General features: G+C 70.0%; 43 protein-coding genes and 1 tRNA gene. 27 read left to right on the top strand and 17 right to left on the bottom strand.

The genetic code is table 11. The features are described from left to right. The coding region (locus tag C665_RS04670; RefSeq protein ID WP_040828570.1) for a methyl-accepting chemotaxis protein at positions 1 to 1,439 on the top strand (1,439 nt) is incomplete at its 5' end. Between the two features lie 106 nt (positions 1,440 to 1,545). Here the strand turns inward: C665_RS04670 and C665_RS04665 are convergent. Next, entirely contained in the window at positions 1,546 to 2,082 is a 537-nt protein-coding gene (locus C665_RS04665) for a DUF2062 domain-containing protein (protein WP_004301288.1), read from the bottom strand. Positions 2,083 to 2,252: 170 nt separating this feature from the next. On the opposite strand from C665_RS04665, the gene C665_RS04660 reads away from it, so the two are divergent. After that, positions 2,253 to 4,700, top strand: a complete 2,448-nt coding sequence (locus C665_RS04660; RefSeq protein ID WP_004301286.1) for a DNA internalization-related competence protein ComEC/Rec2 — start codon at positions 2,253 to 2,255, stop codon at positions 4,698 to 4,700. Positions 4,701 to 4,782: 82 nt separating this feature from the next. Further along, positions 4,783 to 5,754, top strand: a complete 972-nt coding sequence (locus tag C665_RS04655) for an alpha/beta fold hydrolase (protein WP_004301284.1) — start codon at positions 4,783 to 4,785, stop codon at positions 5,752 to 5,754. A 33-nt stretch (positions 5,755 to 5,787) separates the two neighbouring features. On the opposite strand, the gene rsgA is transcribed toward C665_RS04655, so the two are convergent. Together rsgA and C665_RS04645 are read right to left on the bottom strand one after the other, a co-directional pair. Continuing rightward, positions 5,788 to 6,732, bottom strand: coding sequence for a ribosome small subunit-dependent GTPase A (gene rsgA, locus C665_RS04650; protein ID WP_012585307.1), 945 nt, complete (start codon positions 6,730 to 6,732; stop codon positions 5,788 to 5,790). Between the two features lie 5 nt (positions 6,733 to 6,737). After that, positions 6,738 to 8,024 (bottom strand): M48 family metallopeptidase, encoded by a 1,287-nt coding sequence (locus C665_RS04645; protein ID WP_004301279.1) that lies wholly within the window; start codon positions 8,022 to 8,024, stop codon positions 6,738 to 6,740. A gap of 185 nt (positions 8,025 to 8,209) precedes the next feature. On the opposite strand from C665_RS04645, the gene orn reads away from it, so the two are divergent. After that, positions 8,210 to 8,758: an oligoribonuclease gene (orn, locus tag C665_RS04640; protein WP_004301277.1), complete on the top strand. Its 549-nt coding sequence runs from the start codon at positions 8,210 to 8,212 to the stop codon at positions 8,756 to 8,758. A gap of 16 nt (positions 8,759 to 8,774) precedes the next feature. Next, positions 8,775 to 8,936: a hypothetical protein gene (locus C665_RS20860; protein WP_004301276.1), complete on the top strand. Its 162-nt coding sequence runs from the start codon at positions 8,775 to 8,777 to the stop codon at positions 8,934 to 8,936. A gap of 248 nt (positions 8,937 to 9,184) precedes the next feature. Here C665_RS20860 and C665_RS04635 read toward each other — a convergent pair whose 3' ends face one another. Next, positions 9,185 to 10,843, bottom strand: a complete 1,659-nt coding sequence (locus C665_RS04635; protein ID WP_004301274.1) for an ArnT family glycosyltransferase — start codon at positions 10,841 to 10,843, stop codon at positions 9,185 to 9,187. 182 nt (positions 10,844 to 11,025) lie between these two features. Continuing rightward, the gene (gene rpmE, locus C665_RS04630) at positions 11,026 to 11,244 is read right to left on the bottom strand and encodes a 50S ribosomal protein L31 (RefSeq protein ID WP_004301272.1); all 219 of its coding nucleotides are present in this window, start codon (positions 11,242 to 11,244) and stop codon (positions 11,026 to 11,028) included. A 181-nt stretch (positions 11,245 to 11,425) separates the two neighbouring features. On the opposite strand from rpmE, the gene C665_RS04625 reads away from it, so the two are divergent. From C665_RS04625 to C665_RS04610, 4 genes are all read left to right on the top strand, one after another. Further along, positions 11,426 to 12,436, top strand: coding sequence for a tRNA dihydrouridine synthase (locus C665_RS04625; RefSeq protein ID WP_004301270.1), 1,011 nt, complete (start codon positions 11,426 to 11,428; stop codon positions 12,434 to 12,436). Between the two features lie 10 nt (positions 12,437 to 12,446). Beyond that, positions 12,447 to 13,124: a tRNA (guanine(46)-N(7))-methyltransferase TrmB gene (gene trmB / locus C665_RS04620; protein ID WP_004301267.1), complete on the top strand. Its 678-nt coding sequence runs from the start codon at positions 12,447 to 12,449 to the stop codon at positions 13,122 to 13,124. A gap of 78 nt (positions 13,125 to 13,202) precedes the next feature. Next, the gene (locus tag C665_RS04615; RefSeq protein WP_004301265.1) at positions 13,203 to 13,979 is read left to right on the top strand and encodes a YecA/YgfB family protein; all 777 of its coding nucleotides are present in this window, start codon (positions 13,203 to 13,205) and stop codon (positions 13,977 to 13,979) included. Between the two features lie 337 nt (positions 13,980 to 14,316). Beyond that, entirely contained in the window at positions 14,317 to 14,676 is a 360-nt protein-coding gene (locus tag C665_RS04610; protein WP_004301263.1) for a YkgJ family cysteine cluster protein, read from the top strand. A 22-nt stretch (positions 14,677 to 14,698) separates the two neighbouring features. Here C665_RS04610 and C665_RS04605 read toward each other — a convergent pair whose 3' ends face one another. Continuing rightward, the gene (locus C665_RS04605) at positions 14,699 to 15,685 is read right to left on the bottom strand and encodes an ATP adenylyltransferase family protein (RefSeq protein ID WP_004301262.1); all 987 of its coding nucleotides are present in this window, start codon (positions 15,683 to 15,685) and stop codon (positions 14,699 to 14,701) included. A gap of 79 nt (positions 15,686 to 15,764) precedes the next feature. On the opposite strand from C665_RS04605, the gene C665_RS04600 reads away from it, so the two are divergent. After that, the gene (locus tag C665_RS04600; RefSeq protein WP_004301260.1) at positions 15,765 to 15,989 is read left to right on the top strand and encodes an RNA-binding S4 domain-containing protein; all 225 of its coding nucleotides are present in this window, start codon (positions 15,765 to 15,767) and stop codon (positions 15,987 to 15,989) included. Positions 15,990 to 16,066: 77 nt separating this feature from the next. Here C665_RS04600 and C665_RS04595 read toward each other — a convergent pair whose 3' ends face one another. From C665_RS04595 to acnA, 4 genes are all read right to left on the bottom strand, one after another. Beyond that, a complete protein-coding gene (locus C665_RS04595; protein WP_004301258.1) occupies positions 16,067 to 17,806 on the bottom strand; it encodes an NAD-binding protein in 1,740 nt (579 codons plus the stop codon). 25 nt (positions 17,807 to 17,831) lie between these two features. Continuing rightward, entirely contained in the window at positions 17,832 to 18,215 is a 384-nt protein-coding gene (locus C665_RS04590; RefSeq protein WP_004301257.1) for a DUF6394 family protein, read from the bottom strand. A gap of 208 nt (positions 18,216 to 18,423) precedes the next feature. Next, a complete protein-coding gene (locus C665_RS04585; protein WP_012585309.1) occupies positions 18,424 to 18,813 on the bottom strand; it encodes a YchJ family protein in 390 nt (129 codons plus the stop codon). Between the two features lie 98 nt (positions 18,814 to 18,911). Next, positions 18,912 to 21,611, bottom strand: coding sequence for an aconitate hydratase AcnA (gene acnA, locus C665_RS04580; protein WP_004301253.1), 2,700 nt, complete (start codon positions 21,609 to 21,611; stop codon positions 18,912 to 18,914). Positions 21,612 to 22,018: 407 nt separating this feature from the next. On the opposite strand from acnA, the gene acnB reads away from it, so the two are divergent. After that, complete coding sequence (gene acnB / locus C665_RS04575) at positions 22,019 to 24,616, top strand: bifunctional aconitate hydratase 2/2-methylisocitrate dehydratase (RefSeq protein ID WP_004301251.1); 2,598 nt, start codon at positions 22,019 to 22,021, stop codon at positions 24,614 to 24,616. A gap of 128 nt (positions 24,617 to 24,744) precedes the next feature. Here the strand turns inward: acnB and C665_RS04570 are convergent, their stop codons facing one another. Together C665_RS04570 and C665_RS04565 are read right to left on the bottom strand one after the other, a co-directional pair. Then, the gene (locus C665_RS04570) at positions 24,745 to 25,461 is read right to left on the bottom strand and encodes an RES family NAD+ phosphorylase (protein WP_004301250.1); all 717 of its coding nucleotides are present in this window, start codon (positions 25,459 to 25,461) and stop codon (positions 24,745 to 24,747) included. Between the two features lie 12 nt (positions 25,462 to 25,473). Then, a complete protein-coding gene (locus C665_RS04565; RefSeq protein WP_004301248.1) occupies positions 25,474 to 25,869 on the bottom strand; it encodes an MbcA/ParS/Xre antitoxin family protein in 396 nt (131 codons plus the stop codon). Between the two features lie 305 nt (positions 25,870 to 26,174). Here C665_RS04565 and C665_RS04560 point away from each other — a divergent pair, with 305 nt between their 5' ends. The 9 genes from C665_RS04560 (at position 26,175) to C665_RS04520 (ending at position 31,887) form a co-directional block, all read left to right on the top strand. After that, entirely contained in the window at positions 26,175 to 26,984 is an 810-nt protein-coding gene (locus C665_RS04560; protein WP_004301246.1) for an ABC transporter substrate-binding protein, read from the top strand. A 252-nt stretch (positions 26,985 to 27,236) separates the two neighbouring features. After that, positions 27,237 to 27,488, top strand: a complete 252-nt coding sequence (locus C665_RS04555; protein WP_004301244.1) for a hypothetical protein — start codon at positions 27,237 to 27,239, stop codon at positions 27,486 to 27,488. Between the two features lie 144 nt (positions 27,489 to 27,632). Next, positions 27,633 to 28,217, top strand: coding sequence for a DUF5610 domain-containing protein (locus C665_RS04550; RefSeq protein WP_004301243.1), 585 nt, complete (start codon positions 27,633 to 27,635; stop codon positions 28,215 to 28,217). Positions 28,218 to 28,435: 218 nt separating this feature from the next. Next, complete coding sequence (locus C665_RS04545; RefSeq protein WP_004301241.1) at positions 28,436 to 28,708, top strand: HU family DNA-binding protein; 273 nt, start codon at positions 28,436 to 28,438, stop codon at positions 28,706 to 28,708. Positions 28,709 to 28,747: 39 nt separating this feature from the next. Beyond that, positions 28,748 to 28,823: transfer RNA gene (locus C665_RS04540), tRNA-Val, on the top strand. 374 nt (positions 28,824 to 29,197) lie between these two features. After that, the gene (locus tag C665_RS04535) at positions 29,198 to 30,304 is read left to right on the top strand and encodes an HPP family protein (protein WP_004301239.1); all 1,107 of its coding nucleotides are present in this window, start codon (positions 29,198 to 29,200) and stop codon (positions 30,302 to 30,304) included. A 76-nt stretch (positions 30,305 to 30,380) separates the two neighbouring features. Next, entirely contained in the window at positions 30,381 to 30,731 is a 351-nt protein-coding gene (locus C665_RS04530) for a cupin domain-containing protein (RefSeq protein WP_004301237.1), read from the top strand. 92 nt (positions 30,732 to 30,823) lie between these two features. Further along, positions 30,824 to 31,036 carry a DUF3079 domain-containing protein gene (locus C665_RS04525; protein WP_004301235.1) on the top strand — a complete coding sequence of 71 codons (213 nt, stop codon included), beginning with the start codon at positions 30,824 to 30,826 and terminating at the stop codon, positions 31,034 to 31,036. Between the two features lie 302 nt (positions 31,037 to 31,338). Continuing rightward, positions 31,339 to 31,887 (top strand): phasin family protein, encoded by a 549-nt coding sequence (locus C665_RS04520; RefSeq protein ID WP_004301234.1) that lies wholly within the window; start codon positions 31,339 to 31,341, stop codon positions 31,885 to 31,887. Positions 31,888 to 32,022: 135 nt separating this feature from the next. On the opposite strand, the gene C665_RS04515 is transcribed toward C665_RS04520, so the two are convergent. Then, the gene (locus C665_RS04515) at positions 32,023 to 32,463 is read right to left on the bottom strand and encodes a GatB/YqeY domain-containing protein (protein ID WP_004301232.1); all 441 of its coding nucleotides are present in this window, start codon (positions 32,461 to 32,463) and stop codon (positions 32,023 to 32,025) included. Between the two features lie 295 nt (positions 32,464 to 32,758). Here C665_RS04515 and C665_RS04510 point away from each other — a divergent pair, with 295 nt between their 5' ends. The 3 genes from C665_RS04510 (at position 32,759) to mnmL (ending at position 36,161) form a co-directional block, all read left to right on the top strand. Then, positions 32,759 to 34,159: a sigma-54 interaction domain-containing protein gene (locus tag C665_RS04510; RefSeq protein WP_004301230.1), complete on the top strand. Its 1,401-nt coding sequence runs from the start codon at positions 32,759 to 32,761 to the stop codon at positions 34,157 to 34,159. A gap of 265 nt (positions 34,160 to 34,424) precedes the next feature. Then, entirely contained in the window at positions 34,425 to 34,940 is a 516-nt protein-coding gene (petA, locus tag C665_RS04505) for a ubiquinol-cytochrome c reductase iron-sulfur subunit (protein ID WP_004301228.1), read from the top strand. A gap of 204 nt (positions 34,941 to 35,144) precedes the next feature. Further along, positions 35,145 to 36,161, top strand: coding sequence for a tRNA modification radical SAM protein MnmL/YtqA (gene mnmL, locus C665_RS04500; RefSeq protein ID WP_012585314.1), 1,017 nt, complete (start codon positions 35,145 to 35,147; stop codon positions 36,159 to 36,161). A 226-nt stretch (positions 36,162 to 36,387) separates the two neighbouring features. Here the strand turns inward: mnmL and C665_RS04495 are convergent, their stop codons facing one another. Continuing rightward, positions 36,388 to 36,846 (bottom strand): c-type cytochrome, encoded by a 459-nt coding sequence (locus C665_RS04495; RefSeq protein ID WP_004301224.1) that lies wholly within the window; start codon positions 36,844 to 36,846, stop codon positions 36,388 to 36,390. 237 nt (positions 36,847 to 37,083) lie between these two features. On the opposite strand from C665_RS04495, the gene C665_RS04490 reads away from it, so the two are divergent. The 3 genes from C665_RS04490 to C665_RS04480 all read left to right on the top strand — a co-directional run bounded on the left by C665_RS04490 (position 37,084) and on the right by C665_RS04480 (position 41,540). Continuing rightward, positions 37,084 to 39,729, top strand: coding sequence for a PEP/pyruvate-binding domain-containing protein (locus tag C665_RS04490; protein ID WP_004301223.1), 2,646 nt, complete (start codon positions 37,084 to 37,086; stop codon positions 39,727 to 39,729). Positions 39,730 to 39,799: 70 nt separating this feature from the next. Next, positions 39,800 to 40,255 carry a hypothetical protein gene (locus C665_RS04485; RefSeq protein WP_004301221.1) on the top strand — a complete coding sequence of 152 codons (456 nt, stop codon included), beginning with the start codon at positions 39,800 to 39,802 and terminating at the stop codon, positions 40,253 to 40,255. Between the two features lie 25 nt (positions 40,256 to 40,280). Beyond that, positions 40,281 to 41,540 carry a patatin-like phospholipase family protein gene (locus C665_RS04480; RefSeq protein WP_004301220.1) on the top strand — a complete coding sequence of 420 codons (1,260 nt, stop codon included), beginning with the start codon at positions 40,281 to 40,283 and terminating at the stop codon, positions 41,538 to 41,540. A 1-nt stretch (position 41,541) separates the two neighbouring features. On the opposite strand, the gene C665_RS20945 is transcribed toward C665_RS04480, so the two are convergent. From C665_RS20945 to C665_RS04465, 3 genes are all read right to left on the bottom strand, one after another. Then, on the bottom strand, positions 41,542 to 41,712 hold the full coding sequence (locus tag C665_RS20945; RefSeq protein WP_187282999.1) for a hypothetical protein: 171 nt from the start codon (positions 41,710 to 41,712) through the stop codon (positions 41,542 to 41,544). Between the two features lie 115 nt (positions 41,713 to 41,827). After that, positions 41,828 to 42,220: a DUF6858 family protein gene (locus C665_RS04470; RefSeq protein ID WP_004301217.1), complete on the bottom strand. Its 393-nt coding sequence runs from the start codon at positions 42,218 to 42,220 to the stop codon at positions 41,828 to 41,830. Between the two features lie 421 nt (positions 42,221 to 42,641). After that, positions 42,642 to 43,964, bottom strand: coding sequence for an IS1182 family transposase (locus tag C665_RS04465; protein WP_004301215.1), 1,323 nt, complete (start codon positions 43,962 to 43,964; stop codon positions 42,642 to 42,644). Positions 43,965 to 44,082: 118 nt separating this feature from the next. Between C665_RS04465 and C665_RS04460 the strand changes: the two genes are divergently transcribed. Continuing rightward, the gene (locus C665_RS04460; RefSeq protein WP_004301214.1) at positions 44,083 to 44,328 is read left to right on the top strand and encodes a hypothetical protein; all 246 of its coding nucleotides are present in this window, start codon (positions 44,083 to 44,085) and stop codon (positions 44,326 to 44,328) included. Positions 44,329 to 44,554: the final 226 nt, after the last annotated feature.

Here is a 44,554-nt window from a genome sequence, read left to right as displayed (position 1 = left end):
AACTGCGCGCTCGCGGCACGGCGCTGAGCGCCCGCCGCGAGCTTGCGCGCAGCGACGAGCACGCCCTGGTCGCGCTGCTCGCCGAGATCGGCCGCGCCGAGTCTGCGGTGCTGGAGCGCCTGCGCCGCACCGCGGCGGCCAACGCCAGCCTCGCCGCTAGCGTCGACGGCATGGGCCGCGAAATCTCCGAGGGTGTCGCGCGGGTGCGTGAGGCTACGGGGAAGGAGCTTCTCGACCAGCGCTTCGGCCTGAGCTCGGCGGCCTTCTTCGAACTGGTCACCGGCGCGATCGACACCGCGGTACGCAACTTCGACCAGGTGCTGCGCCCCGAGGTCGGCCGCCTGCTCGAGGCGCGCCGCGACCGCCTGAACCAGCGCCTGCAGACCCAGGTGGCGATTTCGGCGGTCGGCATGCTGCTCGCAGGCTATCTCTTCATCGGCATCTATCTCGCCATCGTGCGCTCGGTGCGCGAGCTCTCGGCCGGCGCGCAGGGCTTCGCCGCGGGCGACTATCGCAGCCGCGTGCAGTTCTCGGCGCGCGACGAGCTCGCCGAGGTGGCGCGCCAGTTCAACTCGATGGCCGATCACGTCGCCGGCCTCATCCGCGACATCCAGACCGGTGCCGCCCACGTCGGCGGCGCCGCCACCGAGATGTCGGCCTCCGCGCGTCGCGTGCTGGAGGGCTCCGAGACGCAGAGCGACGCTGCCTCCAGCGTGGCCGCAGCGGTCGAGGAGATGACGCGCGGGGTCGACGGCATCGCCCACCACGCCTCGACCGCGCAGCAGCTTGCCGAGGATTCGGGCCGGCTCTCGCAGGAGGGGCGCTCGGTCATGGAGCAGTCGGTGGCCGAGATGGAGCGCATCGCCGAGGCGGTGGATCTGTCGAGCGAGGCCATCCGCGAGCTCGGCGAGAAGTCGCGCCAGATCAACGCGATCGTCGACTCGATCCGCGACATCGCCGACCAGACCAACCTGCTCGCGCTCAACGCCGCGATCGAGGCCGCCCGTGCGGGCGAGACCGGGCGCGGCTTCGCGGTGGTGGCCGACGAGGTGCGCAAGCTCGCCGAGCGCACCTCGCTCGCCACGCGCGAGATCGGCGGCATGGTGGCGGCGATCCAGCAGGGCACCGAGCGCGCGGTCGACACCATGCAGCAGGGCGTGCAGCGTGTGCGCGACGGCGTGGAGATGAGCAACCGCGCCGGCTCCTCGATGGCGCAGATCAGCGCGGGCGCCGACCAGGTGCTCACCGCGGTGCGCGAGATCTCCACCGCCCTGCACGAGCAGAGCCTGGCGAGCAACGACATCGCGCGCAACATCGAGCGCATCGCCGACATGACCGAGCACAACAGCGTGACCGTGCGCGAGACCGCGGCCACCGCCGAGACGCTCGAGCAGCTCGCCGGCACCCTGCGCGAGCAGGCCAGCCGCTTCCGCGTCTGAAGTGTTCGCGGTGCCCGCTGCGATCGATTCTCCATGAGCCCTGCGGCGATGCGAAGGCCGTGCCGCGCGCAGGGCTCGAATCTTGCGGACCGGACGCTGCGCCCGCTTATCGCCGTTGCCGTCTCTGCCGCCACTGGCGGATCAGCCACAGCCGCCAGCCCCAGCGCACCGCCAGATACGACACCATCGACAGGCTTGCCGCGAGCACGATCAGGCCGACCACCAGCGGGCGGCCCAGCTCGCCCGCCCAGGCTGCGAGGTCGGCCGCCCACTGCAGTGGATCGAAGCCGGCGAAGTCCGGCGGCGGGATGAACGCGACTGCACCATTTCCCGACATCAGGCTCCCGATCGCGAATGCCGCGACGTAGAGGGGGACGATGGTGAGCGGGTTGCTGTAGAGCGTGGTGATCAGCGCCAGCGGCAGGTTGACCCTGAAGAGCACGCAAAACAGCGCCGCGCTCGGCATCTGGAAGGGGCCGGGAATGAGGCCGCAGAACATTCCCACCGCCACCGCCCCGGCCGCCGAATGGCGGTTCAGGTGCCACAGGCGCGGATGCAGCAAGGTGGACGCGAACGGCCGCAGCCAGCGGTTCTCGCTGACGCTGCGGTGGTCGGGGAGGAAGCGTTTGAAGAGCTTGCGCATGGTTCAGGTCCGCGTGGGCGAGTCTAGCAGGAGCCCGGCCCATCGCGTCGTGGCATGCGCGGCCATCCTCGACGCGGCGGCCCGGGTCGCGATCGTCCGTCGAGGGCGGGATGGCGGCCGGCGATCACGGCGCCCGCCCTTCCGGGAATGCCTCAGGCATACTCGATGCCATGCGCATCATCGCTCTCGCCTTCCTCGCCGGCACCGTCCTCGTCCAGCGGTCGGCTGCGCTCGATGGCGTCGTGGCCGCGGCGGCGCTCGGCCTCGTCGCTGCGCTCGGCTTGCGGCTGGCGTTGGTGTTGGCGTGGGGCCGCGGGTCGGCGGCTCGGGCTGGGCGCTGGATCCCCATCGCCCTGGCCGCACTCGGTGCGCTCGCCGCCGGCGCGGGCTGGGCGGCGTGGCGGGCCGAGGTCCGGCTGAGCGACGAGCTCGCCGGCACCCTCGACGGTGTCGAGTTGCAGCTGCGGGGCAGGGTGGCCGGGCTGCCACGCGCGAGCGGGTCCGGCTGGCGCTTCGACTTCGCGGTCGAGCCCGACACGCCCGGCGTGCCGGGACTCGTGCAGCTGGCCTGGCGTCCCGAACGCACCGCTGTCGAGGCCAAGCTCGACGCCGAGGCCGATTCCGCGAGCCCCCTGCCGCTGGCGATGCCCCGTCCGGGCGAGCGCTGGGCGCTGACCGTGCGTCTGTGGCGGCCCCACGGTTTCGCCAATCCCTCCGGCTTCGACTACGAGGCCTGGTTGCTCGAGCGCGGGGTCCGCGCCACTGGCAGCGTGCGGGGGACGGGGCGGCTCCTAGACGAGCTTCCCGCCACCTGGATGCAGCACGTCCATCGCGTGCGCGCGACGGTGCGCGAGCGCATGCTCGCCGCCCTGCCCGACGGGGCGCACGCCGGCCTGTTGGTGGCGCTCGCGGTCGGCGATCAACAAGGCATCGATGCCGGGCAGTGGGAGATCTTCCGCCGCACCGGCGTCGCCCACCTGGTGTCCATCTCGGGCCTGCACGTGGCGCTGGTGGCGATGTTCTGCGGCGGTCTCGCCGGCGCGGCGTGGCGCCGGCAGCCGGCGCTGGTGCTGCGTGTTCCGGTGCAGCAGGTGCACGCGCTCGGCGGGCTGGCCGGGGCCACCGCCTATGCCTTGCTGGCCGGCATGGGCGTTCCGGTGCTGCGCGCCTGGCTGATGCTGCTGGTGGGCGCGCTGGCGCTGATCGGCGGGCGGCGCATACCGCCCTCGCGCGTACTCGCGATCGCATTGCTCGTGGTGCTGGTGGTCGATCCCTGGGCGGTGCTGTCGGCCGGCTTCTGGCTGTCCTTTGGTGCGGTGGCGGTGATCCTCGCCGTGCTCGGCGGCCGTGTCGCACCGTCGGCCGGCTGGCGCGCCGCGCTGCGCGTGCAGCTCGCGATCAGCTTCGCGCTGGTGCCGCTGCTGCTTGCGCAGTTCCAGGCGGTTCCGTTGCTGTCGCCGCTTGCCAACCTGGTGGCGATTCCGCTGGTGAGCTTCGTCGTCACGCCGCTGGTGCTGCTCGCGATTCCCTGGCCGATCCCCTTGCTGCTCGTGCCTGCCGACTTCGCCGCGGGGTGGATGATGGATTTCCTTGCGCCGCTTGCAGCGCTCGAGAGGGCGATGATCGAGCGCGCGGCGCCGCCGCCGTGGCTTTTCGGCGGTGCGCTCGCCGCCGTGGCGATCCTGCTGCTGCCGCGCGCAAGCCCGGGGCGGTTGGCGGCACCGGCATTGCTCGCGGCGCTGCTGTCCTGGCAGCCGGCGCGCCCGCAGGAGGGCGGTTTCCGCGCCTGGGTGCTGGACGTCGGCCAGGGTCTCGCGGTGCATGTGCAGACGCGTGCGCATGACCTCCTCTACGACAGCGGGCCACCCTTCGGCAGCGAGTCCGATGCCGGCGAGCGGGTGGTCCTGCCCTGGCTGCGCGCGGCCGGCGTGCGCTGGCTGGATCGGGTGGTGCTGTCGCATCCGGATTCCGATCATGTGGGTGGCGCGGCCTCGCTGCTCGCCGGCCTGCCGGTGGGCACGGTGCTGGCCGGACAGGCCGTCCATGCGCGCGAACGCGCAGCCTGGGCGGCCCGCCTGGCGCACGGGCGCGAGCCTGCGGACTGCGCACGCGTGCCCGCATGGGAGCGCGATGGCGTGCGCTTCGAGATTCTGCATCCGGCGCCCGTGCGCGCGCCGAGCGAGGAGCCGGCAGGCGCGGGCGCAAGTCCGCACGACAACGACGCCTCCTGCGTGCTGCGCGTCGTTGGCGCCGCCGGCGCGCTGCTGCTGACCGGCGACATCGGCACCGCCGCCGAGGCCAAGCTGATCGCCCGCCAGCCACCGGCAAGCCTTTCCGCCGCGGTCGTGGTCAGCGCCCACCATGGCAGCCGCTCGTCGTCCTCGGCCGCCTTCGTCGACGCGACCCTCCCGGAACACGCGGTCCACTCCGCCGGCAGCCGCAACAGCTTCGGCCATCCCCACCCCGAGGTGTGGGCGCGCTGGGCGGAGGCAGGGGCACGCAATTGGCGCACCGATGCGCAGGGTGCGATCCGGATCGACTTCGCGGCGGCGCCGGAGGAGGGCGTCCAGGTGAACGCCGAGCGCGAGATGCAGCCGCGCTACTGGCACGGTCGCTGAGGGCGGCGGGCTTGTGTCCCGGATCCGCCGCTTCGGGCTAGACTTGCAGCGACCCGAAACCCGTTCCGAGTGCCCGCCCCTCATGTCCCTGCTCGATTCGCTCAAGAAGTTCTTCAGCCCGTCCGCACCGACGACCCCGGCCGAGCATGCCGCGGTGGAGCCGGAGCGTGTGCGCGCCGCGCAACCGCTGCTCCAGCCGCGCGCCCGGCATGTGCTGTGCAGCGGGCCGCACGGCCTGCACCGCGTGGCCTACACCGAATGGGGCGAGCCGACGAATCGGCGCGTGCTGGTCTGTGTCCACGGTCTCACCCGCAACGGCCGCGACTTCGACGATCTCGCGCGCGCGCTCGCCGGCGAGTACCGCGTCGTCTGCCCGGACGTGGTCGGGCGCGGGCGCAGCGACTGGCTGACGGACAAGGCGGACTACGGCTTCCCGGTCTACGTCGCCGACATGGTCACCCTGATCGCCCGCCTCGACGTCGAGGAGGTGCACTGGGTCGGCACCTCGATGGGCGGCATCATCGGCATGCTGCTCGCGAGCCTGGCCGGCACGCCGATCACCCGGCTGGTCTTGAACGACGTCGGTCCGGTGATCACCGCAGCATCCCTGCGTCGCATCGGCCAGTACGTCGGACGCGCGCCGCGCTTTGCCGACCCCGCGGCGGCCGAGGCCTACATCCGCGAGGTCGGCGCGCCCTTCGGCGCGCTCACCGACGCGCAGTGGCGCCACCTCACGGAATATTCGGTGCGTCGCATGGATGACGCCGAAGGGGGCTACGCGATGGTGTACGACCCCGGACTGGGCGAAGTCTTCCGGCTCAATCCGGTGCCGGTCGATATCGACCTGTGGCCGGTATATGAAGCGATACGTTGCCCGACCCTGGCGCTGCGCGGCGCAGAGTCCGACCTGCTGGAGCCGGCCACCTTCGCGGCGATGGGCGCGCGCGGGCCGAGGGCGCAGACGGTGGAGTTCCCCGGCGTGGGGCACGCGCCGATGCTGATGGATGCGGCGCAGATCGCCACGGTGCGGGAATTTCTGCTCGCCGGCGCCTGAGTTGCGCGTGCAGGCGCGTCGGGCGGGCGTCGCCTACCAGCCCGGATTGAGCCGTCGCGCCTCGGCGATCTCGCTGCGGATGGCGCGGAAATGCTCCCAGCGCCGCGGGTGGATGGCGCCGGCTTCGAGTGCTCCGAGCAGCGCGCAACCCGGCTCGCTGTCGTGGCGGCAGTCACGGAAGCGGCAGCGCCCCAGGTGCGGGCGCAGCTCGACGAAGGTCTCGGCGAGGTCCTCCGCCGCCAGGTGGGCGAGCCCGAACACCTGCAGGCCGGGGCTGTCGATCAGCCAGCCGCCGCGGGCTTCGTCGGCGGTCACCGGCAGGTGGTACAGCCGTGCGAAGGTCGTGGTGTGCTTGCCCGAGTCGAGCGCGTCCGAGATCTCGCGGGTGGCGGCCTGGGCCTCCGGCACGATGGCGTTGGTCAGGGTCGATTTGCCCATGCCCGACTGGCCCACGAAGATCGCCTGCAGGCCGGCCAGGCGAGCGCGCAGTGCATCCGCGCCCTGCAGCGCGGACACCTCGACGACCTCGTAGCCGAGCTTGCGGAAGGGCTCGAGCTGATGGCGGGCGGCCTCGAGGCGCGCGGCGAGGTCGGCCTTGTTGAGCACGATCAGCGGCACGATGCCCTGGCTCTCGGCCGCGGCGATGCAGCGCGACACCAGCAGATCGGAGAAACCGGGCTCGGTGGCGACCACGATCACCAGATGGCTGAGGTTGGAGGCGATCAGCTTCTCGCGGAAGGCGTCCGAGCGCCACAGCAGGTTGCGGCGCGGATGCAGGGTCTCGATCACGCCCTGGCCGTCGCCGCCGGGCACGAGCTCGACCTCGTCGCCGCAGGCGTAGCTGCTCTTCTTGCCGCGCGGATAGCACTGCAGGCGCCCGCGCGCGGTGTCGACCTCGTAGTGGCGGCCGAAGGCGGCCACGACCACGCCGTCGATGCGGGCTTCGGCGATCGCGCCGGCGTGGGTGCGCTTGCGCATGCCGCTCACCGTTGCAGCGCCTGCAGGCGCGCGATGCGCAGCGCGGCGGGCGGATGCGAGTCGTGGAAGCGCGAGTACAGCGGGTCGGGCGTCAGCGTGGAGGCGTTGTCGCGGTAGAGCTTGACCAGCGCGCTCACCAGCTTGCCGGCGTCGGCCTGGCGGGCGGCGTAGGCGTCGGCCTCGAACTCGTGCTTGCGCGACCAGTGGCTCGCGAGCGGCGCGAGCGGGAAGCTGAACACCGGCAGTACCAGCGTGAACAGGGCGAGCGCGCTCGCCAGGTCGGCGCTTTGCATGCCCAGCCCGGAGAAGAACCAGGGCTGCTGGGCGAGCCAGCCGAGCAAGGCGAGCACGCCCAGGCTGGCCGGGGCGAGCACCGCCAGCCGGCGCAGCAGGTGGCGGTGGTGGAAGTGGCCGAGCTCGTGCGCGAGCACCGCCTCGACCTCGTCGGCATCGAGCTTGTCGAGCAGGGTGTCGAAGAACACGATGCGCTTGGCCGCGCCCAGCCCGGTGAAGTAGGCGTTGCCGTGTGCCGAGCGGCGCGAGCCGTCCATCACGAACAGGCCCTTGGCGCGAAAGCCGCAGCGCGCGAGCAGGGCCTCGACGCGCGCCTTCAGCGTGGCGTCGGCGAGCGGGGTGAACTTGTTGAACAGCGGCGCGATGAAGGTCGGCCAGATCACCATCGCGAGCAGGTTGAAGCCGAGCCAGAACGCCCACACCCAGGCCCACCACAGCGCGCCCGTCGCCAGCGTCAGCCACAGCACCGCGGCGAGCAGCGGCAGCCCGATCAGCGCGGCGAGCGCGGCCTCGCGCACGGTGTCGGCGAGGTAGAGGCGCGGCGTCATGCGGTTGAAGCCGAAGGTCCTCTCGATGCCGAAGGTGCGCAGCAGCGCGAAGGGTAGTTCGAACAGCCAGCCGAGCACGCCCAGGCTGGCGAGCAGCGCGACGCCGTGGGCGAGCCCGCCGGCGGGCAGCACGTCCGCCCAGGCGTCGTGCATCGCCTGCAGCCCGCCGCCGAGCGTGAGCGCGAGCACGAAGCCGGCGTTGGCCGCGGCGTGGAAGGCGGACAGGCGCGCGCGCGCGACGGTGTAGTCGGCGGCACGCTGGTGCGAATGCAGGGGAATCGAGCCGGCGAAGGGCTGCGGCACCGCGTCGCGATGGCGGCGCACGTGGTGGGCGTGGCGATGCAGCAGACCGAGGCCGAGCACGGTACCGGCGACCAGGAAGGCCAGGAACAGGGCGGAAAGAGGCGGCAGGCCGAAGGGCGACAGCATGAATGGGGCGGGATCGGTCATTGCGAAGCGCGGGCGGTGGATGGAGGTAGGGCTGCGGGCAGGTGTGCGACCCGACCGGCCATGCGCTGCTGTCCGTGACAGGCTGGCGCGATCGCTGCTGGCCGAGGCCGGCAACGTACGCGATCTATGACACAATCGCGCCCTCATTGTTTCGCAGGAAGGCCCCGGAAAAGGGCGGACGGATTATGGCACAGGACCCGAAGACGCTGATATGGCTGGACATGGAGATGACCGGCCTCGAACCCGATCGTGACCGCATCATCGAGATCGCGATCGTGCTCACCGACGAGGCGCTCGAAGTGATCGCCGAGGCGCCGGTGATCGCCGTGCATCAGCCCGACAGCGTGCTCGACGGCATGGACGAGTGGAACCGCAATACCCATGGCAAGTCCGGGCTCACCGCTCGGGTACGCGCCTCCACGATGTCGGAGGCCGATGCCGAGGCGCAGGTGCTGGCCTTCCTGCGCGCGCACGTGCCTGCGCGCACCTCGCCGATGTGCGGCAATTCGGTGTGCCAGGACCGCAGGTTCCTCGCGCGCTGGATGCCGGAACTCGAGGCGTGGTTCCACTACCGCAACCTCGACGTGTCCACGCTCAAGGAGCTCGCGCGGCGCTGGCGTCCGGAGATCTACGCGGGTGTCAAGAAGGCGGGCAGCCACACCGCGCTCGCCGACATCCACGAGTCGATCGCCGAGCTGCGCCACTATCGCGACCACTTCCTGCGCCTGGACTGAGCGCGAGGAGCGCGACATGAGGATCGGTCCCGCCGGGCGGGTCCGCGGCCTCGTCGCCTGGGCGAGCCGTCACCGGCGCTGGTTGATCGTGCTCGCGCTGCTGTCGGTGTTCTTCAGCGTGCTGGGCTATTTCACCAACCCGGTATCGCTGCCGGGGATGTGCAGGATCTACGGCTGAGGGCCGTGCGCAGGCGCTGGCCCTCGACGTCCGTCGCAGCCGAACCGTCCGATCGCGACTTGCGTCGCTCCCACGAAAACCGACAGGGTGCCCCCGGGGTGACGCGGCGCCAAGGCGTTACGGGTTCCGGAAGGTGACGGGGGGACCGGCGCGTGAAGCGGCTTCGACGTCGGGTAGGAGCGACGCAAGTCGCGATTCGGGCAGGCGAGAATGCAAGGACCTCGCCGCAACGGCACGGATGCGTCGATTCAGCGTCCGGCGCGGCGCAGCAGCCGGAAGGTTTCGGCGCGCTTGCCGGCACCACGGCGGTATTCCCACACGGTTTCCCATTCGGGTGCGAGCGCGGCGGAGCGGCCGCGGCGCTCGACATGGACCAGCAGCAGAGCACACGGTGTGGCGTCGGCGTCGATCGGGCGTGCGCGCAGGCCGGCGAAATAGTCCATCGACAGCTTCATCGCGTCGGGCAGCCCGGTGGTGGCGATGCATTCCCTCGCCTGTGCGCCGCGCTCGCCGCGCACCGCGATATCGAGCGATTCCACCACCGTGCGGTAGCTGCGTCCCTGGTCGAACCAGGGCATCAGCAACACCACCGCCAGGCTCCACAGCATCACCAGGCCGATCGCCCAGTTCGCCGGCGCACGTGCGGGCGACCGGGGCAGGCGGGCGACGAGGAGGATCCACACCACGCTGATGGCGCCGCCGGCAAGCAGGCGCAGGTTGGCGTCCGGCGGCACGAAGCCGGGGGCGTTGCGCGCGACGTGGCGTGCGAGACCGCTCGGCCAGCCGGCGACCTGGGCGCTCCATGCCAGCCAGACGAGGATGCCGAAGACGGCCAGGCTCATCAGCGAGAACCAGTCGAGCGCGCTCGCGGCGCCGCGGCGCAGGCTGGCCACGCCGCCGGCGGCGAGCAGGGCGAGCGCGGGCACCAGCGGGATCAGCCGGGCCTGCGAGAGATCGTCGATCGCCACCAGCCAGGCCAGCACCAGTCCGGCGCTCGCCAGCGGCAGCAGGATCGCGAGCACGCCGGGCTGGCGGCGCGCGCGCCAGAGCGCCCACAAGGCCAGCGGCCACAGCGGCCACATGAACCAGGCGCCGAGCTCGAGCAGTCGCGGCAGCTCGGCCGGGCGCAGCATCGGGCCGACGATCCACTGCCACTCGTTGCGCAGCCACAGGCTCAGGAGTTCGGGGTGTTGCAGGTGGAGCACGAGCGGCCACAGCGCGGCGGTGGTCAGCGCGAGGCACAGTCCCAGCAGCACGGCGCCGCTCGCGCGCGGGCTGCGGCAGTCGGCGCTCAGCAGCATCGCCAGCGGCAACAGGGGAGCGCTCATCCACAGGCCGCCGAAGCCTGCGGAGAGGAAGGCCAGGCCGCTACCCATGCCCGCCTTCAGGCCCCCGGCGAGCGGGCGTGTCGGCAACTCCGCGAGGCCGGACAGGGTCAGTGCGAGCATGGCGAAGAGGGCGAGCAGGGGCTGCGTCTCGTGCGCATGCAGGACCAGGCCTAGCGTGCCGAGCGCGAGCAGCGCGGCGGGCGTGCGGGCGGCGCGACCATGCAGGGATTCGGCCGCGCGCGCCAGCCACCAGATCGCCAGCGCCACGAAGACGGCGCTCGCCAGGCGGGCCCCGGCGTGCGCCGGAAGAAAGGCCGCGGTGAGCGCGGAGAAGGCCGAGGCGACCCAGTAATACAGCGGGGGATGCTCCACCAGGGGTTCGCCGGCGAGCAGGGGAAACAGCCAGGACTCGCCGCGCAGCATCGCCAGCACGGGCCCGAAATGGCGCGCGTCGTCGCCGCGCCAGGGGTCGTGCGCGGTCAGGCCGACGAGCAGGTACAGGCCGACCAGCAGGGTCAGGCCGACCGTGCCGTAGACGCGGCGCTGGAACAGGGTGGGCGTGGCGGGATCGCGGATCATGCGGGCATTGTGCTTCGGAGTGGCTGCGCGGACCAAGCGCGGCGGAGTGGGCAGGACGGAGAGGGCGCGGGTGCCTGCCGGCGGCGGGGCAATAAAAAAGGCAGCTTGCGCTGCCTTCCTCGGTGCCTGCGGAATCCTGCCACGACCGCCCGGGGCGGTGCGGATCCCGGCTTTGCGACGGCTCAGCTCGCGCGCTGGACGTTGCCGTACTTCTGGCGGAAGCGCTCGACGCGGCCGGCGGTGTCGACGATCTTTTGCTTGCCGGTGTAGAACGGATGGCAGGCCGAGCACACCTCGACGTGGTACTGGGGCTTGCCCAGGGTCGAACGGGTCACGAAGGTGTTGCCGCACGAGCAGGTGACGTTGACGTCGGCGTACTTGGGATGGATGTCCGCTTTCATGGTGATTTCCTGAATCTTGCGGGCGGAGGTTGTGACCGCCCTGTGTCGTAAAGCGCGAGATTATCCGCCAGCCGCCCCGTCCTGACAAGGAAAAACACGTCTGCTGTCGTGCGCCGGGACGGTTTTTCGGGCGGCGACCGGTACAATCGCGCGCCTGATCAATCACCGACGAGGTTCCTGCGTGCGCCTGCTGCTCGCGCCCATGGAGGGCGTGGCCGATTTCGTGCTTCGCGACGTGCTGACCGCGATCGGCGGCTACGACCTCGCGGTGTCGGAATTCGTCCGCGTCTCCGGCACCCTGCTGCCGCGGCGCATGTTCGAGCGCATCTGCCCGGAGATCCTCGCCGGCAGCCGCACCGCCGCGGGCACGCCGGTGGCGGTGCAACTGCTCGGCAGCGATCCCGTCCTGCTCGCGGAGAACGCGGCGCGCCTGGCCGCGCTGAGCCCGCACGGCATCGACCTCAACTTCGGCTGCCCGGCCAAGGTGGTCAATCGCCATGGTGGCGGTGCGATGCTGCTCGACCGCCCGCGCCTGCTGCACGACATCGCCGCCGCAGTGCGTGCCGCCGTGCCCGCAGCGATCCCGGTGAGCGCCAAGATGCGCCTGGGCATCGCCGACCCCTCGCGCGCGCTCGACTGTGCGCAGGCGCTCGCGGACGGTGGCGCGCAGGCCATCGTCGTCCATGCGCGCACCCGCGAGCAGGGCTACCGCGCGCCCGCGCACTGGGAGTGGGTGGCGCGCATCGGCGACGCGGTGCGCGTGCCGGTGACCGCCAACGGCGAGGTGTGGAGCGTGCGCGACTGGGCACGCTGCCGCGAGGTCTCCGCAGCCGAGGATGTGATGATCGGCCGCGGCGCGGTCTCCGACCCCTGGCTCGCGCGCCGCATCCGCGGCGAACGCGGCACCGAGCCGGACGAGCGCGACTGGGTCGAACTGCACCCGCACCTCCTGCGCTACTGGGAGGGCGTGCAGGGGCGCGCCGCCCCGGTGCATGCCTGTGGCCGGCTCAAGCTGTGGCTGGGCATGCTGCGGCGCAACTACCCCGCGGCGGGCCGGCTGCACGAGGCGGTGCGCCGCGTCGTCCACCCCTCGCGCATGAACGAGGAACTCCGCCGCCACGGCATTCCCGCGTGCGACCACCCGCCATCTGCCCGGGCCGACGGGCCCCGGCCGACGAGTCCCGACCGATGAGAGCGGCCCGATGAGCTACGCCAACTCCCGCATCCCGCAGAGCGCCCAGCAGGGCGTCCACGAGGCGCTCGCCGAGCGCGTGCGCAAGCACCTCGAGCATCCCTTCCGCAAGCCCTGCACCGACTACAACCGTGCCGCGCTCGCCGAGGCGCTCGCCGGCTGGGGCCGCAGTGCGCCGCTGATCCTCGATGCCGGCTGCGGCGTCGGCCACAGCACCATCCAGATCGCGCGCCAGTTTCCCGACCACTGGGTGATCGGCGTCGACCAGTCCGCCGACCGCCTCGCGCGTCGCAAGCCCTATCCCGAGGCGCTGTTGCCGAAGAACATGGTCTTCGTGCGCGCCGACCTGGTGGACTTCTGGCGCCTGCTCGACGAGGCCGGGCTGCGCCTCGCGCGCCACTACCTCCTCTATCCCAACCCCTGGCCCAAGATCGGCCACCTCGGCCGGCGCTGGCACGCGCACCCGGTGTTCCCGTGGATTCCCCGCCTCGGTGGCGTGCTGGAATGCCGCAGCAACTGGAAGGTCTACATCGAGGAGTTCGCCTTCGCGCTCGGCCTCGTGCTCGGGCGCGAGGTCGCCTGGGAAGGCTTCGAGGCCGTCACGCCGCTGACCCCCTTCGAGCGCAAGTACCGCGACTCGGGGCAGCCGTTGTACCGCATCGGGCTGGATCTCGCGGCCGCGGGCTGATTCCGCAAGATCGTGCTTGCCCGCCGCGCCGCCTTGGGCCACCCTTGGCGCCGGTCAAAGGAGATTGCCATGAACGGTATGGAACAAAGGGGCGCGGACGCGTCCGCGCTGCGCACGATGAGCGACGAGGATTTCGAGGCGCTGGAAGAGATCCTCACCTCGGACATCGTGCCCGAGGACTGCATGGACCTCGAGATGCTCGACGGCTACCTCGCTGGCGTGATGATCTCGCCGCGGCCAATCCCGGCCGAGCGCTGGATGCCCGGCGTGTGGTCGGCGCACGGCGACGAGGTCGGCTTCGGCTCGGGCAGCGGCCTGCAGCGCGCGATCCGGCTGGTGAAGGCGTATCACAACGAGCTGCTCGCCACGCTCGGCCTGGACGACGAGGACGAGGCGTGCTGGGAGCCGTTCTGCTTCGCGGTCGCCGAGGGCGATGGGCTCAAGCTCGGCGAAGCCTGGATCGACGGTTTCGCTCAGGGCCTGGACCTGTGGCCCGAGGGCTGGGAGGAGGGGCTGGACGCCGAGGCGGTCGAGGCCGTGCGCGAGACCCTCGACGAGGTGCTCGCGCCCTGGGGCGAGGAGGACGCCGCGAAGGCCGACGACGAGACCCGCCTGGGCTGGCTCGCCGACGTGGGCGAGGCGGTCAACGACATCTTCGCCCACTGGCGCGATCTGGGTCTGCCGGCCGCCGAGCCGCTGTCCACCGAGGCTCCGCGCAAGCCCGCCAGCGCCGGCCCCGGCCGCAACGATCCGTGCCCGTGCGGCAGCGGCAAGAAATACAAGAAATGCTGCGGCGCCAACGGCGCCGAGCCCGAGCCCGAGCCCGAGCCCGAATCCGGCGAAGCCGAAAACTGAGCATCCCGGGCGTGCCGGCGCGCACAGGACCGTCGCGCCCGGGGATGCGCCGCCGGAGCGGCGCGAGTCGCGAGCGGGCGCCGGAACAGCGGACGAGCGTTGGCGAGCGTGGATAAGCCGTAGTCGCGACTTGCGTCGCTCCCACAAGGAACCGCCGCGCCTGGGGACGCGCTGCGGGCGCGATCCGATGCGAGCGGGTTTCCCGCTCCGGAAAATATTTCTCAAAATGATTTCAGGTTACTGAAAACAAAGCGCTTTGCACCACTTTCCGGCGCCTCCCGGCGGCGCTAGAATGCGCGCCCCACGGCCCTCGGCCGGTCCTTTCGGCGCTCCGTTCATGGACGAGTTCAACCCCTGCCTCGACTGCGGCATCTGCTGCACGCACTTTCGGATCTCCTTCTACTGGGCCGAGGCGGACGACGCGCCGGGCGGTTTCGTGCCGGCGGAGATGACCGAGAAACTCAACCACACCTTGCGCTGCATGAAGGGCAGCAACCAGGTGCCGCGACGCTGCAGCGCGCTCTCCGGCGAGGTGGGCCGGCAGGTCGCGCGTTCGATCTACGAGAACCGGCCCACCCCCTGTCGTGAATTTCCCGTCTATTTCGAGGACGGTACGCCCAACCCGAAGTGCGACGAGCTCCGCGCCACCATCGGCCTGCCGCCGCTGCCGCAGAGTCCGCTGCCGCGCGCGGCCTGATCGCCGGATACGTCTCGCCAGCCTATCCGCCGCGCGGCCGGCCCACCGCGGCGAGCACCTCGAGCGGGCCATGTCGGCGCAAGCCGTCGATCTGGGCGCGGTCGCGCACGAACAGCGAGCCGGCCCAGGCGAGCGAATTCAGCGACACGTCGTCCCATTTCTCGCGTGTGCGGGGCACCAGCAGCAGCGCGCCACGGCTGACCAGCAGGTTGTAGGGCGGCATCGGATCGGCGTCGCAGGGAAGCTCCAGCCGCTCGCAGGCCAGGCGGTAGGCGGCCAGAAGGACCGATCCGGCGTCGTCCGGGTGCGACCAGGCGGATTCGTCCATCCCCACCGCCGCGTGCGCCCAGGGCAGGGCGAGGTTCTCCGCTGCCGCCCCGGGATGCAGCGGAGGCAGGAAGTCTTCCAGCGCCGAGGCCTGCGCGGGCACCCACTGCAGGTGCTTGTGCGCCTGGCTCGCCCCCGCGATGCGGCCGCCGTTGTAGAAGCCCAGCCCGCCGTGCGCGCCCACTACCGCGGCGAGCGCGGCGAAGTCCGCGCCGCCGAGCGGCGTGCTCTGGTCTTCGAAACGGCGGGTCACGATGAGCAGGTGACGATCGATCACCGGGAACTTGTTCAGCACCACGAGGTGATCCGCGCCGAGGGCCGCCACCGTGAGCGCAGGCTCGGGCGGCAGGAAGGGGTTGAAGTCGGGCCGTCGGGCGGTGACCGTGTCGACCCGCGCCCGATCCTTGAGCGCGAGGGACGATACCCAACGCACCGAGAAGCGAAGGCCGTCCTGCTCCAGCCAGTCGAGCTCGGTACGGATCGGCTGCAGTGCGCCGCTGGCGAGCGCCGCGGCGATCACGTGGTCGGTGCGCTCGAGGAGGTCGTCCGCGCGCGAGCGGGCGCTCGACGGCGGATGGGCGGTGAGCGCTGCGGCGTCGGACGGAGAACGGTGGGCGGGCGCCGAGGCGCTGGCCGGGGCGGCGTCGCTTGCCGGATCGCGGGCGGTGGGCGTGCTGGTCATGGGCGGGCGTGCGGGAGACAATGCCGCCATTTTGACACGAGGCCCGCGCGCGCAGCCGTGGCGGGCAGGAGGGATCGCGATGGCGATACGGTTCGAAGTGCGCGGTGAATACATTCAGCTCGACCAGTTGCTCAAGGCCGCCGGTCTGGTCGAGTCGGGCGGTGCGGCGCATGCCGCGGTGGAAAACGGCCTGGTGAAGGTCGACGGCAAGCCCGAGTCGCGCAAGCGCGCCAAGCTGCGGCCGGGACAGCGGGTGTCGTTCGCCGGCGAGGCGGTGGAACTCGTGGAGGAAGGCGCGGGCTAGCAGGTCTCGCAGACGCGGCGCACGTCGCGATCGGCGCTCGAGCGGCGGGGCCGTGCCCCGGCAACGTGGGGAGCGGCTCAGGGCAGCTGCGGCGAGCGTTTCCCGTGCTTGCGCTGCGCGAGCATTTCCCAGACCCGTCCGCCGGGCAGGTCGCGGCCGGTGAGGATGTATTCGAGGGTGTGCTCGTTGGCGAAGATCAGGGCGACATCCTCGAGCGCGCGGCGGGTGCCGGCGAAGAGCAATTCGTCGCCGGGGCGGAGCTTCTCGTCGGCGGCGGGCGTCATCCGGTGGTCGTCGTCGTCGCGCTCGAGGTAGAGCACCGCGCAGTCGAGCGCCATCGAGCGGTCGGCGGGCGAGCGCAGCAGGCGTTCGAGCGTGATCGTCTCGCCGCGCATCAGGCGGCGATACAGCGCCGGCGCGCTCGACAGGTTGACGCGCTGGCTGCGGATCCGCGGAACCCTCCAGCCGAGGTGGCGGGTCAGGCGATGCAGCAGTGCGCCGCACCACTCCTCGTCACGGCGGCGGATTTCGGCCAGGAAGGGCGCGAGCAGCGGTGTGCTCAGGATCGCGATGCATTCGTGCGCGATCACCCGGCTCGGGACCACGGTGATGTCGGATTCGAAGGCCTCGAAGAGCGCGCGGTTGGATTCGTGGTTCTGGCGCAGGATCACGAAGAGCTCCTGGTTGAGCTCGCGCGCCGTCACCGCGATCGAAAGGTTGTCCACGTCCGAGCTGGTGCCGCACACGATCCCGGTCGCCTCGCGCACGCCGGCCTCGAGCAGGGATGCGGCACCGGTGCCGTCGCCCTGCACCCAGCGGTGAATGCCGTCGGGCTTGGGGTCGATGTCGATGATGGTCACCGGCACTGCCTCGGAGTCCATCGCATCGACCAGCAGGCGACCGAAGCGCCCGTGGCCGCAGACGATCCAGTTGCCGCGCGGCGGATCGCGGCGCTGCTCGACGTGGCTGCCGGGCAGGCCGGTGAGCCAGTCGAAGAGCTGCGAGGCCTTGGGCGCGTGCAGCGAGAGTGCGAGCGTTTCGCTGAAGCGCTCGAAGGGGTTGAGGATGTGGCGGGTGCCGAAGGAGGTCATGTTGGCCGAGGTCGCGGTGTGCTCGGCGCGGCACAGTGCGGGCACCTTCGGCGCCAGCAGGCGCGCGGCGATCGCGATCGCCAGGTTGGTGGCGTCGTCGTTGGTGAGCGCGATGACGCCGATGCAGCTCGCGTGGGTGAGGCCGCCGAACTGGAGCGTCTCGGGGTTTGCGGCGTCCGCGCACAGCGCGGGCACGTCGGCCGAATAGCTGTGCAGATCGAGCTCGCCGAGCTTGGTCTCGTCGACCTCGATCACCACGACGCGCAGGCCCATGCGGTCGAGCGCGTCGCAGATCAGGCGGCCGGTCTCGCCGTAGCCGCACACCAGGTAGAAGGGCTCGCGCAGCCGCCGCACCGCGCGCACGAAACCCTGCATCGCGATCGCCTGGCGCAGGCTGCGGTCGGCGAGCAGGCTGAACACCGAGCCCAGCGTATAGGCCCAGCCGATCACCGACAGGTAGATGCTGACGATCACCCACAGCCGCTGCTGGTCGGAGAAGGTGTAGGGAATCTCGCCGAAACCGATCGTGGTCGCGGTGTAGCTGATGAAGTAGAAGGCGTGGAAGAAGCTGAGATAGCTCGTCTCGCCGTCGACGACCGGGCCGGGCACCAGGGTGAGGCCGAGCACCGCGATCGCGAACAGCACGATCAGCAGGATCAGCGGTGCGCGCAGGCGACGCAGGATCAGCAGGAAGATGCTGTGGTGGCGGGCGAGGGCCTGCTGCACGGCGCGGGTCTCGGCGAGGTGGCGTTCAGCGGCGCTGCATGATGGTCTCGGCGATCAGGATGATCACCGACACCACGTTGGCGAAGAGCGCGCCGCCCGAGAGCGAGACCACGCGCGCGGTCATCTCCGGCGTCATCCCCGCGCCCGCGACGTGCGCCGAGTAGCCCCACACCATCGCGGCGGCGACGAGCTGCAGGTCGGCCACCAGGCTGGTGGACAGATGCACCGCGCCGATCTGGGTGCGGTCGCCGAACTTGAGCACGGTGGCGATCAGGCTGACCACCAGCGCGGCGAAGAGCTCGTAGACGTCGTGGTGGACCGGATTGTCGATGTCGCCGACGAAGAAGCCGAAGTTGAGCGTGGCCGCCAGCACGATGAAGAAACCGAAGATGACTTTTTCGAGGTTCATGATCTTCCGTTGGGTGCGCGCGATGACGATGGGGCAATTATGCGCGCGCCGGACCTGCGATGTCGCGCAGCGCCGACAGCAGGCCGGGTGGCCGCGCGGATTGCGGGGCGTTTTGGTCTTTGTGGGAGCGAGGCAAGTCGCGATCGGGCGGTTCGCTCAGGCGCCGGCGGTGATCCCGGGCCGAGGCCGGCTGGCACGAGGGCGAGCCTCAGTCGTGGAGGTCGCCGTCGACGTAATACCAGCGCCCGTCCTCCTTCACGAAGCGGCTGGTCTCATGCAGGCGCCGGGCGCGGCCGCCGATGCGGCAACGGGCGAGGAATTCGACCTCCGCGCGGGTGTCGGCGAGCGGGCGGTGGGCACGCACGTCGAGGCCGAGCCATTTCGGCGGCGGCTGCTCGTCGAGCGCCAAGTCCTGCGGGCGGGTGGAGGGATGCCAGCTCGCGAGCAGGTAGGCGGTGTCGCGCAAGGTGAAGGCCGTGTAGCGCGAGCGCATCAGCGCCTCGGCGGTGGGCGCCGGGCGTTCGCCCGCGAGCACCGGCCCGCAGCACGCCCCGAATGCGCGACCGGAGCCGCAGGGGCAAGGGGTGGAGGGGATCATGGGGGGCGAGTATAGCGGGCCGAGGGGAGATGCGGACGCGGGGCCGGAGCGTGCTGCGGGGGGCTGCGACGACGCAGCTTGCGATCCGGCCGCGCGGCTCAGCTTCCGCCGAGGATCGCGCGCAGCACGTAGGGCAGGATGCCGCCGTGGCGGTAGTACTCGACCTCGATCGGGGTGTCGACACGGCACAGCAGGGGCACGGACTGCCTCGAGCCGTCGGCGCGCTCGATCTGCAGCGTGAGCGTCCGCTGCGGCGCCAGACCGGCGGCAATGCCTTCCAGCGTGAACTTCTCGCTCCCATCCAGCCCCAGCGCCTGCCAGCTGTCCTCGCCGATGAACTGCAGCGGCAGCACGCCCATGCCGACCAGGTTGGAGCGGTGGATGCGCTCGAAGCTCCTCGCCACCACCGCCTTCACCCCGAGCAGCGCGGTGCCCTTGGCAGCCCAGTCGCGCGACGAGCCGGTGCCGTATTCCTCGCCCGCGAACACGATGGTCGGCACGCCGCGCGCGATCCATGCGCTCGCCGCCTCGAACACCGTGGTCTGCTCGCCGTCGAGCAGGGTGTAGCCGCCTTCGACGCGGCTGCCGTCGGGGTTGGGCGGCAGCATCAGGTTCTTCACGCGCACGTTGGCGAAGGTGCCGCGCACCATCACGTCGTGGTTGCCGCGACGCGAGCCGTAGGAGTTGAAGTCCGTCTTCTCCACACCCTGCCCACGCAGCCAGCGCCCGGCCGGGCTGGTCTCGCGGAAGGAACCTGCGGGCGAGATGTGGTCGGTGGTCACCGAGTCGCCGAGCAGCAGCAGTGCGCGTGCGTCGTGAATGTCGCTCGCCGGCGGGGGCGTCATGCCGAAGCCCGCGAAGAAGGGCGGGCAGGCGATGTAGGTGGAGGGCGGCCAGTCGTAGGTCTGGCCGGTGGGCGCGGGGATCGCGTTCCACAGGTCGTGGTCGCGCGTGAAGTCGGCGTAGAGCCGGCGGTAGCTGGCCGGATCGGTGGCGAAGGGTAGTGCGGCGGCGATCTCGTCCGAGCTCGGCCAGAGCTCGCGCAGATACACCGGCCGACCGTCGCTGCCGGTGCCGAGCGGCTCGGTGTCGAGGTCGATGTTGACCCGCCCGGAGAGCGCGAAGGCCACCACCAGCGGCGGCGAGGCGAGGTAGTTGGCGCGGATGTTGGGGTGGATGCGGGCTTCGAAATTGCGGTTGCCCGACAGCACGGCGGCCACCACGAGGTCGTGCTCGACGATCGCCGCGTTGAAGTCGGGGGCGAGATCGCCGGCGTTGCCGATGCAGGTGGTGCAACCGTAGCCGGCGAGCGCGAAGCCGAGCGTGGCGAGCGGCTCGAGCAGGCCGGCCTTGCCGAGGTAGTCGGTGACCACCCGCGAGCCCGGCGCGAGCGAGGTCTTGATGTGTGGCTTCACGCGCAGCCCGCGCGCGGCCGCCTTCTGCGCGAGCAGGCCGGCGGCGATCATCACCGCCGGGTTGCTGGTGTTGGTGCACGAGGTGATGGCGGCGATCAGCACGTCGCCGTGGCCGAGGTCCACATCCTCTCGTCCGGTGGCGAAGCGGTCGTCGAGCCGGGCGGCCTCGCGGCCGAAGCCGTTCTCGGACACTGGCGCGGAGAACAGGCGCTCGAACTCGTGGCGCATGGCGGGCAGGGCGATGCGGTCCTGCGGGCGCTTGGGGCCGGCGAGCGCGGGCTCGATCGTGGCGAGGTCCAGCATCAGGCTGCGCGTGTAGTCGATCTCGCCCGCGCGCGGCACGCCGAACAGGCCTTGCGCGCGGAAGTAGCCTTCCATCAGCGCGCATTCGGCCTCTTCGCGGCCGGTGGCGCGCATGTAGTCGATGGTCTTCGCGTCCACCGGGAAGAAGCCCATGGTGGCGCCATACTCCGGCGCCATGTTGGCGAGGGTGGCGCGATCGGTGACCGACAGGCTGGCGGTGCCCTCGCCGAAGAACTCGACGAACTTGCCTACCACCTTCTCGCGCCGCAGCATCTCGGTGACGGCGAGGACCAGGTCGGTGGCGGTGGTGCCGCCGGGCAGGCTGCCGCGCAGCTCCACGCCGATCACGTCGGGGGTGAGGAAGTACACCGGCTGGCCGAGCATCGCCGCTTCGGCCTCGATGCCGCCCACGCCCCAGCCCACCACGCCGATGCCGTTGATCATGGTGGTGTGCGAGTCGGTGCCCACCAGGGTGTCGGGGAAGCACAGGCCATCGCGCGTGCGCACGCCGCGGAAAAGGTGTTCGAGGTTGACCTGGTGCACGATGCCGATGCCCGGCGGCACCACGCGGAAGCTGTCGAAGGCCTGCATGCCCCACTTCATGAACTGGTAGCGCTCGTGGTTGCGCTCGAACTCGATCTCCATGTTGCGGCGCAGCGCGTTGGGCGTGCCGTAGTGGTCGATCTGCACCGAGTGGTCGACCACCAGATCGACCGGCACGAGCGGCTCGATGAGCTTGGCCTCGCGGCCCTGCGCCACGGCCACGCTGCGCATCGCGGCGAGGTCGGCGAGCAGCGGCACGCCGGTGAAGTCCTGCAGCACCACGCGCGCGACCACGAAGGGGATCTCGGCGGTGCGTGGCGCGTCGGCCTCCCAGTTGGCGAGTTCGCGCACGTGCTCGGCGGTCACCTTGTGGCCGTCGCAGTGGCGCAGCACGGCCTCGAGCACGATGCGGATCGACACCGGCAGCCGCGAGATGCGGCCCACGCCGGCCTCTTCGAGCGCCGGCAGCGAGTGATAGGAGAGGCGGGCGGCGGACGCGGGCAGGGGGCGGAGCGTATCGAACGGGGTGGCAGACATCGTGGATCTCCTTTTCCTGTTGGGACCAATACAAACGATCGCTGCGCGGCGGGGAAGTTCCTGCAGGCGCAAGTCGTGCGTTCCCGTGGGAGCGACGCGAGTCGCGATGGCGTGGTGGCGACGGGCGACGGCGGGGTGCAGACGCTGCAATCGCGACTTGCATCGCTCTACGGCACACCCTCTGCGGGATCGTCCGCAAGACCCTGCCGGTCAGCGAACGCATGCCGCGCGCGGGGATATCCCCCGCAGCGTGACGAAGGCGTAGAATCTTCCGGCTCGAATGTCGGGCGACGAGCCATGGTGTTGCACTGCACCGCAAGTCTTATAAAAGACATATAATCTCGCCCGTTCCGGTGGGGCCGACCCGTCCGGAGTCCCGATCACCGTCACATAGTGAGGAAGTCGCCGTGCTTGAAGCCTACCGTGCCCATGTCGCCGAACGTGCCGCCCTCGGCATCCCGCCGCTGCCGCTCTCCAAGCAGCAGGCCACCGAACTCGTCGAGTTGCTCAAGAACCCCCCCGCCGGCGAGGAGGCCTTCCTCGTCGAGCTGCTCACCTACCGCGTCCCCGCCGGCGTGGATGACGCCGCCAAGGTCAAGGCCGAGTTCCTGGCCAGGGTCGCCAAGGGCGAGGAAGCCTGTGCCCTGGTGTCGCGCGCCAAGGCCACCGAGCTGCTCGGCACCATGCTGGGCGGCTTCAACATCAAGCCGATGATCGATCTGCTGGCCGACGCCGAAGTGGGCGCGGTCGCCGCCGAGGGTCTCAAGAAGACCCTGCTGATGTTCGACTACTTCCACGACGTCAAGGAGCTGGCCGAGAAGGGCAACGCCAACGCCAAAGCCGTGATGCAGTCGTGGGCCGACGCCGAGTGGTTCACCAGCCGCCCGGAAGTCCCCGCCTCGCAAAAGCTCACCGTCTTCAAGGTCACCGGCGAGACCAACACCGACGACCTGTCGCCCGCACCCGACGCCTGGTCGCGCCCCGACATCCCGCTGCACGCGCTGGCCATGCTCAAGAACCCGCGTCCGGGCATCACCCCGGAAGAAGCGGGCGTGCGCGGCCCGGTCAAGTTCCTCGAAGAGCTGCGTGCCAAGGGCAACCTGGTCGCCTACGTCGGTGACGTGGTCGGCACCGGTTCCTCGCGCAAGTCCGCCACCAACTCGGTGCTGTGGTTCACCGGCGAGGACATCCCCTTCGTCCCGAACAAGCGTTTCGGCGGCGTGTGCCTCGGCTCCAAGATCGCCCCGATCTTCTTCAACACCATGGAAGATGCCGGCGCGCTGCCGATCGAGATCGACGCCGGCCAGATGGACATGGGCGACGAGATCGAGCTCAAGGTCGACCACGCTTCCGGCAAGGTCACCGCGCTCAAGAACGGCGCCGTGATCTCCGAATCGCAGCTCAAGACCCTGGTCATCCTCGACGAAGTGCGCGCCGGTGGCCGCATTCCGCTGATCATCGGCCGCGGCCTCACCACCAAGGCGCGCGAGGCCCTCGGCCTGCCGCCCTCGACGCTGTTCCGCCTGCCGCAGGCCCCCGCCGATACCGGCAAGGGCTTCAGCCTGGCGCAGAAGATGGTCGGCCGCGCCTGCGGCATGCCGGAAGGCCAGGGCATCCGCCCGGGTACCTACTGCGAACCCAAGATGACCACCGTCGGCAGCCAGGACACCACCGGCCCGATGACCCGCGACGAGCTCAAGGACCTCGCCTGCCTCGGCTTCTCCGCCGACCTGGTGATGCAGTCCTTCTGCCACACCGCCGCCTATCCGAAGCTGGTCGACGTCAAGATGCACCGCGAGCTGCCGAGCTTCATCAGCACCCGCGGCGGCGTCGCGCTGCGCCCGGGCGACGGCGTGATCCACTCCTGGCTCAACCGCCTGCTGCTGCCCGACACCGTCGGCACCGGCGGCGACAGCCACACCCGCTTCCCGATCGGCATCTCCTTCCCGGCCGGCTCCGGCCTGGTCGCCTTCGCCGCAGCCACCGGCGTGATGCCGCTCGACATGCCGGAATCGGTGCTGGTGCGCTTCAAGGGCAAGATGCAGCCGGGCGTCACCCTGCGCGACCTGGTCAACGCCATCCCGCTGTACGCCATCCGCCAAGGCCTGCTGACCGTCGAGAAGAAGGGCAAGAAGAACATCTTCTCCGGCCGCATCCTCGAGATCGAAGGCCTGCCGGATCTCAAGGTCGAACAGGCCTTCGAGCTCACCGACGCCTCGGCCGAGCGCTCCGCCGCCGGCTGCACGGTCCACCTCAACAAGGCGCCGATCGTCGAGTACATGAACTCGAACATCACGCTGATGAAGTGGATGATCGCCAACGGCTACCAGGACGCCCGCACCCTCAAGCGCCGCATCAAGGCCATGGAAGACTGGATCGCCAACGGCACGCTGCTGTCGGGCGACGCCGACGCCGACTACGCCGCCGTGATCGAGATCGACCTCGCCGACATCAAGGAGCCGATCGTCGCCTGCCCGAACGACCCGGACGACGTCAAGCTGCTGTCCGAAGTCGCCGGCGACAAGATCGACGAGGTCTTCATCGGCTCGTGCATGACCAACATCGGCCACTTCCGCGCCGCCGGCAAGGTGCTCGACGGCAAGTCCGACATCCCGACCCGCCTGTGGATCGCCCCGCCCACCAAGATGGACGCGATGATCCTCAACGAGGAAGGCTACTACGGCGTGCTCGGCAAGTCCGGCGCCCGCATGGAGATGCCGGGCTGCTCGCTGTGCATGGGCAACCAGGCGCAGATCCGCAAGGGCAGCACCGCGATGTCGACCTCGACGCGCAACTTCCCCAACCGCCTCGGCATCGACACCCGCGTCTATCTGGGCTCGGCCGAGCTGGCCGCGGTGTGCGCGCTGATGGGCAAGATCCCGAGCGTTGCCGAGTACATGGCGCAGGTGGAGGTGGTGAACAAGAAGGCCGCCGACATCTACCGCTACATGAACTTCGACCAGATCGAGGAATTCCGCTCGGTCGCGGATACGGTGGAAGTCTGATTCGGTAAGCGGCTCGAGCGCCGGGGCGGCTGAGAGGCCGTCCTGGTGGAGAAACCCCTCGTCAGCGATGGCGGGGGGTTTTGCTTTTGGGGGCGCCGGTGCCCCGGGCAGCGGAGGCTGCTGCGCGATCAGCCCAATTCGGCGACCGCCGCGCTGATCCAGGTCTCCCCCGGGTGCTTTTCCACCACGATCCGCGCGCCCTCGAGGCGGTAGGTGAGCTGGCAGTGGTGCCTCGGGTTGGAAAGCACGCCCGGGTTGAAGATCGCCACGTTCTCGCCCCCGCGTCGGCGGACCGACTGGATGAGCAGGCCCGGGTGGCCTTCGCGATGAATCCGCGCGCCCACCGCCTGCGGGAAGGTGTAATCCGACGGGTGAAGCAGGTCGCTGTGCTCGGCGGTCGCCTTGCGAAAATCCAGCAGTGCGGCGCTGCAGGCCACCCGATAGACCTTGCGCTCGGCGATCACCGGCTCGCGTTCAAACCCGGCATCGCACAGCAGGCCCCGATACCAGTGGTAAGCCGACTCGAAGACCGTGGTCTCGACCGAGTCCGAGCCGTACCACACGCCGAAGGATCCGTCGGAGAACCGGCTCGCCTGCCAGTGCTTGAACGGCCACAGGATGGCGTTGAACCAGGCCGCATCCTCGAAGGGGCGGTCGATGATCGGCGTGTGCGACCGATACGACGGCGGCCTGACCTCCGCCTCCACCTTCTGCGCCAGCAGCCACGCGGCCGGATCGTCCGTCAGGTCGTCGAACAGATCCCGCGACTGGCGCAGCGACACGATATTGCGCGCCACGTCCTGATGGACGTCGGCCAGCGAGACCTGCGCGAACGGCGAATTCATCGTGCGCCCGGCTCACAGGCCACGAGCGTGGTCGAGGTAGCCCCGCACCATCAGCAGCCCGGCAAAGCCCCATTCCTTCACCACCTCGACCGGGCTCAGGTTGTCGAAGGCCTTGTTGCGGGTGCTCATCCAGCGATAGGCCAGGTCGCGGTTGTGCGGAAAGAGCAGGCGCAGACTCTTGTGGATGCCGAGCAGGTGCCCCACCCGGTCGTACTGGTCGCGGCTGGTGCCGATCGGCTTGCCGCTGCGGTAGTTCGACAGCGCCGCCCGGTTGCTGGCGGCGATGCCGAGCAGCGCGGCCTGGTCCTCGGTGCTCAGATTCCAGTGATCGAGCAGGGTCATGACCATCCTGGCCAGCGCACCGCGGTCTTCCGATGCGTTCACTTCGCGCTCGGCGATGGCGCTCATGGCGGGCTCCTCGCTTGGTGGTGATCGGTACTTCGAGGATAGTGGTCTGTTTTAAAGAAAACAAGTGAAGTGTTAAAGATAACGCCTGAAGCTAGGCCGCCGTTTCAAGTCGAGCGTCCTCCAGGTAGCCGAAAGGCCGTTCGCAATCGGTCGCCAAAGCTGACGATTCCGGATCGCACCGGTTTCTGCACGTGGGGATCGCGAAGCGGGTCGCTCCCAGCATGCAGGCCGTACGCGCGGCGAATGGGCGAGGAGCAGACCGGGGCTGAGCACGCGTGCCCGAGGGGATGCGCGATAATCCCGCCATGAACCCACGCCGCCTCCCCTCCCGCATCGTCTGCCTGACCACCGAGACCGTCGAAGTCCTCTATGCCCTGGGCGAGGAGGACCGTATCGCCGGCATCAGCGGCTACACAGTCATCCCGCCGCGTGCGCGCAAGGAGAAGCCGAAGGTGTTCGCCTTCTCCAGCGGCGACCTGGAGAAGATCCTCGCGGTCGCGCCGGACCTGGTGCTGGGGTTCTCCGACATGCAGGCGGACGTGGCGCGTGACCTGATCAAGGCCGGGGTGGCGGTGCATGTGTTCAACCAGCGCAGCGTCGACGGCATCCTGGCGATGGTCGAGACGGTGGGCCGGCTGGTTGGGGCGGAGGCGCGTGCGCTGACCCTGGTGGCCGAGCTCGAGGCGACGATGGACGCGGTACGCGCGCGGGCGGCGGCGCTGCCGCGGCGGCCGCGGGTGTATTTCGAGGAGTGGGACGAGCCGCCGATCAGCGCGGTGGGCTGGGTGTCGGAGCTGATCGGGATCGCCGGCGGTGAGGACATCTTTGCCGAGCGCGCGCGCCATCCGGGCGCGGCGCAGCGCATCCTCGCCGATCCGCTGGAGGCGGCGCGGGCGGCGCCGGATATCGTTGTGGGCTCGTGGTGCGGCAAGCGCTTCCGCCCCGAGCGTGTGGCTGCACGTGCGGGGTGGGAGGACGTTCCGGCCGTGCGCGACGACGAGCTGCACGAGGTGAAATCCGCGCTGATCCTGGCGCCGGGGCCGGTGGCGATCCGCGAGGGGCTGCCGGCGCTGGCGGAGATCGTCGCGCGCTGGGCGGCTCGGCTGCACGCCTGAAGCGGCGCGGTCGCGCAGCGCGGCGGGCAGTCCGGTACCGGAGTCGTCCGCACACGCCTTGCCGGGCAGCGTGGCGCCGAATTCGCCCACGTCATCGAGACCGGCCGACGAGGCAGTGCGTTCGCCATGTCTCGCTCGGCATGCGGGTGGCGTCCTTTCTCGGTGCGCTCGCGATGTTGGCGAGCGTGTTCTTCCTCTCCCGCCTGTTCCGGGGCTTCTTTCCCGAGACGGTGCAGGTGGCGATCCTGATCGGTGCAAGCCCCGCACCGGCGCCTCACGGGCTTCGTCACCAGCGCCCTGGCGATCTGGTTCGGCGCGCGCCGCGCGTGGAACGACATGGTCAACACCGGAATCGTGTTCTTAATGCTCTTCCGATACACCAAGCTCTTCGACAGGTGGTGGGACATCATGCCGAAATGGCTGTTCTTCCTCGTCGTCGCGCTGGCGGCGATCCTGGTCCTGCGGGTGCTGCGGCGCCCGTGCGGACGGGGGGTGCCGGCATGAGTCCGCGCGCGCTCACGCTCGCCGTCGGGGCGATGATCATCCCGGGCGGCTGCGGACTCGCGACGTTTGAGCGGTCTTGGCGCAGCGCGATGCCGGGCCGCTGTCTAGACTGGAAGTGAGAGAACAACGCCAAAGGAGTCCGCCATGAATACCGTCCTGATGAGTGCTTCCGTCCCCGCGGGTGCGTCCGTCCAGGCGGCGGATGCCGCGCGCCAGAACAGTGCGGCGGCGTCGCGCCTGCAGCGTCAGGCGCCAACCACCGAGTCCGAGTTGCGCAAGGATCTCCATATCGGCATCCTGCAGGCTTCGATACAGGTGTCGATCCGCTCGGGAGATCAATCACAAGCGCTGTTGTTGCGCTCGGCAATCGAGGGCATCAACGAGGCGCTTGCACCCACGCTGGGTCCGCAGGCCATCCAGAACTCCATGGACCAGGATCGTTCGGCCGAAGCCACCGCCGGGCGCATCGTGTCGATGTCGACCGCGTTCTTCGAGGCCTATGCCGCGCGGCGCCAGGACGATGCCCCCGAGACCGTGCTGCGCGACTTCATTGACGTGATCCGTGGCGGTTTCGAGAGCGGCTTCGGCGAGGCGCGCGAGATCCTCGAAGGCTTGGGCGTCTTCAAGGGCGCGGTCGAGGCCGACGTGATGAAGACGCGCGAGCTGGTGTTGGAGGGGTACGACCGCTTCATCCAAGAGCGCCTGCCCGCTGCGGCTGAGCCGCAGTAGGTGGTCTGGTGGAGATGCAGGCTCCGGCCATGCTGCACCGCACGCGCCGGAAGTCTCGTCGAATGTCCCACGGCGGCACTTCCTGCCGCGTTGACAGTGCTGAATCGCGCGCGCTATAAAATCGCGAGTTCCGCAGGTCATGTCGCAACCCGTGGTGCGCTCCGATCATTCCAAAGCCACGGTTCCACCCATTGCAGTACAAAACCGGAGGGGGTCAAGTGAATAAACAGGAACTGGTTGCAAGCATTGCGGAGAAGGCTGGCATGACCAAGGCGGATGCGGCGCGCGCGCTGGACGCGACCGTTGCCGCGGTGACCGAGGCCCTCCGTCAGGACGAAACGGTCACCCTGGTGGGCTTCGGCTCCTTCTACGTGGGCGAGCGCGCCGCGCGCACCGGGCGCAACCCGCGCACCGGCAAGAACATCAAGATCAAGGCGGCCAAGGTGCCGAAATTCCGCGCTGGCAAAGGGCTCAAGGATTCTGTAAACTAGCGGACTTTGCTGCTCCGGCATCCGCGCCGGGGAAAGCGCGGGTGCTTAGCTCAGTCGGTAGAGCGTCGCCCTTACAAGGCGAATGTCGGCGGTTCGACCCCGTCAGCACCCACCACCGAATGCGCCGATTTCTCGGCGAAACGAAAGGCCCGGACCGCGTACCGGGCCTTTTTGTCGTGGATGATCGAATGGTCGCGCGCCCTCCGTTGCGCACCCGCCGCCCATCCTCCATCCGTTCCCGCTGACTCCCGCACCCTCGCACCCATACATTTTGTAATGCCGCGAGTCCTCGCCGAATCCGGGATACGGTTTAAAATATCATTTTTTGATGTAATGACCGGCTCGTGCGGATGCGTGTCGATGCCGCAAGGGCGAGCGCCCACCCGCACGGTGCCGTGCTTGCCGGACAGTGCAGACGGGAGTCTGCCGCCTGCCTGCCTGACCGACCGGTGGGCACCCCTCGTTGCGCCTCGCCGCTGGAGCCTGCCGATGTCCCTCGCCCGACTGTTCTCCCTGCCTGCCGCCTTGTCCGCGGGGCGGCGCGAGATGGCACTGGGGACGCTGGGGGTGGCGGTAGGGTTGGGTTGCACCGAGTGGATCGGCTTCCTCGCGCTGGGCGGGCAGGAACCGTGGTTCATCCTCCCGATGGGGGCGTCGGCGGTGCTGCTGTTCTGTGTCCCGGCGAGTCCGCTCGCGCAGCCCTGGCCAAGCCTCGTCGGCAACCTGGTGTCGGCGCTGATCGGGGTAGGCTGCTATCGCTGGCTGGGCGAGACCGGGATGGCCGTCGCGCTCGCCGGCTGCCTGGCGGTGGGGGCGATGTTCCTGCTGCGCTGCCTGCATCCGCCGGGCGGAGCGGTGGCGCTGACGGCGGTGCTGGGTGGTCCGATGGTGCATGAACTCGGCTACGCCTTCGCGCTGATGCCCGTGCTCGTCAATACGCTGGCGATGCTGGTGGTCGCCTTCCTGTTCAACAACCTCGTGGGACGGCGCTATCCGCACCTTGCGCCCGCGCGTGCGCAGGCGCACGGCACGGCCGATCCGCTGCCGAGCAAGCGCGTCGGCTTTCGTGCGGAGGACCTCGACGCGGCGCTGGCCTCTTTCGGCGAGGTGCTCGACGTCGATCGCGACGACCTCGAGGAGATCATGGTGCGCGCGCAGATGAACGCGCGCCGGCGCACCTGGGGCGCGCTGCGCTGCGCCGACATCATGTCGCGCGACGTGGTGAGCGTGGGTCCGCAGGCCCCGGTGGGCGAGGCCTGGGCGCTGCTCGCGCACCACCGCATCAAGGCCTTGCCGGTGGTGGAGGAGGGCGGCCGGCTGGTCGGCATCGTATCGGTGCCGGACTTCTTCATCGACCGCCACAACCCCGAGCCGCAGCCGGTGCCGCGCATGCGCACCGCCCGCGTGGTCGCCGAGATCATGAGCGGGCGCGTGCACAGCGCCCGCCCCGGGCAATCGCTCGCCGACCTGGTGGGGGCCTTCTCGGACGGCGGCCTGCATCACCTGCCGGTGGCCGACGAGGACGGCAGGCTGGTCGGCATGATCACCCAGTCGGACGTGGTGGCGGCGCTCTTCGCCGGCGAGCGCGGGGCTTAGCGGACGCCGGCGGATCGACCCGCGCGCGCAGGAGTAGGATTGCAATGGAATGCCTGACAGAAGGGAGGAACCCGAAATGACGGATCGCACGAATGCCGCGAGCGGCGAAACCCGCGTCGAGAAGCTCAAGTCGATGCTCGACTTCCAGCACCAGGCGATCGTGAGCCGCATGCTGGTGAAGAATGCCGCCGGCAGCGTCACGCTGTTCGCCTTCGACAAGGGAGAGGGCCTCAGCGAGCACACCGCGCCCTTCGATGCGCTGCTGATCGGTGTGGAGGGCGAAGCGGAAGTGCGCGTCGACGCCGACATTCATCGGCTCGGCGAGGGCGAAACGTTGCTGATCCCCGCCGGCGCGCCGCATGCGGTGGCGCCGCGCGCGCAGTTCAAGATGTTGCTGGTGATGCTCAAGGGCGAGCGCAAGGCCTGAGCGGGGAGGTGGCGCACCCGGCCGCCTGCCGGGTGCCCGCGCGGGCAGTCGAGCGCGCCCGGAACCCGGGCAGCGTATTGGAGAGTGTGGTCATGGCGAAGAAATTTCCCCTTCATCCGAAGAACCCGGAGCGCATCTGTTGGGGGTGTGACAAATATTGTCCGGTCGATGCGCTCGGCTGCGGCAACGGCTCGGGACGCACCCAGCACCCGATCGAGCTGCTCGGCGACGACTGGTACACCTATGGCGACTGGGGCATCGACCCGGAGGATCCCGCGACGCCGGGCAAGAAGAAGGCGGCGTGAGCAGGCGGGCGAGGGCGCTGCGCTGCCTCTTTCATGCGCCTGAAACCTCGATGGAAGAGGATCAGGAGGATCGCGGCGAATGCGATTGCGAGCGGGATTTCCACCACTTGGCTAACGGGTGGCACAGCGAAATGTTGCGGTGCAACAAAAAAGTGTTGACGGTGGAATTCCCAACGCTATAATCGGCTCCATTGTGCGGTGCAGCAAAACGAAGCCGGAATGGTTTCGGGCAACAAGGCCGCATGGACCGCGAGTTTCTTTCGCATCATCGACTCCACTGCAACTCACCAAGGAAGCCAGCCATGACCAAGATCCAGACCCCCGAGCAGTTCGCCGCCGTCGGCCAAGCCAACCTCGAAGCCATGATGTCGCTCGCCAACAGCGCCATCGCCCGTGCCGAGCGCTTGGCCGAACTCAACCTCAACACCGTGCGTTCGGTGCTCGAGGACAGCGTCGCCACCACCCGCAAGCTGGCCGAAGCCAAGGACCCGCAGCAGCTCGCCAAGCTCCAGGGCGAACTGACCAAGCCGATGCTCGACAAGGCCGTCGCCTACGCCCGTAGCGTTCAGGAGATCGCCACCGAGGGTCAGCAGGAAGTGTCGAACCTGTTCGAGAAGCAGATCGCCGACCTCAACAAGCGCTTCCACGACATGCTCGAGCAGGCCGCCAAGCAGGCGCCCGCCGGTTCGGAAGGCGTGTTCGAGGCCGTCCGCTCGGCGATGAACACCGCCAACAGCCTGTACGACAACGCCAGCAAGGCCGCCCGCCAAGCCGCCGAAGTCGCCGAAGCCAACATGGCCGCCGCGACCGAAGCCACCGTCAAGGCCGTGAGCGCCGCGACCAAGAAGTGATCGCAGCGCGCGGAGAGGCGGTCGCTTCTCCACGCAACAGAAAAGGCCGCCCGGCATTGCCGGGCGGCCTTTCTTACATGGTGCCCGGCTCGCCGCATGGAAGCCGCAGCGGCCGGCCGGGCCTGCCGACGGGCCTCAAGCGGCCAGGGCTTCCTTGACCCAGGCGTTCGCCTGCTTGGCGTCGAAGCCGCTGCCGTATTTGGCCTTCAGCGCAGCCATCACCGCGCCCATCTGCTTGGGCGAGCGCTCGGCCAGGCTGGCGACCGCGTCGGCGATGAAGGCCTTCACCTCGGCCTCGGTGGCCATCGGCGGCAGGTAGGCCGTCAGCACCGCGCACTCGCGCTCGAGCACGGCCAGGCGGCCGCTGTCCCTGATCACGGCCGCGGCTTCCTGGTTGTTCTTGAGGAACTTGCGGATCGTCTGCTGCACCTCGTCGTCGGTGCTCTCGCGGTTGCCGGCGTTCTTGCCGACCATCTCGGCCTCGGCGATCAGGGTGGACAGCAGGGTGGCGCGCACGCTGTCGGCAGCCTTGCGCGCGAGCAGGGAGTCTTTCTTGAGTTGGGCCAGCAGGCTCATCGGGGTCTCCGGTGGAATCGAGCGGGGGAGGCGTGCGACGCAGGCCTCCGGTCACGGAGCGGCGTGCAGGACGCCGGTCGGGGGCCGAGTCTACCGCAGCCCGTACCGCCACAGCGCCCGGATCGCGCCTCGCAGCCTGCGGTTCCCGCTGACGCGGCGCACGTTGCCGAAGCACGCCTGCCGCAGTCGCGCCGCCCGCTCGCGCTGCCCAGGCCCGGCTCAAGGGGAGGCGATTGACGGCGCCGCTCCCGGGGACGCAGACTGCTGGCAGACCTTCCGCCAGATCTGACAGGACATGCCGCCCGACCCCCGCCCGCTGCCCGAGCTGGTCTCCTTCCTCGAGACCTTCCCCGAACCGCACATCCTGTGCGATCGCGACTACCGCATCCTCGCCGCCAACGCCGCCTACCGGCGCTCGTGGCCGGAGGCGCGCAGCGTGATCGGGCGCACCTGCTACGACGTGTCGCACCACTACAGCGTGCCCTGCGACCGTGCCGGCGAATCCTGCCCGCTCGCGCGCAGCCTGCAGTCCGGCCAGCGCGAGCGCGTGCTGCACCTTCACCACACGCCGCGCGGCGAGGAGTACGTCGACATCGAGCTCTCTCCGGTGCGCGACGCCGGCGGAGAGATCGCCTGGTTCATCGAGAAGATGGAGCCGCTGCACGTCGCCCGCGGGGTGTCCGACCATCGCGGCCTGATCGGACGTTCGCCGGCCTTCCAGCACATGCTCGAGCTCATCGCGCGGGTCGCGCCCTCGGACGCGAGCGTGTTGCTGCAGGGCGAATCCGGCACCGGCAAGGAGCTGCTCGCGAGCGCGGTGCACGAGGCGAGCCGGCGCGCCGAGGGGCCCTTCGTGGTGGTGGACTGCTCTGGCCTGCCCGAGACCCTGTTCGAGAGCGAGGTCTTCGGTCACGAGCGCGGCGCCTTCACCGGCGCCACGGCGCGCAAGCCCGGGCTGGTCGAGGCGGCCAGCGGCGGCACCCTCTTCCTCGACGAGGTCGGCGACATTCCGCTCGCCATGCAGGTCAAGCTGCTGCGCCTGCTCGAGACCGGCACCTACCGCCGCGTCGGCTCCACCGAGCTGCGTCGTGCCGACATCCGCCTGGTCTCGGCCACCCACCGTCCGCTCAAGCGCATGATCGCGGAGGGCGGCTTCCGTCAGGACCTGTACTTCCGCATCAACACTTTCCCGATCACCGTACCGCCGCTGCGCGAGCGTGAGGGCGACCTGCCGCTGCTGATCGACTCCCTGCTCGAACGTGTCGCGCCGAAGCGCAAGCTGTCGCCGAGTCCGGCCGCGCTGCGCGTGCTGAGCAACTACGCCTTCCCGGGGAACGTGCGTGAGCTGCGCAACGTGCTCGAGCGTGCCAGTCTGATGTGCGACGGCGAGCTGATCGGGCTCGAGCATCTGCCCGAGGAGGTGCTGCATCCCGAGAGCGAGAGCGCCGAGTCACGATTTGCCAGTGGAGGTCCGTTGGCCGCAGCGATCCCGGTGCGCGATCCGCTGGATCTCGAGGAGGTGCAGCGCCAGGCCATGTTGCGCGCCGTGCGCGCGCATCGTGGCAGTCGGCGCGAGCTGGCTCGCCGGCTGGGGATCAGCGAGCGCACGCTGTATCGGCGGCTGAAGTCACTCGGCCTGCTCGAGGGCCAGGCGATGCGCGGCGGGGATGAGGAGGGTGGGGGGGCGGCGCGCTGAGTGGGGGGGCGCGGGAAGCAGCACCGGATCGCGGCACTTGGTCGCGGAGGTGCCGGGTTGCTGTCAGCTGTGGCAGTACCATCGAGGGGGCGGCAGCCTTTGGCAGTATCAAGGCGCCCAAATACGACAACTATGCCCGACAGACCGGCCTTTTCTGGAGCTGGTACGCCGATTGCTTTGTAGAGCCCAGAGCGAAGCAGGCCGCGTCGTGATCGCTGCATGATCGTCCCCCCTCGACGGTCTTGCCCCTGGCAGCGCAGTTCCGATGGAGTGCCCCCCGGCCGCTTCGCCCTTTTTTCCGCCGCCCGCCCGGGCCGCCGGCGCGCCGGTCGAGGCCGACGTCTCCAAACTTGCAGTCGGCGACATGGTGACCGTGGAGTGGCGTGGCAAGCCGGTGTGGATCCTGCGCCGCACGCCCGAGATGCTCGCCACGCTCGAGCACAATAAGGCCCGCCTCGCTGACCCTGTCTCGGGCGAACCGCAGCAGCCCGAGTACGCCACCAACCGGCAGCGCTCGATCAAGCCGGAATACCTCGTTGTGATCGGCATCTGCACGCACCTGGGCTGCTCGCCGTCCGAGAAGTTCGCCATCGGCACCACCGAGGGCATGACCGCCGACTGGCCCGGCGGCTTCCTGTGCCCCTGCCACGGCTCGATCTTCGACCTCGCCGGCCGCGTCTATCTCAGCCAGCCGGCCCCCACCAACCTCGAGATCCCGCCGCACAAGTGGCTCTCCGACGGCCTCGTGCTGATCGGCGAGGACGACCACGGCATGGCATGAACGGGGCTGCCGCTCCTGCAGGGCTTCCGAAGCGCGGCACTTCCGCGCAAGCCATTCTGCTCCGCGGGGCGATTTCTCCAGCGGCCTGCGTTTGCGCACGGTCAAGGGCTGCGCGGGCGATCGGCGGCACACTCGCGCCTCGGCAACTTCGCCAGCGGCATCCGGCTGCGCCGCTTTCACCGTCCATCCACTTTCGCTCCCCGCATGAACCCGGTTCCCGCACTCGTCTCTCCCTGCGTTCACTCTCCGGTGCTGGATCCGGTCGATGAGCCGCACGCGGTTTCGCCCTTCGGCGAGCGCCGCTACAACGCCTGGAACGACCACGTGAAGCGGCGCTGGGGTGGGCGGGTGCAGAAGGTCTCGGTGGCGGCCGGCTTCACCTGCCCGAACCGCGACGGCACCCTGGGCAGCGGCGGCTGCACCTTCTGCAACAACGCTGGCTTCACCCCCGGCTACCTGGATCGCCGCGACCCGATCGGCGAGCAGATCGACGCCGGGCTGCGCTTCCTCGACCGGCGCTATCCCGGCACCGCGCGCTTCATCGCCTACTTCCAGACCTACAGCAACACCTACGGCGAGTTCGCGCGCCTGCGCGAGAGCTACGAGGCCGCGCTCGCGCACCCGCGCATCTGCGGGCTCGCGATCGGCACGCGGCCGGACTGCCTGCCCGACGTAGTACTCGACTACCTGGCCGAGCTCGCGCGCGAGCACATCGTGGAGCTCGAGATCGGCGTGGAGTCCTGCGACGACGAAGTCCTGCGCCGGATCAACCGCGGCCACGATTTCGCCTGCAGCGAGGAGGCGATCCGGCGTGCCGCGGCGCGCGGCCTGGGGGTGACCGCCCACCTGATCCTCGGCCTGCCCGGCGAGACGCGCGCCGGCATGCTGGAAGCCGCGCGCCGCCTGTCCGCGCTCCCGGTGGCGGCGCTCAAGCTGCATCAGCTGCAGCTGGTAAGGGGCACCGCGATGGCACGCGACTGGGAGCGCGATCCCGCGAGCGTACCCTTGCTCGCCGAGGACGAGTACATCGCGCTGCTGGCCGACTTCGTCGAGCGGCTTGCGCCCACGATCCTGCTCCAGCGCCTGGGCAGCGAGGTTCCCCCGGCGTTGAAGCTGGCGCCGCAGTGGAACATCCGCCTCTCCGAGCTCGCCCCGCGGCTGAGTGCAGAGCTGGCGCGGAGGGAAAGCTGGCAAGGCCGCCGCTACCAACCCGCTTGCTGAGTGTCGGCGGCAGGGCCAAGGACGGAAGCGACGCGAGTCGCGATCGGAGCGCATGAGGTTCGGGAACGCCCGGCGGGATCTCGTACGCTGGAATCGCACTTGCGCGAGACCGCGGCGTCTCCGGAAGCGCACCGTGGGAGCGACGCGAGTCGCGATCGGGCGCAGGAGATGCGACGACGCGCGGTGGGACCGCGGGTTCCGCAATCGCGCCTGCAGTCTTGCCGCCTCAGCGCCTGAAGTCGTTGTGGCAGGCCTTGCAGCTGTCCTGAACGGCTGCGAGGGCGGTGCGCGCCTGTTCCTCCGAGCGCGCCGCAGCGGCGGCGAGGAGGCGGTCGGTGGCGGTGATGAACTCGCTGCGACGGCGCTCGAACTCGGCGGGCTTTTCCCAGACGGCCGGGCGGGCCTTGGTGGGGGGGTAATTGCTGCCGGGGCCGAAGTGCTTCCACGGCGCGTCGCGCTTCGCGGCGAGCTGCTCGGCGAGGCTGGCGAACTGGTCGGCGTCGAAACGCCGGTCCTTGAGCATGGTGTTCATGGGCTCGGTGCTGCGCAGCATGGCCTTGAAGGCGTCGCGGCGCTGGGTGACCGGCTTGTCCGGGTGGGTATCGGGCGGCTCCGACGAACAGGCGAGCAGCAGGACGGCGGGCAGGGCGAGGAGCAGGATGCGGGCGAGGGGCTGTCGGGACATTTCGGGCGTGAGGAGTCGGGAGTGATGCGTCGGGTGCCGGTCTAGGCTCTTGCGGAACTCGAAGGCGAGGCGGGAAGGGGCGGATTCCCGGCACGAGGGCGCGCGGCCGCCGGCCGATGATGCCGCAGCACGATCGTTCGACGGTTTGCAAGGCAAGAAGAATGCCAAGCTGCGGGAAAGTTCCCGCGGGGCTTGCGCGCATAATCGCGCTCGCAGGCCTTGTCCGAGGAGCTCCTGATGAATTCTGCCGTTCCGACGTCGGCCGGACCCATCCCGTCCGATCTTCCCACGTCTCCCGCCAAGTCCGCTCCCACGCTCCCCGCCACCTTCGCCCCGACCACCGGCCTGCCCGACCTCGACGCCATGCTGCGTGGCGTGGCGCGCGGCGACAACATCGTCTGGCAGGTGCAGGCGCTGGACGACTACCGCGCGCTGGTGCTGCCCTATGCGGCCGCGGCGCAGGCGCAGGGACGGCGGCTGATCTATTTCCGTTTCGCCGCGCATCCTCCGCTGCTCGCCGGGGACAGCGGCGCCGAGCTGTTCACCCCGCGTCCCGAGGACGGCTTCGACGCCTTCGTCGATCAGGTGCATTCGGTGATCGAGGCCGCCGGTCGCGAGACCATGTATGTCTTCGACTGCCTTTCGGACCTCGCCGACGCCTGGCTGTCCGACCGCATGCTCGGCAACTTCTTTCGCCTCACCTGCCCGCGGCTCTTCGACCTCGACACGGTGACCTACTTCGGCGTGCTGCGCCATCGACATGCGCGCGCGGGCATGGACATGATCACCGAGACGACGCAGTACCTGCTCGACGTGTTCCGCTGCCGCGATCGGCTCTACATCCGGCCGATCAAGGTGCAGCACCGCTCGGCCGCGGCGATGAACCTGATCCACGCCTGGGAGCCGGGCGATCGCTTCCGCGCGGTCGCCGACAGCGGCACGGTGGCCGAGATCCTCGCGGGCTCGGGCTGGCAGGGGCTGGAGGACGAACAGATCCGCAGCCACTGGCAGCGCCTCTTCGATCAGGCGCGAACCTTCGCCGCCCTGCGCGCGGCCGGGGCGCCCGAGCTGGCCGGCGAGGCCGCCGCCTTCGCCCGCCTGGCGGGCCTGCTGTTTCCCGACGAGGCTGGCCTGCAGGAGCTGATCGCGCGCTACCTGAACCTCGACGACCTGCTCGCGGTGCGCGCGCGCATGATCGGCATCGGCACCATCGGCGGCAAGGCCGCGGGCATGCTGATCGCGCGCGCGATCGTGCGCCGCGACGCGCCTGCACTGCACGCCCGCCTCGAGGCGCACGACTCCTTCCATGTCGGCAGCGAGGTCTTCGATACCTTCTTCGTGATCAACGGGCTGTGGTGGGTGCGCCGCCGCCAGCGCGAGGCCGACTGCTTCCTCCAGGGCCTCGACGGAGAGGAGGGCGCCCGCGCACGCATCCTGCGCGGCCGCTTCCCCGAATCCACCCTGCGCCAGTTCGAGGGCATGCTGGATTATTTTGGCGAGTGGCCTTTCATCGTGCGCTCCAGTTCGCGCCTGGAGGACCGCTACGGCAACGCCTTCGCCGGCCAGTACGACAGCGTGTTCTGCGCCAACCGCGGCACGCGCGAGGAGCGCCTCGCCGCGCTGCTCGACGCCGTTCGCCAGGTGTATGCGAGCACGCTGTCGGAGTCGGCGCTGCGCTACCGCCAGCGCCGCGGCCTGCTCGACGAGCACGAGCAGATGGCGCTGCTGATCATGCGCGTCTCGGGCACCGCCGGCGGGCGCTGGTTCAACCCGCACGCGGCCGGCGTCGGGCTGTCGGTCAATCCCTACCCGTGGAACCCGCGCATCGACATGAAGGCGGGCGTGGTGCGCCTGGTCGCCGGTCTGGGCACGCGTGCGGTGGATCGCGCCGACGACGACTACACCCGCCTGATCGCGCTCGATGCGCCCGAGCTGCGCCCGGAGACCAGCTTCGGTGCGATCGCGCGCCATGCCCAGCGCCGCATGGACAGCCTCGACCTGGAGCGCGGCGAGGTGGTCTCGGGCCCCTTCGCCGAGCTGGTGCGCGGCCATGCGGATTTTCCGCACGCGCTGTTCACGACGCGCGAGGCCGAGGACCGTCCGGCCTTTCTGACCTTCGACGGGCTGATCGCCCACACCGATTTCGTCGCCGACCTGCGCACGCTGCTGCGCGCGCTGCACGCGGCCTACGCGCATCCGGTGGAGATCGAGTTCGCGCTCAATTTCGTTCCCGACGGCGGCTACCGCATCAACCTGCTGCAGTGCCGGCCGATGCAGGTGCGCAGCGTCGAGGGCGTGCAGGGCGTGGAGCCGCCGGCCGACGCGCCGCGCCTGGTGGAAGCGTGCGGTGCAGTGATCGGACCGAGCCGGGTGATTCGCCCCGAGCGCATCGTGCTGGTGCGCCCGGCTGCCTTCGCCGCGCTCGACCAGGCCCGCCGCCTGGCGGTGACGCGCGTGCTCGGCCGCCTCAACGCGCTTGCCGACGAACGTTGCGTGCTGATGCTCGGCCCCGGGCGCTGGGGCTCGAAGGACCCCTTTCTCGGCATCCCGGTGCTGTTCTCCGAGATCAATCACGTCGCCGCGCTGTGCGAGATCGTCGCCATGCACGAGCACCTGGTGCCCGACGTCTCGCTCGGCACCCACTTCCTCAACGAGCTGATCGAGGCCGACCTGCTGTACTTCGCGCTGTTCCCCCGGATGGCGGGCAACGTACTCGACGAGGCGGCGATCCTGCGTTGGCCCAACCGGCTCGGCACGCTGCTGCCGGACGACGCGGACTGGAGCACGGTGGTGCACGTGGCCGAGCCCGCGCAGGCACCCACGCTGTACGCCGATGCGCCCGGGCAACGTGTCGTCGTGGTGCAGGACTCGGTGGCGGCTTGATTCAGTTCAAGCGCTTTCAGGGGCCGCCCGGGTAGGATGGCGACCGTTCGCATCCAACCGGAGATCGTGCATGCGCCTCGCCTTCCTGAGCGCCGCCATCGCGGCGCTGTGTGCCGCCCCTGTTCCCGTTCTCGCCGCCGACGACACACGCCCGCAACCCAAGCTGCAGGCATCGGCCGACGAGTTGCCGCGCCCCGCCGACGAGAAGCTGCGCGCCGGCATGCTGCAACTGCGCGAGACCGTCGCCGCACGCGTGTCCGACCCGGCCATGGACGAGGCTGCGCAGGTCGCGCTCGCCGGCGAGATCCTGCGCCAGGTCGCCATGATCAGCGAGGGGCGCGACTTCCACAGCCGTCCCGGCCGCCACCTGCAATGGCTGCTCGGCGACATCAGCGATGGCGCCGGGCTCATGCGCGATGCGCCGCGCCTGCAAGCCAAGCGGCTCGGCCTGCTGCGGGTCGCCGAGACGCTGAACTTCTACGGTCGCGAGTACGACCACCCGGGGTGGGAGCCGATCAGGCCGTGAGGGGCCGCGCGGAGGCGACGGCGCGATGAAGCCGGCGCTGCGCATCCTGGCTGGTCCGGCGGCGCGTGCGCAGTTGCGCGAGCGCGGCTTGGCGCCCGCCGACGTCCTTGCGATCCCCGGCGCGGCCGGCGGCCCCAAGGGCCTCATCCTCAATCCGCTCGATCGCTTCGTCTTCGGCCATTGGCTGGCGGGCGCGGGTGCGCCGGTGCACCTGCTCGGCGCCTCGATCGGCGCCTGGCGCATGGCCAGCGCATGCCTCGCCGATGCCGATGCAGCGCTCGCCGAAATGGCGCACCACTACGTCGAGGAGAGTTACCTCGACGCCGATGCGGTGGAGAAAGCGCGTGCCGGTGGCCGGCCCGTCCGTCAGCCCGGCGCGGCGGCGGTCAGTCGCGCCTTCCGTGCACGCCTCGCCACCCACCTGGGCGCGCGCACCGGCGAGCTGCTGCGCCACCCGCGCTTTCGCCTGCATCTCTTCACCAGCCACGGTGTGCATCCCTTGCTGCGTCGCGAGGGACGGCTGCGCACGCTCGCGGGCTACGCGGGTGCCTACGCCGCCAACCTGCACAGCCGTGCGCGCATGGGCGACTGGCTGGAGCGCGTGGTGTTCTCCGATCCGCGCGATGCCTTGCCTTTCGCGATGGACGACTACGCCGGGCGCACTTGTGCGCTGGGCCCCTACAACGCCTTCGAGGCGCTGGTGGCGAGTTGCTCGATCCCGTTCTGGCTGCAGGCGGTGCACGATATTCCCGGCGCGCCGCCGGGTGCGTACTGGGATGGCGGCATCACCGACTACCACCTGCACCTGGATTACGCCTCGGTGCTGCGCGGGGAGGGGAACAGCCTTGCGGCAGCGCAACGCGCGGGCGAGCGCAGTCCCGGCAGGATGGCCGGGAATGCGGGTAGCCAAGAGGACGGCGAGACGACGATGGGGCGGCGGCCGCGCGACGAAACCCGTGCAGAGGCGCCCCGGCTCGTGCTCTACCCGCATTTCCAGCCCAGCGTCGTTCCGGGTTGGCTGGACAAGTCGCTGCGCACGCGCCATCGCGCTACCGCGCGCCTGGACAACGTGGTGCTGCTGGTGCCGGACGCCGAGTGGATCGCCCGCCTGCCCAACGCCAAGCTGCCCGATCGGCGCGACTTCAAGACCTATGGCGCCGACCACGCAGGACGCGCGGTGGTGTGGCGGCGCGCGATCGCGGAAAGCGAGCGGCTCGCCGACGAGTTCGCCGCGCGCGTCGCGGGAGGCCGTCCGATCGAGGCGGAAGCGCTCGGCGAAACCTGACTCAGCCCGCGCCGACCATCAGCTGAGCGCTGGTGCAGTCGCACGGCGCACTGCAATCGGCCATGTCTGCCTGATGGACATGGGGCCGCAGCACATGGCACAGGCACAGGCTGCGCTCGCTGAGGAGGGCCAGGATGAGCTCGGTCTGGCGCGGGGGCGGGTCGATGACCACCGCCTCCTGCTCGTCGAGGTCGGCGAGCAGGTAGCCGATCGGGCCGGAGTCGGGGCTGTGCAGGGGATGAAGGTACGTGGCGGCGCGCGCCCGCTCCAGCGGGCGGATTCGGTTGTCAGGCGGCCTTGCGCAGGGCGGTGACCCACTCGATCATCTTGCGGTTGGCCTCGGGCATCGGCGCCTCGAGGAAGCTGATGACGAAGCGGTCGGGCAACTCGGCAAAGCCGATCGAGCGCGGGCGGACCGCCATCATGTTGGGATCGAGCAGCTTCACGCCGAAACAGAAGATGAGATTCTTCGCCGCCAGGATGTCGGGGCGAATCTCGCCGCCGATCAGCTTCGTGTGGCTCAGATGGTCGAAGGTCGCGATCAGGCGCACGGTGGGGTCCGCCTCGGCCTTGGCCTCGATCGCCGCGAGCAGGTCGTCGAGGCGGACGTGATCGGTTTCGTTCTTGCCGAGTTCGAGCACGTGGATCGGGTACTTGTCGGCGAGCAGCTTGTTCTGCATGGAACACTCCCTGGGGTCGGCGGGGGGGCGGATACGGCGGTGCCGCATTCCGGGGTGGATTGTCCGACGGGCCCGCTGCGCTCGCATGGATCGTGCGGGCCGCGCGAGCCTCGTCCCAAGATGACTAACAGGAATCGTGCCAGCGTCGTGCGATGGCGGAAGCGGCGTCGTTGCCGGCGATCCGGCGGTCGAGGCGGGCTCGCCGCGTGCCCACTTGCGCCAGCGTGGCAGCTCGGCTGGCGCTTCTGGCAGCGCTGGCAGGCTAGGAGTCTGCGCGGCAGAACTCCAGAGCGTGTTTTCTAGCAGAATGATTGGCGAACCGCGAGGTGCGGCACGAGACTGAGGCCGTGGTCAAGTTGCTTTGCGACGGCGCGGCGCGCATGCCGGACGGCAACGGGGACAGGTTTGCCCCCTTTTCCCGTCATGCCGTCCTCAATGTGCTCATCCTGCGCAGGTTCAGCGCCATACAGACGAGCTTCCACTCCGCTTTGACGCGCTCCAGGCCCCGCAGGCTGAACTGCCGGAATCCCAACACGTTCTTGATCCAGCCGTTGGGCGGTTCGGCGATCCATTTCCGTTTTCGGTAGGCGCTCTTGCCCGCCTCGCTCTCGAGCTTGTCGGCCATCTGCGCGGTGTGCGGATTGCGTTCGCGATCGAAGCCGAGTCGGCGCTTACCTTCCCGGCCCAGCGCCACCACCAGTTCGGTCCCGCACCCGTCGAGTTCCCGGAACGTTTGCTCCGAGCGGTAGCCGGTGTCGGCCAGCGCCTGGCGCGGTCGGTGTTCGACGTTGTCGCGCACGGCCTGCAGTACCCCCGCCAGTTGCCCGGCGTCGCTGGCGTTGTTGGTCAGCTCGGCCGCCACGATGATGTGGGCGGTCTCGTCGACCGCCGTCTGGGCGTTGTAGCTCGGATCGAAACCGCCGCCGGCGCGCTTCATGATGCGGCTGTCCGGATCGGTGAAGTTCTCCTGCGCCTTGTCCTCGGGCACTCCAAAGTCGCGCTTGTAGCGCCCGCCCTTCGGTTTGCCGTCACCGCCGCGCGGGCGACGCTCGTCATCGTCGCTGCGCCCGCGCGCCTGATCGGCCTCGCGCTGGCGCTGCTCGAGCCGCGCCCGGGCTTCAGCAATCGCCGTCAGCCGCGCCTCGCGCCGCGCGATCTCGGCCGGCACATCCCACTCGGGCTCGTTCCGCTCGGCGTCGTCGGCGGCCTTGGCCCGATTGAGCAGCGCCTCGATCTGCCGTTTCAACTCGGCCTCCGCCTTCACCATATGGCCGTAACTCATCGCCTTGTGGCGGCTGGCGTTTGCCTTGACCTTGGTGCCGTCGATGGCCACCGTCCCGAGCTTGACCAGCCCCATCTCGCGGGCCAGTCGCACCACCTGCACGAACAACTCGCTCAGCTCCTTCAAATGGACCGCGCGAAAGTCGCTCAGCGTGCGGTGGGCCGGGAAGTTGTCTGCCGCCAGGACCCGGAACGCCACATCCTCGTGCAGCTTGCGCGCGATCTTGCGCGAACTGAACACGCCCGTGGCGTACGCATACAGCAGCACCTTGACCATCATGGCCGGATGAAACGGCTGGTTGCGCGGTCCGCCACCGGCATACCGGGCGTGGAACGCGCTCAGATCCAACCCGTCGACCGCGTCGCTGATGAAGTACGCCAAGTGGCCTTCGGGTAGCCACTCCTGCAGCGCCTGGGGCAGCAGCATCTGCTGCTGCGGGCAATAGGGCAGATAGCTCGTCATCTCGACAGTCTACCGGCCCCGAAACGCCCGCGAGGACTTAACTCACCGACGCTTGGCTTCTGCCGCGCAGACTCCTAGTGTCGTCCTGCGCCCGCCCGCACCCTGCTCGCGACGGCGCTTGTCCGAACCTTCGGGCCTTGAAGTTGCCGGGCATCCGCACCGCGACGACTTCGCCGCGCGCGGCGAGCACGCCAGCGGCCGCGGCCTTGGCCTCGACGATCACCTTGCGACCCTTGACCTCCTTGAAGCGCCCATGGATCTCGAGGACCGGGCCGAGCGGCGTGGGTCGAGGTCGTCGCCCCACAGCGCGGCGGTGATGAAGCGCAGCGGCGGCTCGCTGCCTCTCGGGCGCTTCTCGGGGTAGTCGTCCTGGAAGGCGAGCATGCGGGAGACTAAGGGATGGTGAGGGAAGGCTTGCATCCTGTGGCCGCGTATGGCCCTCGCCCATCGCGATCGAGGACGCGCGTCGCTCCCGCAAGAAAGGCCGCCCCGCAGGCACCTCGCGCCGCGGCGCTCAGCGCGGGCGGGCGCGGTAGCGCTCGATCAGGCCGCGCGTGCTGGCGTCGTGGGCGTCCGCCGAGGGGGCGGCC

Source organism: Thauera aminoaromatica S2, assembly GCF_000310185.1.
Lineage (GTDB): Bacteria > Pseudomonadota > Gammaproteobacteria > Burkholderiales > Rhodocyclaceae > Thauera > Thauera aminoaromatica.
This window is presented reverse-complemented; position numbering and strand designations above follow the sequence as displayed.

Coding starts and splice junctions, on each gene's coding strand:
- C665_RS04665 (WP_004301288.1), bottom strand. CDS start 2,082: ATGCGCAAGCTCTTCAAACGCTTCCTCCCCGACCACCGCAGCGTCAGC.
- C665_RS04660 (WP_004301286.1), top strand. CDS start 2,253: ATGCGCATCATCGCTCTCGCCTTCCTCGCCGGCACCGTCCTCGTCCAG.
- C665_RS04655 (WP_004301284.1), top strand. CDS start 4,783: ATGTCCCTGCTCGATTCGCTCAAGAAGTTCTTCAGCCCGTCCGCACCG.
- rsgA (WP_012585307.1), bottom strand. CDS start 6,732: ATGCGCAAGCGCACCCACGCCGGCGCGATCGCCGAAGCCCGCATCGAC.
- C665_RS04645 (WP_004301279.1), bottom strand. CDS start 8,024: ATGACCGATCCCGCCCCATTCATGCTGTCGCCCTTCGGCCTGCCGCCT.
- orn (WP_004301277.1), top strand. CDS start 8,210: ATGGCACAGGACCCGAAGACGCTGATATGGCTGGACATGGAGATGACC.
- C665_RS20860 (WP_004301276.1), top strand. CDS start 8,775: ATGAGGATCGGTCCCGCCGGGCGGGTCCGCGGCCTCGTCGCCTGGGCG.
- C665_RS04635 (WP_004301274.1), bottom strand. CDS start 10,843: ATGATCCGCGATCCCGCCACGCCCACCCTGTTCCAGCGCCGCGTCTAC.
- rpmE (WP_004301272.1), bottom strand. CDS start 11,244: ATGAAAGCGGACATCCATCCCAAGTACGCCGACGTCAACGTCACCTGC.
- trmB (WP_004301267.1), top strand. CDS start 12,447: ATGAGCTACGCCAACTCCCGCATCCCGCAGAGCGCCCAGCAGGGCGTC.
- C665_RS04615 (WP_004301265.1), top strand. CDS start 13,203: ATGGAACAAAGGGGCGCGGACGCGTCCGCGCTGCGCACGATGAGCGAC.
- C665_RS04610 (WP_004301263.1), top strand. CDS start 14,317: ATGGACGAGTTCAACCCCTGCCTCGACTGCGGCATCTGCTGCACGCAC.
- C665_RS04605 (WP_004301262.1), bottom strand. CDS start 15,685: ATGACCAGCACGCCCACCGCCCGCGATCCGGCAAGCGACGCCGCCCCG.
- C665_RS04600 (WP_004301260.1), top strand. CDS start 15,765: ATGGCGATACGGTTCGAAGTGCGCGGTGAATACATTCAGCTCGACCAG.
- C665_RS04590 (WP_004301257.1), bottom strand. CDS start 18,215: ATGAACCTCGAAAAAGTCATCTTCGGTTTCTTCATCGTGCTGGCGGCC.
- C665_RS04585 (WP_012585309.1), bottom strand. CDS start 18,813: ATGATCCCCTCCACCCCTTGCCCCTGCGGCTCCGGTCGCGCATTCGGG.
- acnA (WP_004301253.1), bottom strand. CDS start 21,611: ATGTCTGCCACCCCGTTCGATACGCTCCGCCCCCTGCCCGCGTCCGCC.
- C665_RS04570 (WP_004301250.1), bottom strand. CDS start 25,461: ATGAATTCGCCGTTCGCGCAGGTCTCGCTGGCCGACGTCCATCAGGAC.
- C665_RS04565 (WP_004301248.1), bottom strand. CDS start 25,869: ATGAGCGCCATCGCCGAGCGCGAAGTGAACGCATCGGAAGACCGCGGT.
- C665_RS04560 (WP_004301246.1), top strand. CDS start 26,175: ATGAACCCACGCCGCCTCCCCTCCCGCATCGTCTGCCTGACCACCGAG.
- C665_RS04550 (WP_004301243.1), top strand. CDS start 27,633: ATGAATACCGTCCTGATGAGTGCTTCCGTCCCCGCGGGTGCGTCCGTC.
- C665_RS04535 (WP_004301239.1), top strand. CDS start 29,198: ATGTCCCTCGCCCGACTGTTCTCCCTGCCTGCCGCCTTGTCCGCGGGG.
- C665_RS04530 (WP_004301237.1), top strand. CDS start 30,381: ATGACGGATCGCACGAATGCCGCGAGCGGCGAAACCCGCGTCGAGAAG.
- C665_RS04525 (WP_004301235.1), top strand. CDS start 30,824: ATGGCGAAGAAATTTCCCCTTCATCCGAAGAACCCGGAGCGCATCTGT.
- C665_RS04520 (WP_004301234.1), top strand. CDS start 31,339: ATGACCAAGATCCAGACCCCCGAGCAGTTCGCCGCCGTCGGCCAAGCC.
- C665_RS04515 (WP_004301232.1), bottom strand. CDS start 32,463: ATGAGCCTGCTGGCCCAACTCAAGAAAGACTCCCTGCTCGCGCGCAAG.
- C665_RS04510 (WP_004301230.1), top strand. CDS start 32,759: ATGCCGCCCGACCCCCGCCCGCTGCCCGAGCTGGTCTCCTTCCTCGAG.
- petA (WP_004301228.1), top strand. CDS start 34,425: ATGGAGTGCCCCCCGGCCGCTTCGCCCTTTTTTCCGCCGCCCGCCCGG.
- mnmL (WP_012585314.1), top strand. CDS start 35,145: ATGAACCCGGTTCCCGCACTCGTCTCTCCCTGCGTTCACTCTCCGGTG.
- C665_RS04495 (WP_004301224.1), bottom strand. CDS start 36,846: ATGTCCCGACAGCCCCTCGCCCGCATCCTGCTCCTCGCCCTGCCCGCC.
- C665_RS04490 (WP_004301223.1), top strand. CDS start 37,084: ATGAATTCTGCCGTTCCGACGTCGGCCGGACCCATCCCGTCCGATCTT.
- C665_RS04485 (WP_004301221.1), top strand. CDS start 39,800: ATGCGCCTCGCCTTCCTGAGCGCCGCCATCGCGGCGCTGTGTGCCGCC.
- C665_RS04480 (WP_004301220.1), top strand. CDS start 40,281: ATGAAGCCGGCGCTGCGCATCCTGGCTGGTCCGGCGGCGCGTGCGCAG.
- C665_RS04470 (WP_004301217.1), bottom strand. CDS start 42,220: ATGCAGAACAAGCTGCTCGCCGACAAGTACCCGATCCACGTGCTCGAA.
- C665_RS04465 (WP_004301215.1), bottom strand. CDS start 43,964: ATGACGAGCTATCTGCCCTATTGCCCGCAGCAGCAGATGCTGCTGCCC.